Annotated in this window: 54 protein-coding genes, 1 tRNA gene, 1 other RNA gene, 5 pseudogenes and 2 riboswitches (1 of these 63 running past the window's edge); of the genes and pseudogenes, 51 read left to right on the forward strand and 10 right to left on the reverse strand. The window is 42.2% G+C overall.

Features of this window, described 5'->3' with window-relative positions:
* Positions 1–476: 476 nt before the first annotated feature.
* The 16 genes and pseudogenes from GFC28_RS02270 to GFC28_RS02350 all read left to right on the forward strand — a co-directional run bounded on the left by GFC28_RS02270 (position 477) and on the right by GFC28_RS02350 (position 11,917).
* Entirely contained in the window at positions 477–1,415 is a 939-nt protein-coding gene (locus GFC28_RS02270) for an alpha/beta hydrolase (protein ID WP_156487557.1), read from the forward strand.
* 200 nt (positions 1,416–1,615) lie between these two features.
* Positions 1,616–2,011 carry a hypothetical protein gene (locus GFC28_RS02275; protein ID WP_052661042.1) on the forward strand — a complete coding sequence of 132 codons (396 nt, stop codon included), beginning with the start codon at positions 1,616–1,618 and terminating at the stop codon, positions 2,009–2,011.
* 20 nt (positions 2,012–2,031) lie between these two features.
* Positions 2,032–2,277, forward strand: a complete 246-nt coding sequence (locus GFC28_RS02280) for a GrpB family protein (protein ID WP_052661043.1) — start codon at positions 2,032–2,034, stop codon at positions 2,275–2,277.
* 52 nt (positions 2,278–2,329) lie between these two features.
* Positions 2,330–3,327: pseudogene (locus GFC28_RS02285) on the forward strand (IS1595 family transposase).
* Between the two features lie 13 nt (positions 3,328–3,340).
* Entirely contained in the window at positions 3,341–3,817 is a 477-nt protein-coding gene (locus tag GFC28_RS02290) for a DUF5680 domain-containing protein (protein WP_044746447.1), read from the forward strand.
* Between the two features lie 36 nt (positions 3,818–3,853).
* A pseudogene (locus GFC28_RS02295) lies at positions 3,854–4,201 on the forward strand (GrpB family protein); the annotation flags it as partial.
* Positions 4,182–4,709, forward strand: a complete 528-nt coding sequence (locus GFC28_RS02300; RefSeq protein WP_052661045.1) for a YdbC family protein — start codon at positions 4,182–4,184, stop codon at positions 4,707–4,709. The pseudogene GFC28_RS02295 and the gene GFC28_RS02300, both read left to right, overlap by 20 nt.
* A 17-nt stretch (positions 4,710–4,726) precedes the next feature.
* Positions 4,727–5,305, forward strand: coding sequence for a hypothetical protein (locus GFC28_RS02305; RefSeq protein ID WP_044746448.1), 579 nt, complete (start codon positions 4,727–4,729; stop codon positions 5,303–5,305).
* A 60-nt stretch (positions 5,306–5,365) separates the two neighbouring features.
* Positions 5,366–5,755, forward strand: a complete 390-nt coding sequence (locus GFC28_RS02310; protein WP_044746449.1) for a thiol-disulfide oxidoreductase DCC family protein — start codon at positions 5,366–5,368, stop codon at positions 5,753–5,755.
* Positions 5,756–5,780: 25 nt separating this feature from the next.
* Entirely contained in the window at positions 5,781–6,191 is a 411-nt protein-coding gene (locus tag GFC28_RS02315) for a nucleoside 2-deoxyribosyltransferase (RefSeq protein ID WP_044746450.1), read from the forward strand.
* 13 nt (positions 6,192–6,204) lie between these two features.
* Positions 6,205–6,426 (forward strand): hypothetical protein, encoded by a 222-nt coding sequence (locus GFC28_RS02320; RefSeq protein ID WP_044746451.1) that lies wholly within the window; start codon positions 6,205–6,207, stop codon positions 6,424–6,426.
* 158 nt (positions 6,427–6,584) lie between these two features.
* Positions 6,585–7,646 carry a C40 family peptidase gene (locus tag GFC28_RS02325; RefSeq protein ID WP_044746452.1) on the forward strand — a complete coding sequence of 354 codons (1,062 nt, stop codon included), beginning with the start codon at positions 6,585–6,587 and terminating at the stop codon, positions 7,644–7,646.
* Positions 7,647–7,980: 334 nt separating this feature from the next.
* Positions 7,981–9,513 (forward strand): bifunctional ADP-dependent NAD(P)H-hydrate dehydratase/NAD(P)H-hydrate epimerase, encoded by a 1,533-nt coding sequence (locus GFC28_RS02335; protein WP_044746454.1) that lies wholly within the window; start codon positions 7,981–7,983, stop codon positions 9,511–9,513.
* Positions 9,513–10,214, forward strand: coding sequence for a 5-oxoprolinase subunit PxpB (pxpB, locus tag GFC28_RS02340; protein WP_044746455.1), 702 nt, complete (start codon positions 9,513–9,515; stop codon positions 10,212–10,214). Before GFC28_RS02335 ends, pxpB begins: the two co-directional genes overlap by 1 nt.
* Positions 10,195–11,187 carry a 5-oxoprolinase subunit C family protein gene (locus GFC28_RS02345; protein ID WP_044746456.1) on the forward strand — a complete coding sequence of 331 codons (993 nt, stop codon included), beginning with the start codon at positions 10,195–10,197 and terminating at the stop codon, positions 11,185–11,187. The genes pxpB and GFC28_RS02345 overlap by 20 nt, the downstream gene beginning before the upstream one ends.
* Entirely contained in the window at positions 11,162–11,917 is a 756-nt protein-coding gene (locus GFC28_RS02350) for a LamB/YcsF family protein (protein WP_044746457.1), read from the forward strand. Before GFC28_RS02345 ends, GFC28_RS02350 begins: the two co-directional genes overlap by 26 nt.
* A 414-nt stretch (positions 11,918–12,331) precedes the next feature.
* Here the strand turns inward: GFC28_RS02350 and fdhD are convergent, their stop codons facing one another.
* The gene (gene fdhD / locus GFC28_RS02355) at positions 12,332–13,117 is read right to left on the reverse strand and encodes a formate dehydrogenase accessory sulfurtransferase FdhD (RefSeq protein WP_082063854.1); all 786 of its coding nucleotides are present in this window, start codon (positions 13,115–13,117) and stop codon (positions 12,332–12,334) included.
* 426 nt (positions 13,118–13,543) lie between these two features.
* Between fdhD and GFC28_RS02360 the strand changes: the two genes are divergently transcribed.
* The 7 genes from GFC28_RS02360 (at position 13,544) to GFC28_RS02390 (ending at position 22,075) form a co-directional block, all read left to right on the forward strand.
* Positions 13,544–15,877 carry an FdhF/YdeP family oxidoreductase gene (locus GFC28_RS02360; RefSeq protein ID WP_044746458.1) on the forward strand — a complete coding sequence of 778 codons (2,334 nt, stop codon included), beginning with the start codon at positions 13,544–13,546 and terminating at the stop codon, positions 15,875–15,877.
* 308 nt (positions 15,878–16,185) lie between these two features.
* Positions 16,186–17,853, forward strand: a complete 1,668-nt coding sequence (locus GFC28_RS02365) for a DUF6044 family protein (RefSeq protein ID WP_044746459.1) — start codon at positions 16,186–16,188, stop codon at positions 17,851–17,853.
* 13 nt (positions 17,854–17,866) lie between these two features.
* Positions 17,867–18,889: a glycosyltransferase family 2 protein gene (locus GFC28_RS02370; RefSeq protein ID WP_044746460.1), complete on the forward strand. Its 1,023-nt coding sequence runs from the start codon at positions 17,867–17,869 to the stop codon at positions 18,887–18,889.
* A 51-nt stretch (positions 18,890–18,940) separates the two neighbouring features.
* Positions 18,941–19,052, forward strand: a riboswitch (TPP riboswitch).
* Positions 19,053–19,134: 82 nt separating this feature from the next.
* Entirely contained in the window at positions 19,135–19,944 is an 810-nt protein-coding gene (gene thiM / locus GFC28_RS02375; protein ID WP_044746461.1) for a hydroxyethylthiazole kinase, read from the forward strand.
* Between the two features lie 11 nt (positions 19,945–19,955).
* Positions 19,956–20,768, forward strand: a complete 813-nt coding sequence (gene thiD / locus GFC28_RS02380; protein WP_044746462.1) for a bifunctional hydroxymethylpyrimidine kinase/phosphomethylpyrimidine kinase — start codon at positions 19,956–19,958, stop codon at positions 20,766–20,768.
* A gap of 9 nt (positions 20,769–20,777) precedes the next feature.
* Positions 20,778–21,443, forward strand: a complete 666-nt coding sequence (gene thiE, locus GFC28_RS02385; RefSeq protein WP_044746463.1) for a thiamine phosphate synthase — start codon at positions 20,778–20,780, stop codon at positions 21,441–21,443.
* A gap of 458 nt (positions 21,444–21,901) precedes the next feature.
* A complete protein-coding gene (locus GFC28_RS02390) occupies positions 21,902–22,075 on the forward strand; it encodes a twin-arginine translocase TatA/TatE family subunit (RefSeq protein WP_044746464.1) in 174 nt (57 codons plus the stop codon).
* A gap of 30 nt (positions 22,076–22,105) precedes the next feature.
* On the opposite strand, the gene GFC28_RS02395 is transcribed toward GFC28_RS02390, so the two are convergent.
* Positions 22,106–23,566, reverse strand: coding sequence for an amino acid permease (locus tag GFC28_RS02395; RefSeq protein ID WP_044746465.1), 1,461 nt, complete (start codon positions 23,564–23,566; stop codon positions 22,106–22,108).
* 110 nt (positions 23,567–23,676) lie between these two features.
* Positions 23,677–23,864, reverse strand: a riboswitch (Lysine riboswitch).
* Between the two features lie 592 nt (positions 23,865–24,456).
* Complete coding sequence (locus GFC28_RS02400; protein ID WP_044742545.1) at positions 24,457–25,836, reverse strand: peptide MFS transporter; 1,380 nt, start codon at positions 25,834–25,836, stop codon at positions 24,457–24,459.
* Between the two features lie 493 nt (positions 25,837–26,329).
* Here GFC28_RS02400 and GFC28_RS02405 point away from each other — a divergent pair, with 493 nt between their 5' ends.
* Entirely contained in the window at positions 26,330–27,013 is a 684-nt protein-coding gene (locus tag GFC28_RS02405) for a thermonuclease family protein (protein ID WP_044742546.1), read from the forward strand.
* A 32-nt stretch (positions 27,014–27,045) separates the two neighbouring features.
* Here GFC28_RS02405 and GFC28_RS02410 read toward each other — a convergent pair whose 3' ends face one another.
* Positions 27,046–28,155, reverse strand: a complete 1,110-nt coding sequence (locus GFC28_RS02410; protein WP_044742547.1) for a histidine kinase N-terminal domain-containing protein — start codon at positions 28,153–28,155, stop codon at positions 27,046–27,048.
* 213 nt (positions 28,156–28,368) lie between these two features.
* Here GFC28_RS02410 and GFC28_RS02415 point away from each other — a divergent pair, with 213 nt between their 5' ends.
* The 17 genes and pseudogenes from GFC28_RS02415 (at position 28,369) to GFC28_RS19150 (ending at position 46,438) form a co-directional block, all read left to right on the forward strand.
* The gene (locus tag GFC28_RS02415; RefSeq protein WP_044742548.1) at positions 28,369–29,343 is read left to right on the forward strand and encodes a YncE family protein; all 975 of its coding nucleotides are present in this window, start codon (positions 28,369–28,371) and stop codon (positions 29,341–29,343) included.
* A gap of 2 nt (positions 29,344–29,345) precedes the next feature.
* Positions 29,346–30,020 (forward strand): response regulator transcription factor, encoded by a 675-nt coding sequence (locus GFC28_RS02420; protein WP_044742549.1) that lies wholly within the window; start codon positions 29,346–29,348, stop codon positions 30,018–30,020.
* A gap of 3 nt (positions 30,021–30,023) precedes the next feature.
* Positions 30,024–31,448: a sensor histidine kinase gene (locus GFC28_RS02425; protein ID WP_044742550.1), complete on the forward strand. Its 1,425-nt coding sequence runs from the start codon at positions 30,024–30,026 to the stop codon at positions 31,446–31,448.
* 252 nt (positions 31,449–31,700) lie between these two features.
* On the forward strand, positions 31,701–32,624 hold the full coding sequence (gene cysK, locus GFC28_RS02430) for a cysteine synthase A (RefSeq protein WP_044742551.1): 924 nt from the start codon (positions 31,701–31,703) through the stop codon (positions 32,622–32,624).
* 376 nt (positions 32,625–33,000) lie between these two features.
* Positions 33,001–35,283, forward strand: a complete 2,283-nt coding sequence (locus GFC28_RS02440) for a DEAD/DEAH box helicase (protein ID WP_156487558.1) — start codon at positions 33,001–33,003, stop codon at positions 35,281–35,283.
* Positions 35,273–36,514, forward strand: a complete 1,242-nt coding sequence (locus tag GFC28_RS02445) for a ribonuclease H-like domain-containing protein (protein WP_044742554.1) — start codon at positions 35,273–35,275, stop codon at positions 36,512–36,514. Before GFC28_RS02440 ends, GFC28_RS02445 begins: the two co-directional genes overlap by 11 nt.
* A gap of 331 nt (positions 36,515–36,845) precedes the next feature.
* Positions 36,846–37,127, forward strand: a complete 282-nt coding sequence (locus tag GFC28_RS02455) for a spore coat protein (protein WP_066148704.1) — start codon at positions 36,846–36,848, stop codon at positions 37,125–37,127.
* 68 nt (positions 37,128–37,195) lie between these two features.
* Positions 37,196–37,591 (forward strand): annotated as a pseudogene (locus GFC28_RS02460) (SLOG family protein); the annotation flags it as partial.
* Between the two features lie 133 nt (positions 37,592–37,724).
* Positions 37,725–39,011, forward strand: coding sequence for an IS110 family RNA-guided transposase (locus GFC28_RS02465; RefSeq protein ID WP_066329493.1), 1,287 nt, complete (start codon positions 37,725–37,727; stop codon positions 39,009–39,011).
* Between the two features lie 474 nt (positions 39,012–39,485).
* A complete protein-coding gene (locus GFC28_RS02470) occupies positions 39,486–40,760 on the forward strand; it encodes an IS110 family RNA-guided transposase (protein WP_066329411.1) in 1,275 nt (424 codons plus the stop codon).
* A gap of 407 nt (positions 40,761–41,167) precedes the next feature.
* A complete protein-coding gene (locus tag GFC28_RS19145) occupies positions 41,168–41,311 on the forward strand; it encodes an LOG family protein (RefSeq protein WP_156487502.1) in 144 nt (47 codons plus the stop codon).
* A 74-nt stretch (positions 41,312–41,385) separates the two neighbouring features.
* Positions 41,386–41,682, forward strand: a complete 297-nt coding sequence (gene gpsB / locus GFC28_RS02475) for a cell division regulator GpsB (protein ID WP_044742380.1) — start codon at positions 41,386–41,388, stop codon at positions 41,680–41,682.
* Between the two features lie 81 nt (positions 41,683–41,763).
* An RNA gene (gene rnpB / locus GFC28_RS02480) (RNase P RNA component class B) lies at positions 41,764–42,158 on the forward strand.
* A gap of 654 nt (positions 42,159–42,812) precedes the next feature.
* Complete coding sequence (locus GFC28_RS02485) at positions 42,813–44,519, forward strand: putative bifunctional diguanylate cyclase/phosphodiesterase (protein WP_044742381.1); 1,707 nt, start codon at positions 42,813–42,815, stop codon at positions 44,517–44,519.
* Entirely contained in the window at positions 44,512–45,648 is a 1,137-nt protein-coding gene (locus GFC28_RS02490) for a THUMP domain-containing class I SAM-dependent RNA methyltransferase (protein WP_044742382.1), read from the forward strand. The genes GFC28_RS02485 and GFC28_RS02490 overlap by 8 nt, the downstream gene beginning before the upstream one ends.
* A 273-nt stretch (positions 45,649–45,921) precedes the next feature.
* A complete protein-coding gene (locus GFC28_RS18645) occupies positions 45,922–46,014 on the forward strand; it encodes a YvrJ family protein (RefSeq protein WP_082063558.1) in 93 nt (30 codons plus the stop codon).
* Between the two features lie 256 nt (positions 46,015–46,270).
* A complete protein-coding gene (locus tag GFC28_RS19150) occupies positions 46,271–46,438 on the forward strand; it encodes a hypothetical protein (protein WP_156487503.1) in 168 nt (55 codons plus the stop codon).
* 525 nt (positions 46,439–46,963) lie between these two features.
* On the opposite strand, the gene GFC28_RS02495 is transcribed toward GFC28_RS19150, so the two are convergent.
* The 4 genes from GFC28_RS02495 to GFC28_RS02510 all read right to left on the reverse strand — a co-directional run bounded on the left by GFC28_RS02495 (position 46,964) and on the right by GFC28_RS02510 (position 49,269).
* On the reverse strand, positions 46,964–47,281 hold the full coding sequence (locus GFC28_RS02495; protein ID WP_044742344.1) for a hypothetical protein: 318 nt from the start codon (positions 47,279–47,281) through the stop codon (positions 46,964–46,966).
* A 43-nt stretch (positions 47,282–47,324) separates the two neighbouring features.
* Positions 47,325–47,801 (reverse strand): anti-sigma factor, encoded by a 477-nt coding sequence (locus tag GFC28_RS02500; RefSeq protein ID WP_044742345.1) that lies wholly within the window; start codon positions 47,799–47,801, stop codon positions 47,325–47,327.
* Between the two features lies 1 nt (position 47,802).
* A complete protein-coding gene (locus GFC28_RS02505; RefSeq protein ID WP_044742346.1) occupies positions 47,803–48,312 on the reverse strand; it encodes an RNA polymerase sigma factor in 510 nt (169 codons plus the stop codon).
* 186 nt (positions 48,313–48,498) lie between these two features.
* Entirely contained in the window at positions 48,499–49,269 is a 771-nt protein-coding gene (locus GFC28_RS02510; RefSeq protein ID WP_052660929.1) for a phospholipase A2 family protein, read from the reverse strand.
* 472 nt (positions 49,270–49,741) lie between these two features.
* On the opposite strand from GFC28_RS02510, the gene GFC28_RS02515 reads away from it, so the two are divergent.
* Positions 49,742–50,092, forward strand: a complete 351-nt coding sequence (locus tag GFC28_RS02515) for a transposase (RefSeq protein WP_231883443.1) — start codon at positions 49,742–49,744, stop codon at positions 50,090–50,092.
* A gap of 330 nt (positions 50,093–50,422) precedes the next feature.
* Here the strand turns inward: GFC28_RS02515 and GFC28_RS02520 are convergent, their stop codons facing one another.
* Positions 50,423–51,709 carry an IS110 family RNA-guided transposase gene (locus tag GFC28_RS02520; RefSeq protein WP_066329481.1) on the reverse strand — a complete coding sequence of 429 codons (1,287 nt, stop codon included), beginning with the start codon at positions 51,707–51,709 and terminating at the stop codon, positions 50,423–50,425.
* A gap of 39 nt (positions 51,710–51,748) precedes the next feature.
* Between GFC28_RS02520 and GFC28_RS18650 the strand changes: the two genes are divergently transcribed.
* The 3 genes from GFC28_RS18650 to GFC28_RS18655 all read left to right on the forward strand — a co-directional run bounded on the left by GFC28_RS18650 (position 51,749) and on the right by GFC28_RS18655 (position 52,736).
* Positions 51,749–52,150: a hypothetical protein gene (locus tag GFC28_RS18650; RefSeq protein ID WP_082828125.1), complete on the forward strand. Its 402-nt coding sequence runs from the start codon at positions 51,749–51,751 to the stop codon at positions 52,148–52,150.
* 106 nt (positions 52,151–52,256) lie between these two features.
* Positions 52,257–52,400 (forward strand): hypothetical protein, encoded by a 144-nt coding sequence (locus tag GFC28_RS19155; RefSeq protein WP_156487504.1) that lies wholly within the window; start codon positions 52,257–52,259, stop codon positions 52,398–52,400.
* Between the two features lie 105 nt (positions 52,401–52,505).
* Complete coding sequence (locus tag GFC28_RS18655; RefSeq protein WP_257722839.1) at positions 52,506–52,736, forward strand: integrase core domain-containing protein; 231 nt, start codon at positions 52,506–52,508, stop codon at positions 52,734–52,736.
* Between the two features lie 696 nt (positions 52,737–53,432).
* Here GFC28_RS18655 and GFC28_RS20175 read toward each other — a convergent pair.
* A pseudogene (locus tag GFC28_RS20175) lies at positions 53,433–53,507 on the reverse strand (hypothetical protein); the annotation flags it as partial.
* A gap of 334 nt (positions 53,508–53,841) precedes the next feature.
* On the opposite strand from GFC28_RS20175, the pseudogene GFC28_RS02535 reads away from it, so the two are divergent.
* The 6 genes and pseudogenes from GFC28_RS02535 to GFC28_RS19435 form a co-directional block, all read left to right on the forward strand.
* A pseudogene (locus tag GFC28_RS02535) lies at positions 53,842–54,988 on the forward strand (IS3 family transposase).
* A gap of 114 nt (positions 54,989–55,102) precedes the next feature.
* Entirely contained in the window at positions 55,103–55,693 is a 591-nt protein-coding gene (locus tag GFC28_RS02540; RefSeq protein WP_044744788.1) for a sigma-70 family RNA polymerase sigma factor, read from the forward strand.
* 12 nt (positions 55,694–55,705) lie between these two features.
* On the forward strand, positions 55,706–55,924 hold the full coding sequence (locus GFC28_RS02545; protein ID WP_044744787.1) for a helix-turn-helix domain-containing protein: 219 nt from the start codon (positions 55,706–55,708) through the stop codon (positions 55,922–55,924).
* A gap of 262 nt (positions 55,925–56,186) precedes the next feature.
* Positions 56,187–56,257 (forward strand) — tRNA-Cys (locus GFC28_RS02550).
* A gap of 45 nt (positions 56,258–56,302) precedes the next feature.
* On the forward strand, positions 56,303–56,530 hold the full coding sequence (locus GFC28_RS02555) for a hypothetical protein (protein ID WP_044744786.1): 228 nt from the start codon (positions 56,303–56,305) through the stop codon (positions 56,528–56,530).
* Between the two features lie 1,036 nt (positions 56,531–57,566).
* Positions 57,567–57,671, forward strand: partial view of a hypothetical protein gene (locus GFC28_RS19435; protein ID WP_172798631.1) — the 5' portion only. The gene runs 66 nt beyond the window's last position; the window shows 105 of its 171 coding nt (coding positions 1–105); it begins with the start codon at positions 57,567–57,569; its stop codon lies beyond the right edge, outside the window.

Raw genomic sequence — 57,671 nt, forward strand, 5'->3', positions numbered from 1 at the left:
GTTATGAACGTCTTTTCATGTGTATAAGCTTATATTTGTCCATAGCATTCATTGCTTTTTAGTAAAATAATGGACAACCAACACTGGTCACCAGACATTCTTTTGGAATATTGGCTGAATGGAGGCAACGGTTGTGTTTTTATAAAAAAAGAGCGGCTTGAAAATTTTCTTTATGGCAACAGGAGATTTCAATATAATGGGAAAAAGAGGATAAGGCAAGAAGAGCGGGTCATGACGATGCGGGCCGCTTGCATTAAGCAGCCAAGTGTTCTTGACTGCGAATATGGACAATTCATAGTGCAGCGCACGTTTCTTATTGTCTGTCAATAAGTCTGAATATTCAGTTTATTATTGAACGAATAGGAGCTTCCGTGCAAAGATCAAAGGTTTCATCAACCGGTTTCGCGATAAAAGAGACAGATGCTGCTTTGCTTCCCTCTCTTTCGTTTCAAAATATAGATAAAGAGGTGACAACGATGAATTTGCCAATGCAGCTTGAGAGAAAGGCAAGGACAAAAAAGAGAATTGCGATCTCGCTCGCTAGTGTATTGCTTGTTGCGATCGTCGCATGTGTGGCGATTTCCGTCTATGTTGGATGGAATTTAACGCATAAAGAACGAAAACCGATTTTAGAAACACCAAAAGATTATGGACTTGCCTATCAAGATGCCACCTTTATCAGCAAAGACGACGGGCTTAAGTTGAAAGGATGGATTATAGAACCGACCAAACAGGCTCGGATGACGATTATTTTTTCGCATGGCTACGGCGGCAACCGCTACGAGCCCAATGTTCCTTTTTTGCCGTTGGCTCAATCGCTAGCGTCGGAAGGATACCGCGTTATGATGTTTGATTTTCGAGCAAGCGGTGAATCAGAAGGCGATATGACTACGATTGGCGCAAAGGAAAAATACGACTTGCTTGGTGTGATTGATTATGCAAAACATCATTATTCTGAGCCGGTCGCGCTTTATGGTGTGTCGATGGGAGCTGCCACCTCCATTTTAGCTGCGGGAATGGATAAAGATGTAAAAGCGGTGATTGCTGACAGTCCATTTAGTGATTTAGAAAGCTATTTGCGCACCTATATGCCTGTATGGACCCATTTGCCCAACGTCCCATTTACTTACTTAATTATAACGCTTATTCCTATGTTGACAGATTTAAATCCGGCGGAATCAATCCCTATAAAAGCAGTGGATCAGATAGCACCGCGTCCCGTCTTATTTATCCACAGTAAAGATGATCCGTCGATTCCATACAAGGAAAGTGTAAGCATGTATAATAAACATCGCGATGTTTTTGAAATTTGGCTCACTGAAAAGGCCAAGCATGTGAAAAGCTTTGCGATGTACAAAGACGAGTATATTCAAAAGGTGCTTCAGTTTTTAGAAAAAGTACAAAAGGCAGAATGATGACGTTGAACGAAGGATTTATGGAGCGGGATCCTAGTTGCAAAGCGATCTCAAGCATTTTTCGATAACCTGGCATGTCGACAGTCCCCCCCATTGTAAATATTGGAAAAATTTTTGGATCAGTATCTTTTTTTAAAGGAATAATTTACCTTTATGTAGTATTAACATCTACGTACCATTTGTATGAGGAGGGGATGTTTGTGAGCAATCGAAGAAAATGGTTTACTAGTCAGGATGTTGAAGGAATGATCGAGGAATTGGAAGAGTTTGCGACAGAGATAGGAAATCAGGCCGGCAACAGTAAAGATATAGAGAATCGAAGGTTTTATGAAGGAATGGCTGTTGCTTGCAAGCTGATGGCAATGAAGCTAAAGAGGGGATTGGAGTATATTGATGGAACACTTTTAAACTGCGTGTATGAAAATATAAAAGCTTTAAGCGAAGAAAAAAGCCAGCATGTATTTGCGCGAGAAATAAAACAACGATGCTCCTTCTGCCTTCAGCACAAAGAGCCGCTCGTACAGGGACCCTTTACGTTGATTTGTCGGGATTGTCTGCGATTTGGCATAAAGGTCATGAGGAGCCGAAATGTTTAAAAGAAAAAAGGTGATGATGGATGGCGCGAAAAGTCGAAGTCGTTCCATTTTCTGAACAGTGGGCGGAGCAGTTTCGTTGTGAAGCAGACAAAATGAAAGACGTCTTTCAAAACGGGTGCGTTGAAATCTACCATATCGGAAGCACCTCGGTCCCTGGAATGCGCGCCAAGCCCATCATTGATATCATGGTCGAGGTCCACAATCTTGACGAAGTCGATCGTTTTAATAAGCAAAGGCTCTTTTCTAAAAGATTGTTGCTAATGTAGGTCATCTGTTATAATAAAAACAGAACATTTGTTTGTAATGAGTGCCCAGGCAATGGATTGGAAGGCTGTTTATGGAATTTTCAATGATTTGCCGAAATCTGAACAACTTCAATTGTTTCAAGCTATCAAAGATACGCTGTTTCCTGAACTTAAGGAAGATATTTCCGAAATGGTAGGTGATATTCGGGAAGTACGCTTCAATGGCGGTTTGGCGCGTGTTCATTGTGGTAGCATCAGTATTAAACGTAACGGAAAGTACCGTTCTCGTCAGCGGTATTTGTGTAAAGATTGCTGCAAGTCGTTTAACGACATGACCGCAAGCCCGATTTCAGGTACTTACTATCCGCACAAGTGGCTGAAATACTTTCAAATGATGATTGATGGCATGACTTTGCCCAAAATTGCAGAGGAACTGGTGATTCACATCTCCACCGCTTTCTATTGGCGACACAAGATTCTAAATGCATTACGTTCGCTTGGTTTCTCGACGCTGAAAGGTATCATTGAAAGCGATGAAACTTCTTAGAAAGCGAAAAGGGCAAGAAACAAATTACTCATCGTAAGCCTCGTAAGCGTGGCGGTAAAGCCAAGAAACGGGGCATCAGCAAAGAGCAAATCAGTGTCGTGGTCGCACAAGACCGTAACGGAAATATTCTGTCCAAGATGGCAGGACGGGGACGCATTACGGCTGATGAAATCGACCAAGTATTAGGTAAGTGTCTTGATGAAGAGATTATTCTTTGCACCGATTCTGCTACTAACTACAAGGCGTTTGCCAAACAGAAGGGTATTCCTCACGAAATTATCAATGCTAATAAAGGCAAATACGTCAAAAAAGGCGTTTATCATATCCAACACGTCAATGCTTTTCATCAACGCTTAAAGAAGTGGATTGAGCGGTTTAATGGTGTTGCAACAAACTTGATATGGTTCCGCTTTTTGGAGTTGCATAAGCACCTCGACAAGCAATTGAGAAAGCGAGCAATAGTGCTGGACGCTTGTAAGAAAGCCAATTTTACGCCTGTTCGCTTATTCAAAACAGCATCTTAACGGAGGTATCACTATGTCATTACATTTAGAGTCATTTACTGATTTTCTCGTAGAAGCCAAGAAAAGAACTTACGCCTCACAAGGAGATGATGCATCCGTTCAACCATTATTGAGCGGTTCAAAACAACTCGAATACCGTAGTGGCAATTACTTCTATCGAGATATTTATTTTGGTTCCTCATTCTTTATTGGTCAAGAGACAGTTGAATATGAAAATCGCCCGATATGGTCAATGGTTTATTCAGGCGGTGTCCTTGTTCCAAATGCCTCTTGGGAGCAAATTGCTCCTATATATGAGTTTCTGCGTCAAGCACTAAGATTGGTCGATCATAAATCACTATATCGTGGTCCAAACCGCTACGAACAAAATAACTGCATCTACGAAAACGAGTATTACGGCACTCTGGACGATTTTTATGGCAATGAAACCATTCTCGTTGATGGTCAAAAGGTATATGAGTTACGGTATAACGGCGGGTTTATTCGATAATCTCGCTTAAAAAAGCAACAATATTTACGAAAAGAGCCTAAGCAAATGGCTGAGCTTGGTTATGAAGCATTGGAGGAACACGGGATTGCGAAGCGGAGATTTTTTCGCAAAGGAGGAGAAGAGCGGACGCATCACGTTCATGTGTTTCAAAAGGGGAGCGAACATATCGAGCGGCATTTGGCGTTTAAAGAATATATGGTCGCTCACTCCGATCAAGCTAAGGAATATAGTAAGCTGAAACAAATGCTAGCGCAACAATTCCCTTTGGATATTGGATCGTACACAGAAGGAAAGGATCCATTTATCAAAAAAGCGGAACAAGAAGCGCTGGCATGGTATCGCAAGCGGAGAAAGGGGGAATCGAGTGCTGCTGAAACGGATTAAATGCGGTGTCTTTCCGGAGCAAAAGCGGAGGTTTTCGTTCGCACAAGAGCAATGGCAGGAATTAAAGGCGATTTCCGGCTTTCTCCAGCAAATAGGTGGCTGGAATGTAAACGATGCGAACGAGGCCTATATTTTTTCGTTCTGGGAAAATCAATCTGCCTACGAGGCATTTATGAAGCGGGATCACGATGGAATCATGGCGAAAAACAACCAGCGTGGCACCTATCATCGCCTTGCGGTTGACTTGTATATGAAAGCATCCCCCAATGACGATACTTTTTCTATCATGGAAATGCTGGGTAAAAGCAATGCGCTGCATGTATGGGAGCGCTGCGAACCATTGTCCGGTTCGTGGAGTGCAAAAGAATTTATTTCGTTTCAGCATTTGCATGATCATCGTCGCTTGCTTATCGTCCCTGCTATGCCGCTGACGGATAGTGATGGGACGACCGTGGCAATTGAAGAGTCATGGACTACGTTTCGTTTTATGGAGGGGGAAGAAACATGAAGTGAAGAAGAGGGCTTTTGATTTTTGGGTTGTGCCTGCTGCTTTTTCCGGCGCGCATTTGTGCTTCTCCTGCACCTAGTGAAATAACGAAAGCGAAGGAAAAAGCTCCGGTACACCTGATCGGCGTCGTCATCTCGGATCGGTTATACCAAGATCAAACAAAAGAGACCGATCATCCGTCACAAATTCGTCGCATGGCACTGTCAGTCAAGCAGCTGATCAAAGCTCCCCAAGAGCAATCCTTTTCCGAAGTGATCGTATATTATGTCTATAGGCCCTCGTGGATACAGGATGAACTGGGGAGCGTTCCATTAAGTGTCGCGGTTGGTGATGTGGTTGAAGTATGGCTGAAGCAAGGGAAAAGAGGGTGGGAGCCTGCTTTAGGAAGATGGACGGTTCGGCATTTATCATATGCGGAAAAGCGCAGCGAACCGATTCCTGAACCGTTCTTGCATATGGCGGAACGCTATATAAAAACCTCTTGGCGTTACCATTCCGGTGGGATGGTATGGGGCGGAGTCATTTTTTTTCTTTTTGTCTTTGTTTTGTTTGTTAAATTGTTTAATCTGGATCGTGCCTCAACAGAAGATCGATGAAAATGCTGCCTTTTAGGGGAATCTATATGCTGGTGCATCAAGCATTGGAGAGGGGATGAAATGAAAATCATTCTGTTTGATGGCGCTTGCAGCTTTTGCCATGCAAGCGTTCGATTGATTATTGAAAGAGACCCGCACGCTTATTTTCGGTTTGCCTCATTGCAGAGCGAAGTGGGACAAGCGCTATTGGAAGACGATCGAGTGCCTAGCCAGATTGATAGCTTGATATTGATTGACGGAAACACTTATTATACGAAGTCAAGCGCGGCGTTAAAGATATGCAAGCATTTGCGCGGATGGTGGAAGTGTCTATATGTATTCGTTCTTATTCCACGTCCGCTTCGCGATCTTCTCTACGATTGGATCGCCAAAAACCGTTATCAATGGTTTGGGACGACCGATCAGTGTTTGATTCCAACAGAGGACGTGCGAAGGCGATTTTTGCCATAAGGATACATGGATAAGGGAGGAATCAATGAAATTTTATATTGCCTCAAGCTTCGCTAATAAAGAAGTGGTTCGCCTCTGCGCCCGGAGATTGATCGTAAACGGTTTTACACAGACATATGATTGGACAAAAAACGAGCGTCCGACAGCCATTGAACAGCTTTCACAAATAGGGCAAAAAGAGGTGCGAGAGGTGATGGCGGCCGATTTTTTTATTATGTCGCTTCCGGCCAGGAAGGGGAGCCATGTTGAATTAGGCATTGCGCTTGCATCAGGCAAGCGCGTTTATATGTATTCAGCTGATGAAGACATCTATCATTCGGAAACAACAGCAACATTTTATCATCTTCCTGAAGTCCAAAAATTGGTTGGTGCATTTGATTGTTTTTTGGAGCGGCTCATTTTTCATGAAGAAACGAATGAAGGGGGAGCATTCTGACGGCTAGCATTTCATGAAAAATTGGAGCGTGATTCACGAGCGAATGACGGCCGGCGCTTCCCGAAGTTTCGTTTTATTTATAGAAACGATCACGATCGAAATCGCCAGTCCATCCATTACTTTTCTCGAACGGAGGGTCGACATTTTTCTGTTTGTTTTGCATCAAGTGTTCCAGCGATCGCCGTATGAAAATAGAGTTTTCGGCGATATTCCGGCAAAGGAGATAGGCGATTGATAGAATTAGGGAGAATCAAAGACAAAAGGCTTGTAATGGAATCGTAATAGATTTGTAACTGCTTTTTATTCTTTTTGTCATTGATTCGCCATTTTCTTTTAATATAATGATCCATGTTCGTAGAAAACGGAGACTATCAATACATCGGGAGGAGCAACATGAAAAAAACGGCGATTTTTACAGGGACACTGATCACGTCTTTATTAGCAGGACAAACAGCTTTTGCTAGCAGTTACACAGTTCAAAAAGGCGATACGCTTTGGAACATATCGAACCAGTATCATACGACGGTTGAAACATTAATGCAAATGAACGGTTTAACTTCTGATCTTATTTTTCCTGGCCAAACATTAAAAGTGAGTGAGAAAGAAGATACATATGTAGTGAAAAAAGGCGATACATTGAGCGAGATTGCTAATCAATTTCATATAACGGTAGATTCATTATTGCAAATGAATCCAGGAATTTCTGATCCGAATTTTATTAGAGAGGGTCAAATTGTTTATTTAGCAAAACAGGTATCATCATCTGCCCAATCTACTGCGCCGTCCTCTGCGAATGGCTACTATATCGTAAAGGAAGGAGACACCCTTTCTGGCATTGCGGCAAAGTTTCAAACCACCATTCGCTCGTTGCTTGCGTTAAATCCGCAGATTGCTAATCCTAATCTGATTCGAGCTGGCCAGTCCATTAAGGTGGCAGGACAGCCAGTCAGTGTTGCCGAACAAAACCAAGCAGTGTCTTCCAGCACAGCGAAAAATGAACAGCCGCAAAAGGTCTCTTATTCAAACGAAAAAGTTTCTGCTGATCCGGTGCAAAACAACACAAAACCAACGACTCTCTCTTTAGCTGATAAAATTATTCAAATCGGCGAAAAGTATTTAGGAGCCAAATATTTATATGGTGCTAGTCCATCCCGCACCGATGCGTTTGATTGCTCTTCTTTTACCATGAGAGTATTTAGTGAAGCAGGAATTGCTCTGCCACGCAGTTCATCGGCGCAGGCGCAAGTAGGGACTCCGATCTCGATCAGCCAGCTTCAAAAAGGAGATCTGTTGTTCTTTGATACAGACTTCAATGGCACGATCAACCATGTCGGCATTTATGCAGGCGGCGGGCAAATGCTCAATGCCACCACTTCAAAAGGTGTCACGTATGTATCAATCAATATGGCCTATTGGCAAGAGCGTTTTGTAAAGGCTGTACGCGTTCTCAACTAATCTATTTAAACATTTATTAGTTGAAACGGCTTTGTTTTATCTTCAAGTTTCCTCCTAATTAATGAATGGAAAAGTGATAAAAGAGAAAAGTCAAACGCTTTGAAATGCATTTACTAGTATCAGAATCTCAGCTCAGAACCTCATATAAAAAGAAGAAGCTTCAAGGGTTGGCCCTTGAAGCTTTTTTAATTTCAAACCGAAAAACCCGTCTGCTTTACAAAAGGGTTTTTCGGTTAAACGGAGAATCATTTAACATGTTTATTGAGGAGATTTTCACAACGTATGGGGAAGAGGAATTTCATAGTGAATCGTTGGAGAAGGAGGGTGAACGATCATGCGTGTGGTAACAGCAGCTGAAATGCATGCCATTGACCGCTATACGATCGAGCATATAGGAATCAGTGAAGAAGCATTGATGGAAAATGCCGGACAAGCCGCTGCTAGAGTACTGCTTGAGCGCATTTCTCCGTTTCAGCGTATTGCTGTGTTAGCAGGTGCGGGCAATAACGGAGGGGATGGCTTTATTATGGCAAGAGTGTTGAAAAGCTGGGGCTATACCGTTGATTTATGGCTTATTCCCCCAAAAGAAAGAATAAAAGGAGCAGCCAAAAAAGCGCTTGAAATCTATGAAAATTGCGGTTATGAGGTGAAAAGCTTTATCGGAAATGAGCCGTTATTTTTTCAGCAAATGCTGAGCTATCACGTTTTGATTGATGCGCTGCTCGGAATCGGTGTGAAAGGGCCGGTCCAATCGCCTTATAAAGAAATCATCGATGCGATGAACCATCATCATGACGCAGTTGTATATGCTATTGATGTTCCAAGCGGTGTTCCGGCTGACGGTGGAGAGATAGGAGCGGCTGTTTATGCAGATATGACGATTACGATACAATATCCAAAACTGAGCGCTTATACATTTCCAAGCGCTGATTATTACGGTGAATTAGTAGTGGTTGATATCGGGATCCCTCCGCGTTCATCGGAGCACCATGCGGCTTTCCGTAAAGTATGGATGAAAGAGGACGTCATCCGCACGCTCCCAGAAAGAAAGCGCGCCTCACATAAAGGAGTGCATGGTAAGGGATTGATTATTGGGGGCTCTCAAAGGATGACCGGCGCCGTTATGATGGCAGCAAAGGCGGCTTTACGGAGCGGGTCGGGACTTTTAACGCTGGCCATTCCTGAAACGATTTATCCTGTGGTGGCTAGCGGCGTGCTTGAAGCGATGTATCATCCTTGTTCAGCAAAAAATGGCGGCTTTGCTGGAGAGATCGATTTGATCCATTTGGATATGGATGCCATCGCTATAGGGCCGGGGATGGGAAGGCTGGAAGGAACGAAACCGATCGTTCAAGCGGCTCTTGCCCAAGAAGTGCCGGTTGTTCTTGATGCCGATGCCTTATTTTTTTGGAACGACTACGCTCGTTTTTTGAAAAAACGAACAAGCCCCACGATCGTGACCCCACATCCAGGAGAAATGGCGCGCATGCTTGGCCTATCGATTCGCGAGGTGGAAAATGACCGATTTCAAGTAAGCAGACAAATGGCCATCGACTATGGGATCTACGTCGTCTTAAAAGGGCCCTATACGATTGTCGCTACCCCTGATGGAAAGCAGTATATCAATACGACGGGGAATCCGGCTCTGGCCAAAGGGGGAAGCGGCGATGTGCTTACAGGAATGCTTCTTGCGTTTTTGATGCAGCATCGTTCGCTTGAAGCGGCGATCAGCAATGCGGTTTGGGTGCATGGAAAAGCAGCTGATTTTTTAGTGAAAACGAAGCATTCGCCATTCGATGTGCTGGCGACCGATGTAATCAGCGCCATTCCAAACGTCCTATCTTCGTTATGTAAAGGGAAAAAATGATGAGATATACGATGTTTCCATTAAGCGAGAATGCATTGACGATTCGCTTTTCGAATGAGATCAGCGACGAAGCACATGAGCGCGTTCAAAAACTAACTCGTTTGCTCCGTTGTGAAGCGATGGAAGGGATCATAGATATCGTCCCTGCCTTTTCATCGGTTACGGTCTATTACAATCCGCTTGTGCTTGGGACATATGAACAAGCAAGCCGAGACATCAGCGAGAAAGTGGAAGGAATGGAGAGAGCGGCTTCAGCTGTAGCAGGACGCACGGTGGTAATCCCGGTTTGTTATGGGGGAGAGTTCGGACCTGATTTGCCAGAAGTAGCGCAGTATCATGGCATAACGGAGGAAGAGGTGATTCGTCTTCATTCGGCAGGAACATATAAAGTATATATGATTGGGTTTGCTCCAGGATTTGCGTATTTGGGAGGGCTGCCATCGCAGCTTGCCACCCCGCGCCGCGCTGTTCCACGCTTGCTTGTCCCAGAGGGATCTGTCGGTATTGCCGACCGCCAGACGGGAGTATATCCGCTTGCTACACCGGGGGGATGGCAAATTATCGGGAAAACTCCACTGTCTTTATTCTGTGCAGAGCGGCAGCCTCCTAGCTTGTTGCAAGCTGGAGATGTTGTGCAGTTTCATCCGATGACGGAGAAAGAATATAGGATGTGGAAAAATAATGGGGATTTTTGTTCTTGATGGAGGCTTTTTCACAACTGTACAAGATTTGGGGAGATGGGGGGTTCAAAAAGACGGTGTGCCGGTCAGCGGCGTTATGGATGATTTTGCGAGCCGCCTTGCTAATTTTTTAGTCGGAAACGAAGCAAATGAAGCCGTGTTAGAAATAACCATGCTGGGTCCGACCCTGCGTTTTGAAATAGGAACGGTTGTCGCTATTTGCGGCGGCGAATTTTCTGGCAAACTGAACGATCAGTCCGTACCGCTGTGGCAGCCGTTTATGGTACAGCCGGGCGATATACTTGCCATTGGCGCCTGTCGGATAGGCTATCGGGGATATGTCGCTGTTTCTGGAGGATTGCATGTTCCGCCGCTGATGAATAGCCGTTCAACCTACACGAAAGCCGCTATCGGCGGCTTTTATGGCCGCCCTTTGCAAAAAGATGATGAGCTTTCGCTGCGGCCAGCTCCTTGTTTGCCAGAATGGCCGCCTTCATGGGGAATCGCTTTTTCTATACGTCAATATATCAACAGTCAAGAAAAAGTGATTCGTGCCGTAGAAGGACCAGACTTCCACACGTTTACAAAAGAAAGCATTGAACATTTTTTTACCGAAGTATATGAAGTCACGACACAGTCTGATCGGATGGGCTACCGGCTGCGAGGTCAAAAGTTGCAGAGAAGTGTGGACCAAGAGATCGTTTCAGAAGCGGTGACGTTTGGAACCGTACAAGTGCCCGCGTCCGGCGATCCAATTGTGTTAATGGCGGATCGGCAAACAACCGGCGGCTACCCGCGTATCGCTCAAGTATTAGCTGTCGATTTGCCAATTTTAGCACAAGCGCGCCCCGGCGATCGCATTCGCTTTCAACCATCATCTTGGCAGGAAGCGCAGCGATTATACATCCAGCGCGAGCGTGAGATGATGTACTCAAGAGCGATCATCCGCCAAAAATGGAGGGAGATAAATGGCGCAAATCGATTTAAATTGTGATTTTGGTGAAGGCTTTGGTATATATGAGCTTGGCGAAAACGAAATATTGCACTATGTCACATCCGTTAATATAGCATGCGGATTTCATGCCGGCGATCCGGTTGTCATGAGGAAAACTGTGCAGATGGCGCTTGAAAAGGGAGTGGCGATCGGTGCACATCCTGGTTTTCCTGATTTGCTTGGCTTTGGACGCCGCCATATGCATGTCACTTTTGAGGAGGCGTATGCCTACGTTGTTTATCAAATTGGAGCGCTGTCGGCATTTGTCAAGGCGGAAGGAGGCCGGCTTTCTCATGTCAAGCCGCACGGCGCCTTGTATAATATGGCGGCGAAAGATGCAGAATTGGCGGAAGCGATCGCTCAAGCGGTGCGGGATGTGGATTCGTCGCTCGTTTTATATGGGCTTAGCGGAAGCGAACTGATTCGTGCCGGCAAACGGTTTGGTTTGAGAACGGCAAATGAAGTGTTTGCCGACCGGACCTATCAAGAAGATGGCTCACTCACTCCAAGAAGTCATCCACGGGCCTTGATTACGAACGAAGAGGATGCGGTGCGTCAAGTGGTGAAAATGGTGCGCGAACGCTGTGTTCGTTCGCTTGCAGGTACTGATGTGGAGATTGTGGCAGAAACGGTGTGTGTTCACGGTGACGGGAGTCAAGCCGTTTCGTTTGCGAAGCGGTTAGTTCAAGCGTTGCATGGTGCAATGATTGAAATCCAAGCGATTGGATAACGAAAACGTGATATATTCCGGCGTCATTCACGGTAAATGTATTTTTCTGTCTGTCCGTTCGTCCGGATTCTCGCGGCAAAGGAAGCGCAAAAGCGATGTGGCAAGGCCGCTAGCGAATGGCGGAGGATATAGAAACCATTCCTTTACTTATAAGATTTGAGCAACGTTTGGATTCAGAAAGAGGTGGGACAATGCATCATCGAGCATGATGGAAGTCACCTTTCATCAATCGTCGTTTCATCACTTTTTATAAATTGATGGAATGGGGAATTGTTGATATCGTTACACCATTTTTTCACACCGTTCTTATGGCTGCTAGTATTTGGCTTTCATTCATTTGTTACAAAGAAAAAGCTCGGCCGTAACAGCCGAACTTTTTCTTTAGATTCATTTCAAACGAACAGAAGCCGGTTGTTATACAATAATCCGCTCCGGATGGGTGTATATATTGAGGGTTGTTCCGCGAATAAAGCCGACAACGGTCATGTGCAAGTCATCGGCAAGCTGTAGCGCTAAATCGGTCGGGGCCGATTTTGAAAGTACGATTCCTGCCCCCATTTTCGATACCTTCAGCAATACTTCTGAAGATACGCGGCCACTGAAAGCGACGAGCTTGTCACGCATCGGAATCGCATGGCGCAAACAATAGCCATAAATTTTATCAAGAGCATTGTGGCGGCCGATATCAGAGCGGGCGATGATCATCCCTTCTTCATTGCATAAGGCCGCGTTATGCACTCCTCCTGTATGGCGAAAAACCGTGCTTTCATTTTGCAATGTATTCATAAGAGCGAAGCATTGCTCAACACGGATGCGTGTGGAGGTTGTAATTGTTTTTGCTGTTTTTACATCATTTAATAAATAAAACTGTCGGCTTTTTCCACAGCATGAGCCGATGAACCGTTTGGAAAAAGAAGAAGCTGGGGCTAGAGGTACGGACAGATCAACATAGGCAAACCCTCGCTCTTCGTCAATGGATAATTGGTGAATATCATCGTGGAAACGAATCACTCCTTCAGAAGCAAGGAAGCCGAGAACAAGCTCATCAAGGTGCTCTGGCGAACAAACGAGCGTGGCAAACTCCTCTCCATTCACGATAATGGTCAATGGCTGTTCAAGAACAATGGCGTCCTCTTGCTCGTGAAGTTCTCCCTCCATATATTTATAGATTTGCTTGGCAGTCGTTATATTCGATTTCACCCTTTTCACCTTCTTTTCATATATAACCCCGAAGCTATTAGGCGTATATAAAGCCGGGTGAATCTTTCACCCTTTTCCTTTTAGAGATGTCCTCTTGTGTGGTGATAGAACTCCAATGGAATGTGCCCATCTTTCTTCCTTCCGTGGGCAGGCATGAGAAACAAGTCAAGAACTTGCCTGCGACTGTCGAAACCATCGAACTCTCCTTTGATTTACTCTATTCAATGAAGTGATGTTTTTCTTGCTTGACTAGTCGGATCAGGATCGCTGATTTATACCATTCATCCTCTCCTTTTTATCGATCATGCTCAAAGGCTCAGCTGCATATTGATTGAGGAAATAAGAAGGGATGATATAATATAATAATACCATAAAAATGTAGGAATGTTTCGAAAATAGGATGACCAGTAAAAAGGAGGAGCGAAGATGGGCGAAACGAAACACACCGGCCCAATCAAACTGAATCAGCGTCCCCAACCCTCGCTTTGGGCGAGCCTTTTGCCGATGGGAGTTGGAAAGGTAAAGCCGCATCATCTCCGTGATACTTTAAAAGTGATGCTGGAAAACAAAGACCAGCTTGCTTATGCCTACCGCATTTTAACGCAGGGAGTATGCGATGGCTGTGCGCTCGGTGTATCCGGACTTCATGATCAAACATTGACAGGTCCGCATCTTTGTACGACTCGTTTAAACGTACTTCGTCTAAATACGATGCCAGCAATGGACCCAAAATGGCTGGAAGATGTGGAGGAGCTGCGCAAAATGGACAGTACAGAGCTGCGCAAGCTTGGCCGCATTCCCTATCCGCTGTCACGAAAACCAGGAGAAAAAAAGTTTACAAGAATTAGTTGGAATGAAGCGCTTGAACGGATTGCCCGAAAAATCCGCTCACTTGATCCGAAACAGATCGCTTTTTATTTGACAGCGCGCGGTATTACGAATGAAGTGTATTACACTGCCGCTAAGGTAGCGCGCTTTTTAGGAACAAACAACATCGATAATGCTTCACGCATTTGTCATTCACCAAGCAAAACAGCGTTAAAGCGTTCACTTGGAATCGGTGCATCAAGCTGCAGCTATAAAGATTGGATCGGCACAGATGTTCTTGTCTTTTGGGGATCTGTGGCCGCCAACAACCAGCCGGTATCGACGAAATATATGTATGCTGCAAAAAAAGCAGGTACGAAAATCATTGTTGTGAATCCGTACCGTGAGCCGGCTATGGAAAACTACTGGATTCCGTCCATTTGGGAAAGCGCTTTATTCGGAACAAAAATCGCAGATGATTTTTATCAAGTCCATATTGGCGGAGATATCGCCTTTATAAATGGAGTTATCAAGCATTGGTTTGAGATGGAGGATGCAATTAATTGGGAGTTTGTCTCCAAACACACGAACGGTGTTGACGAGCTGCGTGCGCATGTCGCGAAATATGATTGGCAGACGCTTGAGCAGTCATCGGGGCTTTCAAAGGAACGAATGTATGAGTTTGCTAGATTACTAGCTAATGCCAAGTCAGCTGTATTTGTTTGGAGCATGGGATTGACTCAGCACCGGTTCGGTACGGATAATGTGTCACAAGTCGTTAACCTTGCCTTGCTTCGCGGGTTTATCGGACGTGAGCATTGCGGCGTCATGCCGATTCGCGGCCATAGCGGCGTGCAAGGTTCGGGGGAAATGGGGGCTGACCCATTTGTTCTTCCGGGCGGCGAATTTGATGAGGAAAATATTACCCGTCTTGAACAAATATGGGGCTTTCCGATTCCTCGCTGGCAAGGGGACACAATCGGACAAACGATTGAAAACATCTTGCTTCCAGATGGTCATGAACGAAAAGTGAAGCTGCTGTATACGAGCGGCGGCAATTTTCTTGAGACGATGCCGAATCCTGATTTCGTTCGCCAGGCGCTTGAACAGTTGGAGTTGCGCGTGCATCAAGATATTATTTTCAATACTTCAACGCTCTTAAATGCGAAGGAAGAGGTGATTATTTTACCGGCGATGACGCGATACGAACAGCCGGGTGGCGGTACCTCGACAAGCACAGAGCGGATGGTCTATTTCAGTCCGGAAATTGACGGCCCGCGCATTGAGGAAGCGCGCGCCGAATGGGAAATTTATGTTGATCTCGCCTCTAGAGTCAAGCCGGAACAAAAGCATCTCATCAAGTTTCAAAACGCCCAGCAAATCCGCGACGAAATCGCGGTGGCCAACCGAAATTACGATGGCATTCAACATTTGCGGAAAAAAGGCGATGTGTTTCAATGGGGCGGCGCGTGGCTTTGTGAGGGCGGCATATGCCCGACCCCAGACGGCCGCGGAAACCTTATTCCGATCGAATTGCCAGAGCTGCGCAAGACAGAAGGCAGCTTTTTTGTCACAACAAGGCGGGGCAAGCAGTTCAATTCGATGGTCTATAGCGAGAAAGACCCGTTTAATAACGCCGACCGTTATGATATTTTGCTGAACGAAGAAGACGCCAAATCGCTCCATATTCGCGACGGTGAACCGATCGTTGTGTACAACCGGCATGGCATGATGCAGGGGAGCGCCAAATACGCGGACATCAAACGCGGCAACATCGCCGTTTATTGGCCGGAGGGAAATGTGCTCATTCCACAAGGAGTGTATGAAACATACGCGCACATTCCGGAATACAATACGGTGGCCATCGTTGAAAAAGCGGAGCATTATCATGCGCAAAAGGATCAAAACTATGCAGAAAAACGGATGGAAGAGCTCGAATTAAATGTAGAATAACGTTTGCGAAAGCGCCATTCCAAATAAGAGGGAATGGCGCCGTTTTTTTATGGGGGCATCAAGCGCCGAAATGTTAGGGGTTCAGCAAAAGAGAGGCAGGACGCAACGATGAAAGGGGTTGTATCGACTTAGACCACACTTGATATGCATGGTGCTTCTTGAGAACAAAGGCGGCTCATAGAGTTGTGTCCATAGTATAGAGACGATCGAGCCGCACGTTTTTGCTATACATGCAATTTTTTTCTGTATAATTTCCTCTTTTTGTTAAAAGATAAAAATAACATGATCAGACAAGAGGAGGAGAAGAAATGACGATAACAGAAAAGCGACTTTTGCTCTTCTCATTCCTTGTGATCGCTTTGTTTGTATCGCCTTATTTTATTTTAGGCGAGAATGCGCATATGCGAGTACATGATAATTTAGATTCCAACATCGCTTGGTACAAGGTGCTCGCCAACAGCGGTCAGCTGTTTGGGCCGGTGGGGGCGGTCATTCCGCAAATCATTAACGGTCTGCCGCGAAATGCCTTTGGAACAGAATTTAGCGGAATCGTATGGCTCCATGCGTTATTTCCATCGATTTATGCTTATGGACTCAGCCAGCTGATTACAAGGGTATTTGCTTTTATCGGAATGTACTTATTGCTGAAAACGCATGTTATGAGGGAGAAAGAATGGGCATGGATTCGCATTGGTGTAGCACTTGCTTTTGCATTAACACCATTTTGGCCGTCCGGAATGTTAAGCACGCTTGGTATGCCGCTGGCACTTTGGGCGTTTTTAAATATTCGCGCTGGCAGGCGGTCGTGGGTGGATTATCTCGTGCTTACACTATTGCCGCTATACTCTGGTCTTGTACTTGGTTTCTTCTTTTTCCTCAGTGCTCTGGGCATTTGGTGGCTTGTGGATGCATCGAGGTATAAAAGATGGAATCTGCGCTTTTTGGCCGCCATCATCTATATGACGGTGTTATATTTAGCCGTTGATTATCGGCTTGTTCATTCACTTCTATTTTCCGAAGAGCCAACAAGCCGCGATGAATATTTTCATGCTGATCTTTCTTTTTGGCGTGCGGTTCGTTTGACATTTAAAAATTATATTCTTGGTCATACGCATGTCATGACCGTGCACGGACTCGTGATTTTACCAATCACGCTTTTCGCCTTGTATTTTGTGGGAAAAAAGAAGCAATGGCGGCAAGAAAAGCTGTTTTTATTTCTCCATGTGCTTAACTTTGCCCTTTCAATGTGGTATGCGTTTTGGTTTTATCGAGGGTGGCTGCCACTTACAGAACGGTTTGATCTTCTTAATAAGTTTAATTTTGCCCGCTATCACTTCTTGCGACCTATGGTGATTTACGTATTGTTTGCTCTTTCATTGCGAATCATATGGCAGCATGCTAAAGCATGGAAAAATGTTGTGTGGCTGGCGCTTGCGCTGCAGCTTTTTATTTTAGCTATATTTAACGAAGAAATTATGTATCAAAATAAGCCGTCGTTTCGTCAGTTCTACGCTGAAAAACAATTCGCGGAAATTAAACGTTATATCGCGCGGCCTGTTGATACATATCGCGTTGCCAGTATCGGCATTCATCCGGCCATTGCTCAATATAACGGCTTTTATACGCTGGATACGTACAACAATTTTTATCCGCTCGAATATAAACATCAATTTCGGCAAATCATTGCTCCTGAGCTAGCAAAAAACCAGACGCTGCGCAAGTATTTCGATAAGTGGGGCGGCCGTTGCTATTTATTTGTCGATGAGCTTGGCAAGCACTATATGTTTAAAAAGAATTCAAAGAAGAAAATTCAACATTTAGAGCTGAATACCGATGTATTCCGCGAGATGGGCGGCCGTTATATTTTTTCGGCGCTGCCGATCGAAAACGCAGCCCAAAATCAGCTACGGCTTGAAAAAGTGTTTCATTCCAAGGAATCCGCATGGACGATTTATTTATACAAACTAGCATCATAGGGAGGAGAGCATCATGAGCGAACCTGTATTAACGATTGTTGTACCTTGCTATAACGAAGAAGAAGTGCTTCCGGAAACGATTCGTCAGCTGCGCGAACTGCGCGAACAGCTTGTCAGGGAGCGGCTTATTTCCGAATATAGTGCTTTACTATTTGTCGATGATGGAAGCCAAGATGCAACATGGACGATCATTTACAAAGCGAGTTTGCATTATCCGGAGGTCAAAGGGGTCAAGCTTGCCCATAATGCCGGCCATCAAAATGCATTATTAGCTGGTTTGTTTTCCGCAAAAACTCGCTCAGATTGTATCATTTCCATTGACGCCGATCTACAGGATGATGTGTCGATCATCCGCCAGTTTGTACAAAAATTTCATGAAGGGTATGAGATTGTATACGGAGTTCGCAATCGCCGCGATACAGATACGTTTTTCAAGCGTCATACAGCACAGGGATTTTATAGGATGATGAAGGCGATGGGCGTTCACCTTATATATAATCATGCCGATTACCGCTTGATGAGCAGGCGTGCGGTTGAAGAGCTGGAACGATTTGAAGAAGCCAATTTATTTTTGCGAGGAATTGTTCCATTGCTTGGATTTCGTTCAACTGTTGTTTATTATGATCGAAAGGAACGACTTGCCGGTGAAACAAAATATCCGCTAAAAAAAATGATTTCCTTTGCTCTTGACGGTATTACGTCATTTAGTGTGACACCTATTCGCTTTATTTCCATGATCGGGTTTGTTTCTTTTTTTGTCAGCCTATTATTTGGTGCTTACTTCCTGTTTTTAAAATGGACCGGTCACACACAAACGGGATGGACATCGTTGATTACATCGATTTGGCTGCTTGGAGGACTGCAGCTGATTGCTTTTGGGCTAATCGGTGAATACATCGGAAAGATTTATAAAGAAACGAAACGGCGCCCTCGTTATATTGTGGATTTAGATTTATTTAATTTGCCATTGCCGCGATCTTCCTCGTTTCATGAAGAGCCAAGAAGAACGGAATCATTGCCGGGAGGGAGCACATAATTTTTTGCTTGCATTCTCGGGCGAGAAGGGGTAGACTGTGCTTGTAAACAGTGAAAAGGATACGGGAGTCTGTGGAATCAGGCTGAGAGTACGGCTATCATCCGCCGTTGACCGTTTGAACCTGTTGGGTAATGCCAGCGTAGGGAAAGTGATAGAGGCGATATAGATGCACTTTGCTTACGCGCAAAGTGCATTTTTATTTGCCAATCCAGCTGGACAAACGAATAAGGGAGAGGATGGAAAAGATGAATTTGCAACATGTGGCAGAAGTGTTGGATCAAGTGCGCAAGGCTAATCCGCTTGTGCATAACATCACAAATGTAGTTGTAACCAATTTTACAGCAAATGGTCTGCTTGCGCTTGGCGCTTCACCAGTGATGGCCTATGCCAAGCAAGAAGTAGCGGATATGGCGCGAATTGCCGGAGCGCTTGTTTTAAATATCGGCACGCTAAATGAACAGGAAATTGAAGCGATGCTGATTGCCGGCAAGGCGGCAAATGAACAGGGAGTTCCTGTGATTTTCGATCCGGTTGGAGCGGGAGCGACGCCATATCGCACGGAAACCGCCCGAAAAATAGTCCGTCAATTAAATATTGCCGTCATCCGCGGCAATGCAGCAGAAATCGCGAATGTTATCGGCGAGCGGTGGGAGATTAAAGGAGTCGATGCCGCCGAAGGAAGCGGCGATGTGGTGGCGTTAGCGAAAAAAGCAGCACAGCAGTTAAAAACGACAGTCGCTATTACCGGAAAGGACGATGTTGTCACAGACGGAGCGACGGTTTATGTGGTTCATAACGGTCATTCGCTGTTAACAAAAGTCACTGGGACAGGCTGCCTTGTCACGTCTGTAATCGGAGCGTTTGCGGCTGTTGAAAAGGACTATGCAGCAGCGGCCACAGCGGCGCTTGTCAGCTATGGCGTGGCGGCGCAACTAGCTGCTGATGAAGCGGCAGAGCATGGGCCTGGAAGCTTTCAAATCGCCTTTTTAAATCAGTTGGCCAAAGTTGGCGCGGAGGCCATTAGTCAATATGGCTCCTTTACCAAAGTTGAATGAAGGGGAGAGACATGGTGAATCAAGTCTATAAAGCATTAACGATTGCTGGGTCAGACAGTGGAGGTGGAGCCGGCATTCAGGCGGATTTAAAAACATTTCAAGAGTTACGCGTCTTTGGAATGTCTGCATTAACGGCGGTAACGGCGCAAAATACGCTTGGCGTGCAGGGAGTGTATCCGCTTTCTGTAGAAGCCGTTGAGCAGCAGATTGAATCCATTGGTACGGACTTAGGAGCAGATGCCGTCAAAACGGGCATGTTGTTTAATGCAGATATCATCCAAGCCGTAGCGAAAAAGGTGAAGCAATTTGGCTGGCGTCGGCTTGTCGTTGACCCGGTTATGATCGCTAAAGGCGGGGCACCACTTTTACAGGAAGCAGCGGTGTCAGCGTTAAAAACACATTTGTTGCCGCTGGCGATGGTAGCCACTCCTAACATTCCAGAGGCAGAAGTATTGACGGGGATGAAGATCCGCACATTAGAGGATCGTCAAGAAGCGGCAAAACAGCTTCACAAAATCGGAGTCACGTACGTGGTCATTAAAGGAGGCCACGATGATGATGAAAATGAGGCGGTTGATTTGCTATATGATGGCCGTGAATTTTCCTATTTCAAGAGTGCCCGAATTGAAACGAGACATACGCATGGAACAGGCTGCACGTTTGCCGCGGCAGTAACAGCGGAGCTTGCTAAAGGGCGCAGCGTCCATGAAGCGATCGAAACAGCGAAAGCATTTATTCAAGCCGCGATTGAAAACGAACTGGGGATCGGAAATGGACATGGCCCAACCAACCATTGGGCGTATCGGCAAAAATGGATGTCGTAGGTGATGAAAATGGCGCAAACTTCAATGAATAGTCTGAAAGAGCAATTACGTGTTTATTTTATTATGGGAAGCAACAATTGTGAACGAAGTCCGTTAGAGGTGCTGACAGAAGCGATTGAAGGCGGAATTACGATGTTTCAATTTCGCGAAAAGGGCAAAGGGGCTCTTTCGAAAAAGGAGCAGTATGCATTAGCCAAAGAGTTGCAAGCGCTTTGCCGGAAGCACCATATTCCGTTTATTGTGAATGATGATGTGGAGCTAGCATTAGAGCTTGATGCTGATGGGGTCCATATTGGACAAGACGATGAACGGGCAGATGTCGTACGAAAAAAAATAGGAAATAAAATTCTCGGCGTTTCAGCTCATAATTTGGCAGAAGCGAAACGCGCCATTGAGCAAGGCGCTGACTATCTTGGAGTCGGTCCTATTTTTCCAACCAGCACAAAAGAAGATGCAAAAGAGGCACAAGGAACGGCCGTTCTTCGTCTTATGCGTGAGCATGGTCTGTCGATACCGATCGTGGGCATTGGCGGAATTACCGCGAACAACGCAAAGAAGGTTATTGCCGCTGGAGCAGACGGGGTGTCTGTCATTAGCGCGATCAGTTTAGCTCCTTCCCCTAAAAAAAGTGCGGAATGGCTGGCAAGAGCGGTTTCTGAGGCACTGAACGAATAAGGATGCCGATCATTGGGCTACCCCATATCCCGACAGAAGACTATCGCCTCAAGGAACATGACGGGCATCGTCTCATGAGTAAGGGGGAGAGGAATGTCGGTTGGCATTAGCCAAAGTAGTGGACAAGAATCTATATGCTATTCTATACTTATAAGTGGTTCTAGAGGATTGTGACAAGGAACACCGTCCGTTACGTAAAAGCTTCAACGTTCCCTTGTCTGTGCACGGTTCGAAGCAACGAAAACCGAGCCCAGTCGAACGTGTGAAGCGGACGAATGTACAAGCTTTCTTGTCGTTTCCCGTTGGAACAACGGGGAAGGTCTGCTAGCTGAAAAATCGAAGGATGTTTCCATGTTCGCAGGAATCTCCCACTTCGAAGCGAAAGTGGTAGTAATTCAAAGATGATATGATATAATGGAAAAGGAAAAGACGAAAATGAAGCGCATGGAGTGAATGATATGAACATAGGATTTGGCGAGATTGCCTTGATCGTATTTTTTGCCCTGTTACTTTTCGGCCCGAAAAAGCTGCCAGAGCTTGGACAAGCAGCTGGAAAAACGCTCCGCGAATTTAAAAATGCTACAAAAGGCATCATGGATGACGAAGAACAGAAAACGAAAAAGCACGACTGAAAAAACCGCTTGGCATAGCCGAGCGGTTTTTTAGTCTAATTCACATTCTTTGAGGGGAACGACCTTTGTCTTTTTCACGATTTTATAGCCAAGCCAAACCGCTAAAAACAATGGCAGTCCAATGTAGGAAACGAGAATGCCGTACCAATCGATTGACTTCCCCATAAAGGCTCCATAGTTCTGTCCCAAAATGACAATCGTGCAAAGCACTAGAGCGAACAATGGTCCAAATGGAAACCATTTGGCTTTATAAGGAAGATCATTGAGATCGCGCCCTTGCGCGGCATATGCTTTGCGGAAACGGTAGTGACTGACCGCGATGCCTAGCCACGCAATGAATCCCGACATACCAGAGGCATTTAATAACCATACATAAACGGTGCCATCGCCAAAGAACGAAGCCAAAAAAGCAAGCGTTCCTAGTGAAGCTGTGACTAGTAATGCATGAACAGGAACACCGCGGTGATTTAGCTTGGCCAGAAATTTTGGCGCTTTTCCTTCTTTTGCTAGATCCCAAAGCATTCGAGTAGACGCGTACATACCGGAATTTCCGGCTGATAAAACCGCTGTTAAAATGACGGCGTTCATAACGGATGCAGCCAACGCAATGCCAGCTTTATCAAAGACGAGAGTAAATGGGCTGACTGTAACGTCGCTATTCGCTAGATTTTCATTTGTATACGGAATAAGCAGTCCGATTGCTAAAATAGCCAGTATATAAAATAGCAAAATACGCCAAAATACTTGACGAATGGCGCGAGGAATGTTTCGTTTCGGATCCTCGCTTTCGCCGGCTGCAACCCCAAGCAGCTCTGTTCCTTGGAAAGAAAATCCCGCGGCCATAAAAATGCCGAGAGTCGCCATGAACCCACCATGGAACGGAGCGTCGCCGATGGTGAAGTTTCTAAATCCAACCGCTTCACCACCCATAATGCCTACAATCATGAAAAAGCTGACAATAAGAAAAATAATAACCGTTACTACTTTAATAAGGGAAAACCAATATTCGGCTTCACCAAATCCTTTTACAGATAAATAGTTAAGTAAAAACATAATCACTAAGCATAATGCGCTCCATAAAAGTGAAGGGCTATTCGGAAACCAAAATTTCATGATCATGGTCACAGCCGAGAGTTCTGCGGCAATTGTAATGGCCCAGTTATACCAGTAGTTCCATCCTAAAGCAAATCCGAGCGCAGGATCGACAAATTTCGTTGCATACGTACTAAACGTTCCGGTAACGGGCATATAAGCGGCCATTTCCGCAAGGCTGGTCATCAAAAAATATACCATCACTCCAATCGCGATATACGCTATGAGCGCTCCACCCGGTCCAGCGGTATGAATCGCTCCGCCGCTTGCTAAAAACAACCCAGTACCAATCGTTCCCCCAAGAGAAATCATTGTTAGATGTCTTGTTTTTAGTTTTCGTTGCAGCTGGTTAGGCGAAGCCGGTGTGGCGGCTTCCTGTTTTTGCATGACGCTTTCCATGTTTTCATCGCTCCTTTTTTTTCATGTTGTCATGGAAAGGAGCCGGGCAATAAAAAAAGCCGCCGAAGGAGATTCGGCGGCAATGCAATCATTACCCGTATCAACCCTTCCGTGAAGATAGCGCCCCACGGTTGCTTTACGCAAACCGTGACAGTGCTGCCCCTATTCGGTGACAGCCCCAGTTCGCACATCCAGAGAAATGTGCCAACTTCGGCGGCTTTTCCTTTCGAGCGAAGTCTTCAATGTTCTCTGCATCTCGTTCGCTGTACTCATAAAAGCCGCAACCTCTACCTCATCGGGTGAATGAGGATGCTATTCATTTTGTTCCATGATGATTATAAAACAATTTTTGTACAAAAACAATATTTATTTATGCTTCAATCGCAAAAAAGCCAAACCCTTCTATGTTTACTATATACGTGGAATAGAGCGAGAGGCATGGAACGATAGAAATCCTGTTTCGTGAACTACTCACCACTTAGCTAAAGCTTGAAGTGGGAGCTTCTCAGTTCCACGACGAAAGCCGCCTTTCGTCTCCCTGAGCGTGACTTCGGGTCGTTCCAACCCTAGATGTCCGACAATTCGGAGTTCTTTTGTACCTTGGATATTTTACGCATGGAAGGATCCGCTTGGTTTTCGCATTTTATTTTCTCCATGCAACCTCCTATATCCAGTTATGAAAGAACGACATAGGTTTATTTTACCACAGGGTCAGACAATTGAACAGGCAAAAGCCTGTCCTTGTCCGAAGTCGATTCATCTCCCACTTTCATCAAGCTTCGCAAGATTTAGAAATGGGAGACTTCTCGACTGAAGAATGTTAAAACGACCATATGGTGAACAAGCAAAGAAAAAAGGATTCACGATATAAGTGAATCCTTTTTTCTTTATTATTCTGACATTTCTACAAGTTTTTTCGATAATAATAACAGAACAAAGCCAAGAACAATGGTAATGCCGCCAATTAAGCTGAAAATTTCTAGATAGCCTAATGACTCCGTAAAAGCTGCTAATTGACCTGCTAAAATATTCGCGATACCAGTTGCTGATAACCAAACTCCCATTAGCAGGGAAGCGAGACGAATCGGTGCGATGCGGCTTGTAAGTGATAGCCCAACCGGTGATAGGCAAAGCTCACCAAGCGTATGCAAAAAGTATGTTAAAACAATAAATAATGCATTTGCTTTTACCGTAATGTGTTGCTCGTCGCTTCCGGTTTGCAGCAGAGCAGGAACCAAAACAGCAAATCCGAGACCAAGCAAAATCATACCTAATCCCATCTTTGTCGGAGCTGATAAATCACCGCGTTTAGAGTTAGCCAATTTTACCCATAATGCAGATAAAACGGGTGTTAATAGAACGATAAATAATGGATTTAATGATTGAAACCAAGAGGTTGGCATGGTCCAGCTGCCGATGGATTTATCGACGAACTTATCGGTATACAATGTAAGCGAGCTTCCTGCTTGTTCGAAGCCAGCCCAGAAAAAGACAACAAAGCACATTAAAATTAAGATCACACGAATGCGCTGTTTTTCTTTTTTTGTTAACGGCTCTTTTGGCGCAGTTGAAGCTGTTTTCTGTTTGCCAATCGGCTTTTTGCCGATTTCTCCTAGATAACGATTTCCTAATAGATTAAAAAATACTTGACCAATTATCATACCGATGGATGCGGCAAGGAAACCATATTTAAATCCATACTGCACGACGCCATTGACAGTCGTTTTAAAATAATCTTCAGCTAAAAATCCACAGATCAGCGGAGCAAAAAAGGCGCCGATGTTAATTCCCATATAGAAAATGGTAAAGGCTGCATCGCGGCGCTTGTCATTTGGTCCGTACAATTCACCGACAAGCGTCGAAATATTAGGTTTAAAGAAACCGTTTCCGATAATTAATAGTAAAAGCCCCGTATATAACCCTATTTTTGTATTGACCGCAAACAGTATAAGATTGCCGACGGCCATAATAATTCCGCCGATGGTAATAGCTAAGCGACGACCTAAAAAGCGGTCAGAAAGGTATCCACCGATAATAGGGGTAAAATAAACAATCCCTGTAAAGACCCCATAAATACTTACGGCGATTCTTTGATCAAATCCTAAACCGCCACTAATGGTTGCTGTCGTTAAATAAAGAACTAGGATCGCCCGCATTCCATAGTAGCTAAAACGCTCCCAAATCTCGGTGAAGAATAAAAGATAAAGCCCGGGAGGATGTTTTTTGCTTTGTTCCTGTTGCATCGGTTGAACCTCAGGTAATGCTCCCATTTTTCTTCCTCCTAAATTGATGATCGTGCAAAGAACATTTTATTTTATAAAATATCTATAAGTCAATAAAATTATATAGAAATAGAAAAATATAAACTTTTAAACTTATCTTTATCGATTTAATAGTGTTATTAATCTAAATATTATATTATTTGTATAATGAATCTTTCCATCATACTCTATATACTAGCTATTTCGTTCAATGGAAACAGGGCATTCATGGTGCTTGTTCAATTCATACTCGTTTGAGGAAGAAATGTTGACCCATTCCATTGGATGACATCGCTTAAATGAAAAGATCGAAAGGTTCGTTCCATTTTCTCTATAGTTTCTCCATATAAACGGAATAATAGTTCTATTTTTAGGCGATCCATGCGCCTTGGAAAATGTTTTGTATGGTCTTGAAAGCTTAGGATTATGGATAAAAAAGTGAACAAATAGTGGTCAAGTTTTCTGAGATGCGCTACGATAAGATACGGAAGGAGGAGAAAGATTGAAGAAATACCTCATCGCGCTTTTGACTGCTTTTGCGGTTCTCGTGTTAACGGGATGCCAATCATCTTCAGAAAAAATTCCAGCTATTGTTCAACGGGTCATTGATGGGGATACGTTAAAAGTTGCAGTCGGCAGCAAAGAAGAAACCGTCCGTTTGTTGTTGGTTGACACACCTGAATCTGTACATCCAACCAAGCCCGTGCAGCCGTTTGGCGTGGAGTCAAGTCAATATGTGAAGCAATTACTGCCATCAGGGACAAAGGTGGAGCTGGAATTGGATGTGAGAGAACGAGACAAATACGGCCGGCTGCTAGCTTATGTATGGATCGGAAACAAAATGCTTAATGAGCTGCTGCTGGAGCAGGGCTATGCTCGGGTGGCTTACGTATTTGAGCCTAATACGAAATATGTCGATGAATTCCGGCAAATTCAGGAGAAAGCCAGGGAGAAGCAACTGGGGATTTGGTCAATAGAAAATTATGCAACAGATCAAGGATTTAACGATCAAGCTTCTTCTTCATCATCGTGCTCCAAGCCAATGATTAAAGGCAATATTTCAAAAAGCGGAGAAAAAATTTATCATGTTCCTGGAAGTCCGCAATATAAGGTAACAAAGGCAGAAAGAATGTTTTGTACTGAGAAAGAGGCACAAGATGCAGGGTTTCGCAAACCGCTACGCTAAATCCCTCTCTCCATATTTAAGGGGAGAGGGATTTAGTTTGAACTGGGAAGGGAAATCATAAAGGAAGTAACATGCTGATTGGAAGAGCAGGTGATTTGGCCGCCATGATCTTCAATAATTTTTTTACATACATACAGGCCAATTCCTGTGCCAAGCTTTTTCGTTGTGAAAAATGGCTCAAAGATGGCGTGAATGGCTTCCGAAGGAATCATTGGACCGTTATTAGAAATCATGATGGCAATCTTTCCGTCCATCAATGACACATCAATATTGATCCGCCGCGGCTTTTCCTTTTCTTTGACCGCCTCGATGGAATTGAGAAGAATATTCATGATGACCTGTTTGAGCTGATTCCTATAGACAAATACAGTCAATGTTGAATCGATATTGGTAGACACATCAACATCTTCATCCACAAAGCTTGGGTACAGAAAGGATAGGATCTCTTCGAAAAACTCGGAAAGAGATATAGTCTCCTTTTTCTCTTCAACCGCTTCTTTTCTTGAAGCATGAAGAAATTGAGAAATGCGAAATTTCAATTGTTGGAGCTCATGTTCAATAATATCCAAATATTTTAAGGTTGGATGTTCAAATTTTAGCAGCTGAATAAACCCGATAATAGCCGTCAATGGATTGCGAAATTCATGAACGAAACTCGAAGACATTTGGCCAAGCAATGTGAGCCGATCTTTATGAGACTGAGAAATAAACAAGTTTCTTTTTTGAATTTCCGCATCTTTTAGTTCGGTGTATTTTGTAACCGCATAAAACGAAAAACGATCAAATAAAGCGTTAATATCGTCAATTAATGGTTGAAGCTCGTCAATTGGAAGACCAGACTGCAACGCATACCGGATTAATAGACTTCGACCGAGGTTTGTATTATAGACAAATTCACCGATATTCACATTTGCTTCTGCTCTTTCTTTTGCGATTTTTTCCGCCAGTGCTTGAATGTGTTCTGACGGAAGGGGATGGCTGAGCATTTCTTTCACAACTTGAAAGAAAGATAGCCCGTTATGCTCTACTTGATCAATATATTTATCATTATCGGCGATACGCACATGGTTTCGCCAATGCGTTAGAAAATCAGATACATGCTCTTCTAGAAACGCAATTAGTTTTTCTTTTGAAGACTCCAAATCCACTCACCTCATTTATCCGCTCGCCATCGCATGTTATTATTATAAAAGGAAATAGCCAAAATGATAAAGAGAAATATTGCTAAATTTGCAGTTTTTACAATGCCCTATTGCTGAATGATATCATACAAAATTTTTTCGTCATTTTTCACAAGTTTCTCACAATATTTGTTTATAATATGTCAAGTGTTTCGCCTAAAAAGGAGGAGAACAATGAGACTTGCCCTTGTGCTTGCCTTTATGTTTGCCAGCTTGTTAATGGGGTGCGAACGCCAGGAAGAGTTTACGCCGATTCCGAAACGGATGAAAGTGTTGATTAGTATAAATATTAAGGATGGAAGTGTGACATTTTTCGATTTAAAACGTGAAAAAAAATATGCCCAATGGGAGCTTGGTCAGCCTATTCAAGGAGGAGTGCTGCTGAATAACGGGAGCACGCTGCTGTTATACGGACAGGAGCTGGACCGGGCATATGAGTATAATTTGGCAACTGGGAAAATGGAGAAGGAATGGAAAACAGGCAAGGGGATTATTAGTGCACTTGTTTCCAATGATCAACAGCATCTATTATTAGCTGACCAAAATCAAAAGGCGATCCGCATTTTTCACATGAACGGCAAAGAAAATGGATCCATCAAAATAGGAAGACAGCCCCTTACTCTGCTGCAAAACAGCACAGGGACACGTGTGTATGCGATTGATTTCCAAGATGAAAAAGCCGCTGTGATCGATATGGAGAAACATCAGGTGACCCATACGTTTTCGGTTCCAAAATTTGCGCTCGGCGGTTTGCTTCGCGAGCGAGAGCAAGAGCTTTGGGTTGGCGGCCATGGAAGCGGAAGTTCGGTAGAAACGGTGATTCATATCTATTCATTACCTAGTGGAACACTTATGAAGACGATTCCTGCCCCAGAGATGCCTGTTAGTTTTGCCGAGACAAATGAAGGAATTTTTGCATTAAGTCACGGCTCAAATACTGTGCGCAAATGGGATCGTACCGGAAAGGAAGAAGCATCGATTACAGTAGGGGCGAATCCGTTTGTGATGATTGGCGAAAACCAATATTTATATGTTGCAAGCTATGATAGCAATGAAGTGACGGTCATTGATGGCCGTACACTCCAAGTAGTGCAACGGTTGACAACTGGAAAAGGTCCGTTTCAATTAATGATAAGAGAGGAAGGGTGAGAATGGAAACGAAGCAAACGATTCTGGTTGTTGATGATGAGGAGGATATGCGTTTTTTAGTATGTATGTATCTTGAAAACTCCGGATTTACCTGTTTGCAAGCACAAGATGGACGAGAGGCGCTGGCGCTTATCCAGAAACAAACCATCGACTTGATTTTGCTTGATATCATGATGCCGAATATGGACGGGTTTTCATTATGTGAGCATATTCGCGGCTATTCGAATGTGCCGATTATCTTTTTGACAGCAAAAGGAGATGAATGGGATAAAGTTCGTGGATTTAAGCTTGGCGGTGACGATTACATCGTAAAGCCATTTAGCCCCGGAGAGTTAATTGCGCGCATTGAGGCGATCATGAGACGCACATATCAAGCCAAAAAGCAAGATGACCTTTCTTTTGGCGGGCTTTTGATTGATGAAAAAGGACGGAAAGTGACGGTAAAAGGAGAAAATGTTATTTTAACATTAAAAGAATTTGACTTGCTTCTTTTTCTTGCTAAGCATCACGGACAAGTATTTAGCAGGGAAGATTTGCTTATTCGGATATGGGGATATGATTATGCAGGAAACGCTCGAACGGTGGATACACACATTAAAACATTAAGGTTAAAGCTAAAGGAAAGTGGAGCATTCATTAAAACGGTGTGGGGGATTGGCTATAAATTTGAGGTGTGACAGATGCGGCGAAAATCCATGACTTTAGTACAAAAGATTTGGCTGGCTATGAGCCTTGTTGTGATTATTACTGTACTTTTTTCTTATTTTCTTTTAAATTATTTTTACCAAAATTTATATGTAAATAAAGTAGAACAAACATTGATTGAAGAAGGCAGAAGTTTAGCAAGCGATTATCAAGGAGGACCAATAACTGAAGAATATCGGAAGCGGGTAGAATGGTATAACGAAAAGACGACATCGGAAGTGCTGCTCGTCAGCAACCCACGGGAATTAAGCGCTTGTTTGCCGTTTCAAATCGATTACGATTCGTTGATTAGCGAAGCAGATCGGCAAAAGCTGCTTGAAGGAAAAGTAGTGACGAAAACAGGCTATGAAAAGCGATTTGGGCGCAAAATCATGGGCGTAATCGTGCCGCTATTGGACGAGCATCGCTTACAAGGAGTGTTTTATCTTTATATTCCGCTTGCGACCATTCAGGAAATGACCAAGGAGGCTGCGTCCATTTGGATTCCGCTTGCTATTTTATTTGTGGCGGCTTTGCTGCTGTTCGGAAAAAAAATGGCGGACCGCTTGGCTGGACCGCTCAAGGAGATGGAAAGAGTTGCTTACAGCATGTCGCAGGGGGATTATGAAGCAAGGATTCCGACTCAAGCGAATGACGAAATAGGAAGGCTCGCTCGGGCGTTTAATGTAATGGCAAAAGCCATTCACGAGGAGGATATGCGCAAGAGGGAATTCCTCGCCAATGTGTCGCACGAATTGCGAACGCCGCTCAGTTATGTCAAAGGATATAGTGAAGCCATTTTAGCAGGAATGGTGAAAACAAAAGAAGAAGAAACAAAATACATGAAGCTCATTCATCGAGAAGCAGGAAGAATGGAACGGCTTGTCCGCGACTTACTTGATTTAGCGCAATTGGAAGGAAAAAGCGTCCCACTGCAAAAGGTGCCGCTCGTATTTTCACAAGTTATTGAAGATACGTTAGCCAAATATGAGCCATTTTTGCATGAAAAGGAAATACAAGTTGTCGCGGATTTAAGTCCAGAAGTGATTGTTGAAGGGGATGGCGATCGCATGGAGCAAGTCATCCATAATTTGCTCGACAATGCGATCCGCTATACGCCAAAAGGAGGCACGATCACACTGCAGCTTTTTGAAGCGGAGGCTCATTCTTGCTGCTTTGTCATCCGAGATTCCGGAAAAGGCATTCCAAAGGAGAAGCTCCCGCTGTTGGGACAGCGTTTTTTCCGTGTCGATCAAGCGCGCACAAGAGCAGAAGGTGGCACGGGGCTTGGGCTAGCGATTGTCAAACAGATCGTCCATCTTCATGGTGGCACGATAGCATTTGCCAGCGAAGAGGGAAAAGGAACAGAGGTGTCCATTTATTTGCCAATGTGGGATGACCAGCAACATGAGGTCGAGTGAACGGAATACAGAATCATGAAAAACTCCAGCTGCTCTCGATGCGACAGATCCAATCGATTCACTCGGTTCTTGCGCTCTGTGATCTTATGAATGAGCAGTATCAGTAAAACTTACAAACCGGGATTCTAGAATAAAAGCTTGTTTGATCTTTCAGCTTCCCTCTTCCTCACATAAATGGCCAAGCGTTGAAAGAGGAAAGGTGAAGCAATATAATCGTTAAAGAAAAATGATAAACAAAGGTTGGCGATATTGATGAAGCGGTATCAGTCTATTTTAGATGTGATCGGCAATACACCAGTAGTCAAACTAAACCGAATTCCCGATCCGAAGGGAGCAGAGGTATATATCAAGCTTGAATCATTTAATCCGGGTGGAAGCGTGAAAGATCGGGCGGCATTTCAAATGATTCAGCGCGCGGAGGAAGAAGGGAAAATCGTGCCAGGAAAAAGTACGATTATTGAGCCGACCTCTGGAAATACAGGGATCGGACTAGCCATGGTATGCGCTGCGAAAGGTTATCGCTGCATGATTACCATGCCGGATAATGCCACAATGGAGCGTGTCAAGCTTTTAAAGGCGTACGGCGCTGAGGTGCATCTAACTCCTTCTTCGCTTCGCATGCAGGGGGCGATTGATGAAGCGCATCGTCTTGCGGCTGTTATTGAAGATAGTTTTATTCCAATGCAATTTGAAAATCCCGCTAATCCAGATGCCCATAGACAGAGCACGGCTTTAGAAATTTTAGCGGCCTTTGAAGGAAGGCTTGATGCTTTTGTGCTAACCGCTGGAACAGGAGGAACCGTGACGGGTACGGGCGAGGAGCTAAAAAAGCATCTTCCTCGTTTGCGGATTTATGTCGTAGAACCGTACGGCTCGCCTGTACTGTCTGGAGGAGAACCGGGGCCGCATAAAATCCCGGGAACTGGGCCTGGATTTGTTCCAAAGATATTAAATCGCGACATTTTTGATGAAATTTTATTAATTAAAGATGAAGATGCCCAAACGATGGCGCGCCGTTTAGCAGCAGAAGAAGGGATTTTGGTGGGGGCTTCAGCTGGCGCGGCTGCACATTATGCGATAGAAATAGCAAAGCGATTGCCGTCTGATGCCCGTGTTCTTTGCATGGCGCCCGATTCTGGAGAACGGTATTTATCATGGGATTTGTTCAATTTTTAGAAAGGCTCGCTGACTGGCGCGCCTTTTATAGCTATTTATTGTGACGTAACTTGGCAGCTCAACATTGGCATTGATATGGAAGCGACGTATCATCAAAATAGATACATTCCATTTTCTAATTTCTATATGGACAACAAACTCTCGTTTGGTTATGGATGAGATCGGTGAATGGCAGGAGAGATAAAGAGGGAGCCGCTCTTCCTTCCTTTGGATTGTTTGGTATTTTGCTCGCTACAAAACTGTTTCAAAGCAAACCGTTTGCATGGATGAAAGTGAATAAAATAGCTGCTCAAATAAACGCACGACATTTTCGGGCTTTTTTTATTGAAAACGAACCTCTATTCTCTAAAATAGAAATAGGTAGGTGAGAAACATGCTGAACCAGCGCAAAACGTTGCAACAAGTCATTGAAGACTGGAAAGAGAATGAATGCGTTGCCTATTGGCATACCATTCCGGAAAAAGAAGCACAAAGCACACCGTTTCCTGAATCGCTTCATCCTGCTTTGCGGCATGCTTTAGAGAAACGAGGCATTTCATCGTTATATATCCATCAAAAAGAAGCATATGAAGCGGTAGAAGCCGGACGAAATATCGTGGCTGTTACACCGACGGCGTCAGGAAAAACATTGTGTTATAACTTGCCTGTGCTGCAGAAGATATTGCAGCAAAAGGAAGCAAGAGCGCTTTATTTATTCCCGACGAAGGCGCTGGCTCAAGATCAAAAAAGCGCCTTAAATGAGCTTATTGGGGAAATGGAAACAACGATTTATTGTGATACGTATGATGGAGATACATCGCCAACCATTCGGCAAAGGGTGAGAAAAGCGGGCCATATTGTCATAACAAATCCCGATATGCTGCATTCAGGAATTTTGCCGCATCATACGAAATGGGTGTCATTGTTTGAGAATTTGCAATTTGTTGTGATTGACGAGCTTCACACATATCGGGGAGTATTTGGCAGCCATGTTGCCAACGTCATCCGTCGTTTAAAACGAATTTGTGAATTTTATGGAAGTCATCCGCGTTTTATTTGCACATCGGCCACGATTGCGAACCCAAAAGAGCATGCAGAAGTGCTAACAGGGGAAGCGATGGAGCTCATTGATCAAAATGGAGCGCCGTCGGGAAGAAAGCATTTTGTCTTTTATAATCCTCCGGTTGTCAACCGAGCATTAAACATTCGCAGAAGTGCTACATTGGAAGCGAAAGCGATCGCGAGCGAACTGTTAAAGCATCGCATTCAAACCATCGTATTTGCAAAAAGTCGTGTTCGTGTCGAAATTTTGCTTACTTATTTGCAACAGCTCATCAAGCACGAATTGGGGAGCAAAGCTATTCGTGCTTATCGGGGAGGCTATTTGCCGAACGAGCGCAGAGAGATTGAACGAGGGTTGCGAAACGGAGAAATTTATGGAGTAGTCAGTACGAATGCGCTTGAGTTAGGAGTGGACATCGGCCAGCTGCAGGCATGTGTGCTAACAGGATATCCTGGTACGATTGCAAGCACTTGGCAGCAGGCGGGGCGGGCTGGTCGACGTCAAGAGGAAGCAATGGTAGTCATGGTGGCCAGCTCCAGCCCGCTCGATCAGTATATTATTCAACATCCTGCATATGTATTGGAGAGGAGTCCGGAAAGCGCACGCTTAAATCCGAACAATCTTGTGATTCTCGTCGATCACGTGAAATGTGCGGCTTTTGAATTGCCTTTTCGCCAAGGGGAAACATTTGCTGGTGTCGAGATCGAGGAAATTCTTGAATATTTGGCAGACGAGCGAGTGCTTTATCAACGAGGAAATAAATGGCATTGGATGAGTGACTCGTTTCCAGCTCATGGCATCAGTTTGCGTTCCGCCTCTCAGGAAAATGTGGTCATTATCGATGTGTCAAATAGAGGAGACCATCGGGTAATCGGAGAAATGGACCGCTTTAGTGCGATGACATTGCTTCATGAGGAAGCGATCTATTTGCATCAAGGGGTTCAGTATCAGGTGGAGAAGCTGGATTGGGAAGAGAAAAAAGCGTATGTTCGCGAAGTGGATGTCGACTATTTTACTGATGCGAATGTAGCAGTCGAATTGAAAGTGCTCGAGGAGGATCGGAAGAGGGAAGCGGACTTATCAATTATCGGATTTGGCGATGTGATGGTGCTCGCGAAAGCGACAATTTTTAAAAAAATCAAACTAGAAACACACGAGAATATCGGCTCAGGACCGATTTATTTGCCGGAGGCGGAGCTGCACACGAACGCCGCATGGATCAGCATCAAACGAGAAGCGTTGCCGCATTGGAACGATGAACGCATGGAGCAAGGGTTGCTTGGAATCACCCATGTCCTCCAGTATGTGGCTTCTTTGTTTTTGATGTGCGACCGCACTGACTTGCATGTCGTACCGCAAGTAAAATCGCTCCATAATGAACAACCGACCATTTTCGTTTATGATCGGTATCCGGGAGGAATTGGACTGAGTGATGCGTTGTATCATGAGATGGAGCAGGTGCTTAGGGAAGCCAAACAAATGATTGAGCGCTGTCCATGTGAATCTGGTTGCCCGTCCTGCATTGGGACTCATATATCATCCGAACGAGCGAAACGCGATGCGCTTAAGCTTTTGGCCATCCTTAACGAAGAAAAGGAGGAGGAGCATGTCGATTAAAGAAAAGCTGGCAAAATTAAAAGGAACGAGTATCGCCGCGGCTTCGCCAGCTTGCAGAGATGATGAAACAGAGACGGACGTGCCTTATTTGGCACAATGGCGTACCATGAATGCTGAGCCGTTTTTTTTCGATGGAGAGTATTGCTTGATTCGCGAAGTCACTTATTCACTCGATCAACCGCATGGAATCTATCGGCTTGGCGAATTGCATGAGATCCATGAAAAATGGCAGCAGGCTTTATTCTCTCATCCGCTTTCTAGCAAAGGCCATGATATAAGCGATTTATTTTTTTTTGATACGGAAACGACAGGACTTGGAAGCGGAACAGGAAATACAATTTTTTTGCTTGGACATGCACGTGTATATGCTGATCGCATTGTGGTGCGTCAGCATTTTTTGCCGCATCCGGGGGCGGAAGTAGCCCTTTATCAAAGCTTTTTATCAGAGGTAGACTATACAACGCTTGTGACCTATAACGGAAAAGCCTTTGATTGGCCGGTGTTAAAGACGCGTCATACCCTCCTCCGTGACACCGTACCGAAATTGCCGGCATTTGGGCATTTCGATTTATACCATGCTTCACGAAGAATATGGAAGCATCGGTTGGAATCTGTCAAGCTAGCCCATGTAGAGAAAGAAATTCTTGGGGTGGAGCGAACAGAGGATATTCCCGGGTTTTTAGCACCTATGATGTATTTTGAATTTCTCTCATCAAAGCAACCAGACGGAATGATCGGGGTGCTGAAGCATAATGAAATGGATGTGCTGTCTCTTATTGTTCTATACATCCATTTATCGAAGCAAATTTTGCAAGCGTACGATATCGAACATGTGACAGAAAAGTTAGAGATGGGCCGATGGTTTGATTCTGTTGGCGAAGCTGGGGAAGCGAGAAAAATATATGAGCAAGTAGCCGAAAAGGAAGGGAAGGAATCCGCAAGAGCGAAATGGCAGCTTTCGCTTATTTATAAAAAAGAAAAGCAGTATGAAAAGGCCGTCAAACTTTGGAGAGAGCTGTTGCAGGCTGATTTTGATCCGCGGAGCATCAAAGCTGCAGTGGAGCTGGCCAAACTATATGAACATGTTTATAAAAAGCCAGAAGAGGCTTATGAATATGCGCAAACAGCTTATCACATGTGGAAAAAGATCGCTCGTACCCATCGCTTCAGCGAGCCCTCCGACGAGTTGCTCAAGCGATTGAAGAGGCTTGAACGGAAAATCAGGAAATGATGATTTCCCCGGAAAGCGCAAAAAACGACAGAACATACAGAAAATTTATTTTTTATTGCGAATATTGTAGAAAAATCGCAAAAGGTGTACAATTATGTGTTGTGAATAGTGCGAAAAAACAAGTAGTAATGGGGAGACGAGCCTTGAAAAGGATGTATAAAAAAATTTTGTATTTATTTTTTGTCGTGGTTGGCTTAACGGTCGTTGTATTTACCAATTTAACATGATATAACGGAGAAAATGGGTATCTATACTAGTACGTGTCCGCTCCTTTCATCATAGGCTAGTATTGTAAAACAGCTTATGATAAATCAAAAGGAGAGATGTATTTATGCATTGCAGACCAAATGTAACGGCGCCAATTGTTCATCCGACAAAATGTTGTGTACAGCATCACTTCCAAGCAACCATTGTACCACATATTCACCCGTCTCATACGACGCATGTCAATCATCATCTTTACCAGCATCAACACTATTTCCCGCACACGGAGTCGGCGGTAAATGAGACGGCAAATCAACAATTCTTTTGCGGTGGAGGCCCTGCGCCAATGCCACTTGGACCAGGACCAGTAGGACCAGGCCCAGCAGGACCGATGCCTTGGGGCTTCTAAACCGTAAAGAAACAGGAACTGAAAAATTCAGTTCCTGTTTTATTTCTCCGAAAAGGAGGGAGAAAAAAGTGCTCAAGGTCCTTGCATTAAGCGGATACAAGCCGCATGAGCTTCATATTTTTTCCCATCATCACCCGGCTGTTGCTTATATCAAAAAAGCGATTAAAAAGCGTCTAACGGAGCTGGCGGATGAAGGGCTGGAATGGGTCATGATTAGCGGACAGCTTGGCGTCGAATTATGGGCAGCAGAAGCGGTATATGAATTGCAGGAATCCTATCCGCATCTACGTTTAGCCGTCATTGCTCCATTTTTAAATCAAGAAGAACGATGGAAGGAAGAAAACCGCGAGTATTACGAATTGATTGTTTCACAAGCGGACTTTTTTGACTGTGTAACTAAACGCCCTTACGAAAGTCCTATGCAATTTCGCTTAAAAAACGAATTTATTGTTGCTAAAAGTGAGCATTCCTGTAATGAGGAAAAATGAGCATTCCTGTAATGAGGAAAAATGAGATTTGAAACAAAAAAAGTCCCCTTGGTATGATACAGGGTGTCAAGGCCTTGACCCCTAACTAATAAACCAAGGAGGACCTAATATGAATTATAACCGAAATTCGAAAATTAGACAAATCACTGAACAAACATTAATCATTGGCGTTGATATCGCAAAACACAAACACGTGGCAAGAGCTCAAGATCACCGGGGATTCGATCTATCGAAGGCCGTTGTATTTGAAAACTCAAGAACAGGGTTTCAAACGTTTTTAAATTGGGTACACACCTTGATGAATCAACATGAAAAAAGAGATGTCATCGTAGGAATGGAGCCAACGGGACACTATTGGCTAAATCTTGCTTACTTCTTACAAGCTTATGACATCCGATGTGTTACCGTGAATCCGATGCATGTGAAACGAAGTAAAGAGCTGGATGACAACTCTCCTACGAAAAATGACGTGAAAGACGCAAAAGTCATAGCCCAACTCGTCAAGGATGGACGATATTCCATCCCGATTCTTCCAAAGGGAATCTACGCAGAATTACGTGAAGGCATGAAACTTCATGATATGATGACACAGGATCTATATGCGGTTCAAGCCCAAGTACACAATTGGCTGGATCGCTATTTTCCGGAGTTTCTTACGGTGTTTAAAGATTGGACCGGAAAAGCAGCGCTGCAACTTTTAAAATTGGGATATCTTCCAAAAGAAATCGCAAAGATTCCATGCGAACAGCTTCTTTTGGAAGTCAAGAAAGTCGTCAAACGAGCCGTTGGAAGGAAGCGAATCGAACAATTGAAAGAGGCAGCCCAATCCTCTATCGGGCTTCAAACGGGCACTCAAATGGCCAAGGAAGAATTACGTTATTTACTCGAGAAATACGAGTATTTAACCCATCGTCTAGACGAACTGGAAAAGCAATTAAGTGAAATGGTTCAAACGATTCCGGGCGCCAAAGAGATGAGCGAGATCAAAGGCATCGGAGAAATGACGGTTGTGGGCTTTTTCGCGGAAGTGGGTAGCCTCCACCAGTATCAGCATCCACGCCAAATCATCAAACTGGCGGGGCTGAACTTAAAAAAGAATGAATCAGGGAAACATCGAGGAAAAACGACGATTAGTAAACGAGGCCGAAAACGACTGCGCGCCCTCTTATTCCGGGTGGTGATGCCCCTATCAGCGAAAAACAGAGCCTTTAAAGCCTTACATGAATACTATCGCACACGGCCGGATAACCCATTAACCGGTAAGCAGTCTCTTGTGGCATTATGCAGTAAACTTATTCGAATCTTGTTCACGATTGGTCGACGTCAAATTCCGTTCAGTGAAGAGAAAATGATGCAAGATATTCCACACTTAAAGACATTACAGGAAGTCGCTTAACCTGAAAACACGTATTGAAGGTAGACATCAGAAGCACGGAGAAGTCGGTCGTTATCACACCATACGGGCATAGACCCAGCAAGTGAGCATAAACCGACCTCCACCTCATGGATAGGTTGAACGAAGGAATGTAGGAGCGAAAGGACTCCGTGAGACATGGGAGGGTACACCGCCATGAGACGAGTGGAGATCCATTGGTGCGATCATAGGGAAAAGTCCTCCATTTTCAAAAAAATAGGATGATGGAGTTTGTTCCCCTACACCCTACCTATCCAAAAATTTATAAATATTGAATTTATATCCTTATTCCTGATGTCTACGAAACGTCGATGCTTATAAAAATCAAAGAAATTTAAAGAAAAAACGAGTAAATCAATATTTTATAGAGGGAGGTTTGAAACAAAAAAGTCCCCTTGGTATGATACAGGGTGTCATGGCCATGACCCCTAACTAATAAACCAAGGAGGACTCGATATGAATTATAACCGAAATTCGAAAATTAGACAAATCACTGAACAAACGTTAATCATTGGCGTTGATATCGCAAAACACAAACATGTGGCAAGAGCTCAAGATTATCGGGGAATGGACTTATCAAAGGCCGTTGTATTTGAAAACTCAAGAATAGGGTTTCAAACGTTTTTAAATTGGGTACACACCTTGATGAACCAACATGAAAAAAGAGATGTCATCGTAGGAATGGAGCCAACCGGACACTACTGGTTGAATCTCGCTTATTTTTTAACTTCACATGACATCCTATGTGTGACAGTCAATCCGATGCATGTGAAACGAAGTAAAGAGCTGGATGACAACTCTCCTACGAAAAACGACGTGAAAGATGCGAAGGTCATTGCCCAACTCGTCAAGGATGGCCGATATTCCATCCCGATTCTTCCAGAGGGAATCTACGCAGAATTACGTGAAGGCGTGAAACTTCACGATATGATGACACAGGATCTATATGCGGTTCAAGCTCAAGTACACAATTGGCTGGATCGATATTTTCCTGAGTTTCTTACGGTGTTTAAAGATTGGACAGGAAAAGCAGCGCTACAGCTTTTGAAATTGGGATATCTGCCAAACGAAATCGCAAAGATTCCATCCGAACGGCTTCTTGTAGAAGTCAAGAAAGTGGCGAAACGAGCTGTTGGAATGAAGCGAATGGAACAGTTCAAAGAGGCTGCCAAAGTCTCCATTGGACTTCAACCGGGCACTCAAATGGCCAAAGAAGAGTTACGTTATTTACTCGAGAAATACGAGTATTTAACCCATCGTCTAGACGAATTGGAAAAGCAGTTAAGTGAAATGGTTCAAACGATTCCGGGGGCCAAAGAGATGTGTGAGATCAAAGGCATCGGAGAAATGACCGTGGTTGGTTTTTTCGCTGAAGTGGGCAACCTCCACCAATATCAGCATCCACGCCAAATCATTAAATTGGCGGGGCTGAACTTAAAAAAGAATGAATCAGGGAAACATCGAGGAAAAACAACGATTAGTAAGCGAGGACGAAAACGACTGCGCGCCCTCTTATTCCGAGTGGTGATGCCTTTATCAACGAAAAACAAAGGGTTTAAAGCCTTACATGAATACTATCGCACACGGACTCATAATCCATTAACCGGTAAGCAGTCTCTTGTCGCTTTATGTAGTAAACTCATTCGAATCTTATTCGTCATTGGTCGACGTCAAATTTCGTTCAGTGAAGAGAAAATGATACAAGATATTCCACACTTAAAGACATTATAGGAAATCGCCTAATCTCAAACAATGTATCGAAGATAGACATTAGAAGCACGGAGAAGTCGGTCGTAAATCCCCATTCGGGCATAGACCCAGCAAGTGAGCATATTCCGACCTCCACCTCATGGATAGGTTGAACGAAGGAATGTAGGAGCGAAGGACTCCGTGAGACATGGGAGGGTACACCGCCATGAGACAAGTGGAGATCCATTGGTGCGATCATAAGGAAATGACCTCCATTTTTAAAAAATTGGATGATGGAGCTTGTCCCCCTACATTCTATCTATCCAAAAATTTATAGATATTCAATATCTATCCTTATTTCTGATGTCTACGAAACGTCTATGTTCATGAAAATCGAAGAAATTCAAAGAAAAAACGAGAAAATTGATATTTTATAGAGGGAGGGGCTGTTGCTTGTTTATGACGAAGAGCAAGAAGGAACACCAAAGTTTTTACTAAACGTCGCCAAAAGAAGAAAAAACTATCCTGTTTTTTTTATTTCATTTTCTGATTTACAGGCTATCATAGAAGAAGAACAAATGAATCAATGGTAAATTGACAATCGATCGACTTTCTGAAAAAATAAAGAAAAGAAAAGCGGAATGTGGAATTAAGGGGGCGAATTTTTATGTTAGCAGGTCGCGTGAAACTGACAGCGAAGGATATTCTAGAAAAAGAATTTAAAGTAAGCATGCGGGGCTATAATCAAGATGAGGTAGATCAGTTTTTAGATGCGATTATTAAGGATTATGAAGCGTTTCATCAAGAAATTGAGGAGCTTCAGCAAGAAAACCTACGTTTAAAGCATCAAATAGAGCAGCTGCAAAAACGGCCAGCTACTCCGGTTGGCACGACCAATTTTGATATTTTACAGCGGTTGTCAAATTTAGAAAAGCACGTATTTGGCAACAAATTATATGAGTAGGCTACATAAAACACAAAATTTCCATTGAAGTGAAGGAAAAAATGGACTATACTACATTATGCAGATATTGCGCCATTGATAATGTTCGGGTAATCGCTGCGGCAGTTTTGCCGTAGAGGAAAGTCCATGCTCGCACGGTGCTGAGATGCCCGTAGTGTTCGTGCCTAGCGAATCCATAAGCTAGGGCAGTCTGGCTTCGGCTGGGCTGACGGCGGGGAAAGAGCCTAAGTCAAGTTCTGATATGGCTCGATTACCCTGAAAGTGCCACAGTGACGTAGCTCTAAGGGAAACCTTAGAGGTGGAACGCGGTAAACCCCTCGAGCGAGAAACCCAAATGATGGTAGGGGCACCTTCCCGAAGGAAATGAACGGAGGGAAGGACAGATGGCATGTTCCATCTGTAGATAGATGATTACCGCCGGAGTACGAGGCGAAAAGCCGCTTGCAGTACGAAGGAACAAAACATGGCTTACAGAGCATTATTAATGGCTAAACATGGTGGCAAAAGCTCTCCTGCATATAGGAGGGCTTTTCTTGCTTCTGTCGAACCATACTGTGTATCGTTAAAGATCCTTTTTTCTCTTGAATGCTTTTGATGCTCTTAGGTAGGAAGGCTGCCAAAAAGCTTTGGGATTTTAGGCCCAATCATTGCTTTGTTTTTTGTATTTTACGGTGCATATATAAAACATCTCTTCGGCTAAATCGAGCCATCTTTTCCATAATGAAGGACAACAAGTGAATCATCTTTATCTAATGACACAAGTACATAAAATATTTAGCGTTTTTGAACGTTCAAACACATATTCCATCATTCTAAAATGATACAATGAAATTAAAGCGGTGGAAGCTAGAGAAAACCATATGCGATCAGCCTTTTTCTTTTGTTTCGTTCACGCATATGAGAGCACAGAGAGATCACCCTTTTCTACCATTGTAATCATCCATATCGTGGCGATGTATGATTTTTTCATGCCAATCTGCACATAAGTCAAAGGCAAGTCATCGACTTGCCTTTGTTACGCACCCGTTCTTCTAGAAGCGCTCCTGAGCTTATGTGGTAAGGGGAGCGAAGAGTGTTGTGAATGACCAGACAAGACGTTCTTTTACTGATTATAAAGGGGGCTGTTGGTCATGCTGAAACAAAATATACTCTCTAAAATTGCTAAAAACGTCATTAACCATATTCATGAGGGGCTTATTATCACTGATGAAAAAGGAAAGATTGTATTTGTCAATCCGGCTTTTGAAATGGTGACAGGATACGTCGCAGAAGAAGTGATTGGAGAAAACCCAAACATTTTGCAATCAGGGGTACACAACAAAGAATTTTATGAAAGCATGTGGAATGAGATTATTCATCGCGGTTTTTGGGAAGGGGAAATTTGGAATAAACGAAAGAACGGAGAGCTATTTGTTGAGTGGCTGAAAATCCATTCCATTAAAGACAGCGAAGGAGCGATTACAAATTATGTTGCGATTTTCTCCGATATTACGGAGCGGAAAAAAAATATTGAGCAGCTAAAAAAGATGGCACATTATGATATTTTGACAGGTGTGCCCAATCGTTATTTATTAACGAAACGGATCGAAAGCTTAATTCAAACGTCTAGGAAATATAATCAGCAATTTGCTGTTTTGTTTTTAGACTTGGACCGATTTAAGTACGTCAATGATACGCTGGGCCATCTGGCGGGAGATTTGCTGCTGAAAAAGGTGGCTCAGAGATTGAAAGGGATTTTGCAAAGAAAGGATACGATCGCCAGAATCGGCGGAGACGAGTTTATTATAGTTCTCCCTAACTTGAGGCATATTAGAGAAGCGATTCAAATAGCAGAAGCCATCCATGAAGCCTTGAAGGCTGCTTTTCGCTTAAATGGCCATGAAGCTTATATTTCAGTGAGCATCGGAATCAGCTTTTACCCGCACGACGGGGAGGACATCGAAACATTGATTCGCAATGCAGACCGGGCGATGTATCAGGCAAAAGTAAGCGGCCGAAATCATTTTGAAGTGTATCATAGTGAATCACATGATCAGGACCAGCAAGGCTTTTTTCTTGAAAATCTGCTCCGAAAAGCAGTCATACACAAAGAATTTGAATTGCATTATCAGCCGCAAATTCACATTGAAACAAAACAAATTTATGGTGTGGAGGCCTTGCTCAGATGGAAGCGTCCGGATATCGGCTTTGTATCTCCAGGCCAGTTTATTCCGATTGCCGAAGAATCGGGGATGATCATCCCCATTAGCGAGTGGGTGCTTTTGCAAGCCTGTGAAGATTTAAAAAGGCTGAGTTTAACCTATCCGCATTTAAAAATGTCCGTTAATATTTCAGCTATTCATTTTCAGCAAGCCGATTTTGTGAAAAAGCTTGAACAAATGATCGAACAGTCGAACGTAAATCCAAGGTTTTTAGAATTAGAGCTGACAGAAAGTACGATTATGCCTCGTGCGGAAAAATCCATTGAACAGCTAGTGAAGCTGAAGCAGCTCGGTCTGAAAATTGCGGTCGATGATTTTGGCACCGGTTTTTCTTCTCTAAGCTATTTGCGCCGTTTTCCTATCGATATTTTAAAAATTGATCAAAGCTTTATTAAAAGCTTGTCGTCTTCCTATGATGACGCATCCATTGTTACAGCGATTATTAAAATGGGGCAAAATTTACGGCTTTCGATTATTGCTGAGGGAGTAGAAACGGAAAAGCAGTTTAAGTTTTTGCGGCAGCAAGGATGTGATTACGCACAAGGGTATTATATATCGAAGCCTCTGCCGTTCGCGGAACTGCAAGAATTTTTAAAGGAATGGACAGCGATTATAGGAGGGAATACAGATGGGTAAACTGACGATTATGGCGACTGCAGCCATGGGACTTGAATCAATTGTAGCAGAAGAAGTGCGGCGCCTTGGCTATGAATGCACGGTAGAGAACGGCAAAATTACATTTGCTGCCGATGAATTGGCTATTTGCCGCTCCAATTTATGGCTGCGAACAGCGGATCGAATCAAATTAAAAATGGGTGAATTTCGAGCAACAACCTTTGAAGAATTGTTTGAGCAAACGAAAGCGCTCCCGTGGGCAGATTATATCCCTGTTCATGCGGAGTTCCCGGTCATCGGAAAATCAGTGAAGTCCAAATTGTTCAGCGTTTCTGATTGTCAAGCTATTGTAAAAAAAGCCGTTGTTGAAAGTTTAAAGCAGCATTATCGGGTATCGTGGTTTGAAGAGACGGGACCGCTCTATCGCATTGAAGTGGCGCTGCATAAAGATATCGCTACCTTAACGATTGATACAAGCGGAGCCGGTCTTCACAAACGCGGCTATCGCGTTGCTCAAGGGGAAGCGCCATTAAAGGAAACATTGGCGGCCGCGCTCATTCAATTAACAAATTGGACACCAGATCGTCCATTCGTCGATCCTTTTTGCGGATCGGGAACCATTCCCATTGAAGCGGCACTGATCGGGCAAAACATTGCTCCTGGGTTTAATCGCGACTTTGTGTCGGAACAATGGGACTGGATTGGCGAGCGCCATTGGGAGCGGGCGCGTGAAGAGGCAGAGGATTTGGCGAAATATGATCAGCCGCTTGATATTTCCGGATTCGATATTGATCACCGCATGGTTCAAGTAGCCAAAGATAACGCGCTAGAAGCGGGATTAGGCGATATCATTGCATTTAAGCAGATGCAAGTAAAGGATTTTACAACTAACAAACTATACGGAGTGATCCTCGGCAATCCGCCATACGGCGAGCGGCTTGGCGAGCGGAAGCAGGTAGAGGAAATGTATAAAGAAATGGGACAAACCTTCGCTAAGCTTGATACATGGTCCATCTATATGTTAACTGCGCACAAACAATTTGAAACATATTATGGGAAAACGGCGACCAAGCGCCGCAAGCTTTTCAACGGCTTTATTGAAACACAATATTATCAATATTGGGGGCCACGTCCTCCAAAAGAGCGATGAGTGAGGAGTTTTTACCTCGCAGACGAACACCAATATTCCATTTTTATTGTTGCACCGCATCTCTTTTATTTTAAACGAGGTGCGGTTGTTTTTTGTCGATTATTGATGTTTTATGTGATGAAGGGTTTTTCGAGAAATCAGATATTTACTGAATCGATTCGCTGCAAAGTAAAAATTTATATATAAGATTAGGCGTATGGACGATCCAATGAGCAGCCCTGAATCCCTCGCATTATTTATAAAGGAGGTGGGGGAATGGATCATATTTAAATCTTGACTAATTTAGTAGGTAACTTTAGTTTCCCGATTGTAATGACAAGCTATCTATTACTACGATTTGAAAAAAGAATTGAAATGTTAACATAGGTAATTTCAGAACTAAAAAATACATGTAGTTGTATAGTTTCCGAAAATCAAAGCGATCTTACTTAATGGAAAATAAAAAATATTCGTACTAAGATTAAAGACTACAGAAGTTTTTTCACTTTATTAATTAAAAGGGAACATGGCTAAAACAGAAAAGCAGAGGATGGGTATAGGAAATGATTAGGTTCTTGTTCGAATCTGAGTATTACATCGCAAGATGCGGTTCCATTAAAAAACGGGAAAGGAGGTGAGTATTATGGAAAAAAAATCGATTAATATTCCATCAGAGAAGGAATTAACAATTAAGGCTATTCCAGTTTGTGACAAGCATTGGGATTGTTGCGAACAACAAGGATGCCCAGGTTTATATTATTATATCCCTTCTACGGGAGATCTGGTATTTCAAGGTAGGTGTTGTTATTAAATATAGAACACACACTAGAGCTTATTCTAGTGTGTGTTTTTTTATTTTTTGGTTCTGTTAAAGAATATGGTTGATCCTCTTGTTAATTGCAACTTGATTGGAAAGAAGAGGGGGAGAGCGAAGAGAGAAAAGGCAAATTAGTAGCTACGTTAGGCTGTTCCCAGATGAAATACCGCTATTTACGGCTAGTCAAGACCAAGAGCACCTAATGGGATGCTTTATTTTGAGTCCTATCAGATTAGGTATAAAAAGGTTATTTAGTTAAATATAGGAAAATCGTTATGACAGCCGAACCTGAACAGAAAACAATGGCAGAGAGGTTGGTGAAAAGTGAAATTTTATTTAAAATCCCTTTTTCTCCAAAAAATGAAATGATAAATCCGATCAATGGCAACAAAAATAAGCTCCAAATTGCTATTGGCCCATAGGGACCAAAGGAGAATCTAATTATAAGCAGTAAAAATAGTATGAGGTAGGCAATAATACAGCAAGATATTGAAAATACATTGATAAACATTCTTTTATTCATTTATGGTTATCTCCCTTCGCATGAAAGTGTTTATATGCAAGATAAATCAAAGTGATGAATTGAAGAAAAGCAGAAATAGAATATAAAGAACCTATTCCAGCAAATCCTAATAACAAAGAAATGATAAGCAGTATAGTTGCTTTCTTATTGTTAATGTTTATTAAAAAGGCTGCCCAAGTGCCTATGATTCCACCTAAAACCCCCATGAACCAAATATTCCCAAAGTGATAATCGTCATCATTTATTGTCAAAAGTTGTGCTGCTAATGATACAAATATTCCTAAAAGTCCTGCTATCATCGCAAGATTTTTCATCTGTAAAACCCCTCTCCTCTTTTACAAATTGTATTGAGCATGCCTAAAAGAATGTATAGATCAGATCTGCAAAAAACAAAAGTATCAAAATATCAACCAAAAGCATAATCCAAAACCAGGATTTCCGATAAAAAACAAATGCAACAATATTAGAAAGACCTACAAATGGGAAGTAATAAACAATTAAACTCCCTCTTAAAAGAGCAGGACGTGTCGGGTCAAAGCTCTTGTTTAAAATTAAGCTTAACAGAAGAAATCTTATACCAATCAGTAAAACATACATTATGGTCTTAAATTGGATTAATTTTTTAAATGGCTTAATCTCTGTCGATTGTTCAGCGTGTTCCAAACAAAGTCTCTGATTGTTAGAGACAGTGCTATGATATGTCTCAAAAAGCCCTTTACAATCCGGGCAATTTGTGATGTGTTCATCTACAATGCTCTTAGCTTCTTCGTCTAACTCGTTGTATATGACCAATAATTCCTTTGTTAAAACATGGATTTTTTCGAAATCAGTCATGCTAATCACTCCGATGAATTCTTGATATAAGGCGCTTCTTGAGACGAAATATCCTTGATTTTATTGTTGATATGGGTATATTTAGAAGTACAGATATTTCCTCATACGTATATCCGTAGTATTCTTTAGCAAGAAGAAGTGTTTTATCTGCTTTGGATAAATCTTTAAGGATATCGTCAATTGAGCTTTTTAATAGCAAATTTTTCTCTGGACTTAGGTCCGTGATAAGTAAATCTGTAATGACTTCTTCATCGTTCAGTAAGTGCGGCTTTTTTTTTCTAAAATGATCAATGAGTAGATTTCTTGTGCTTACCATTAACCAACTTCTTATATACTTCACCTCCAATATTTTTTCAGGGTTAAGGAGCATTTTTGAAAATACTTCTTGTATAACATCTTCAATGAGCTTTTCATCAGAAGTGATTTTTAATAAAAAGCGTTTTAAATATAAATAATGTTTTTTGTAGACATCTTCAATCAAAGAGAATGCATCCTCATGACTTTTTTTCATTAGTTATCTCCTCATTTCCCTGTTCAAAAGTGAGACGATTAAAATGATGGAATGGTCGCATAAAATTGATTGGTTTATAAAATATTAACATAATTAAGGTGAAAACAGAGTTCTTTGCCAAATATCTATGCGAAAATAGTCAAAAAATCCCCCCTCAAGCCTTTTGAGGGGGGGATTAGGTGTTTATTAGCAACCATGAATTGCCTGCATAAAGATAAATGCTGCAATTACGCGGTCTGTACCTGCTTCATCAGTATTGCTGGCACATGAGACTAAATTAGCGTCACAATTACATCTGTCCGGATAAGATTTGTAAGAACTATAGCAGTAATCATGTGTTCTGCAACATCTATCTAAAGCATTAACTGGCGTTCCACTTCCGCAACCTCTACCACACCAGTTATATTCAACCAATGGATTCCAAGGTAATCCGTTATATCTAAAGGCACAGCAGCCATCATACCAACAATCATCAATTTCCTGTACTGTTACACTTTCAATGATTTCAGTAGTTTCTTCATATACTGGGATTTCTACGACTTGTTCATTGGAAGGAACCTCATTTTCTGAAAGAAGCTCACCGTTTAAGAATGAAACAAGATGTTTAATGACTTTACCTTCCTGTACTTTTAATAAAATAGCTCTAATGAAATACGATTCTTTGCTATCCGCAGCCACTGTTTTAATAATGTTAACAAGAAGTTGATCATTATATTTTAAGAAAAGGCTGTTCTGCATAACCGTTTTAGTGTTTCCGTTATCATCATACGTGTAAATAGTTTGGTAATTTTTTTGCTCTATGGGTTCTTCAATATTAATTGCATTTTGATAATCGATGTTCTCTAAAGCTTCTTGTAACAAGGAACGCTCATTCTGCCCGGCTTCCCGAATATTATAGTCATTAACGACTCTAGTTTCAATATTTAGAATGTCTATAACATTCATTTGTTCACTCATATATTTTCCTCCTTTGGTTTTTATTAAAATACCAAAACGAGATTAATAGCAGCACTGATCAATCCAAGAGAGGAACGATTAGAAAGTAGATTCATATAACCAAGGGCATCTTTTCTAGTATTAACAACGGATGTTTATCACAAATAGGTACGCATTGGGTATTCATATCATCATCACTCATAGATTGAACTATTTTTCGTTTCTTGGTATCATTTTGAGTTATTTTCCAATGTTTTCACCTCCGGCTAAACTTTTAGGTAATCGCGCGATTTCAATTAATAAAGAGAAAGAAGCCTCCAATAAAACAACCTAAACTTAAAAAAATTACATAATTTATTTTCTGTTATTTCCAAAAATAAAAAGTACCTCCATTGAAGAGAATAATGCAGGTATCTCATTAGCCCCCTAATGAATTTGGGCACTCGATAAGGTGTTTTTTATAATCGAAGGGACCAAATGAAGGGGGCTTTTGATGTACATGAAACGAAGAAACCATTCGAAGGAGTGTAAGCTACAAGTAGTGAAAGAAGCATTAGAAGTTGGAAATAAAGCATTAGTAGCTAGAAGATACGAGCTTAGCCCGAATCTCGTGCAAAGATGGGTGAAGGCATACGAAGAAGGGCAACTAGGGCAAGAAATCGTTTCCTCTCCTTCTTCAGCTGAAATCAAAAGGCTGGAGGAAGAAAACGAACAACTCAAGAAGCTATTAGGGGAAAAAGATTTAGAAATCGCGATTTTGCGTGATTGGATAAAAAAGAAGAACCCTCCCTCTATAAAATATCAATTTTCTCGTTTTTTCTTTGAATTTCTTCGATTTTCATGAACATAGACGTTTCGTAGACATCAGAAATAAGGATAGATATTGAATATCTATAAATTTTTGGATAGATAGAATGTAGGAGGACAAGCTCCATCATCCAATTTTTTAAAAATGGAGGACATTTCCTTATGATCGCACCAATGGATCTCCACTTGTCTCATGGCGGTGTACCCTCCCATGTCTCACGGAGTCCTTCGCTCCTACATTCCTTCGTTCAACCTATCCATGAGGTGGAGGTCGGAATATGCTCACTTGCTGGGTCTATGCCCGAATGGGGATTTACGACCGACTTCTCCGTGCTTCTAATGTCTATCTTCGATACATTGTTTGAGATTAGGCGATTTCCTGTAATGTCTTTAAGTGTGGAATATCTTGTATCATTTTCTCTTCACTGAACGAAATTTGACGTCGACCAATGGTAAACAAGATTCGAATGAGTTTACTACATAAAGCGACAAGAGACTGCTTACCGGTTAATGGATTATGAGTCCGTGTGCGATAGTATTCATGTAAGGCTTTAAACCCTTTGTTTTTCGTTGATAAAGGCATCACCACTCGGAATAAGAGGGCGCGCAGTCGTTTTCGGCTTCGTTTACTAATCGTCGTTTTTCCTCGATGTTTCCCTGATTCATTCTTTTTTAAGTTCAGCCCCGCCAATTTAATGATTTGGCGTGGATGCTGATATTGGTGGAGGTTGCCCACTTCAGCGAAAAAACCAACCACGGTCATTTCTCCGATGCCTTTGATCTCACACATCTCTTTGGCCCCCGGAATCGTTTGAACCATTTCACTTAACTGCTTTTCCAATTCGTCTAGACGATGGGTTAAATACTCGTATTTCTCGAGTAAATAACGTAACTCTTCTTTGGCCATTTGAGTGCCCGGTTGAAGTCCAATGGAGACTTTGGCAGCCTCTTTGAACTGTTCCATTCGCTTCATTCCAACAGCTCGTTTCGCCACTTTCTTGACTTCTACAAGAAGCCGTTCGGATGGAATCTTTGCGATTTCGTTTGGCAGATATCCCAATTTCAAAAGCTGTAGCGCTGCTTTTCCTGTCCAATCTTTAAACACCGTAAGAAACTCAGGAAAATATCGATCCAGCCAATTGTGTACTTGAGCTTGAACCGCATATAGATCCTGTGTCATCATATCGTGAAGTTTCACGCCTTCACGTAATTCTGCGTAGATTCCCTCTGGAAGAATCGGGATGGAATATCGGCCATCCTTGACGAGTTGGGCAATGACCTTCGCATCTTTCACGTCGTTTTTCGTAGGAGAGTTGTCATCCAGCTCTTTACTTCGTTTCACATGCATCGGATTGACTGTCACACATAGGATGTCATGTGAAGTTAAAAAATAAGCGAGATTCAACCAGTAGTGTCCGGTTGGCTCCATTCCTACGATGACATCTCTTTTTTCATGTTGGTTCATCAAGGTGTGTACCCAATTTAAAAACGTTTGAAACCCTATTCTTGAGTTTTCAAATACAACGGCCTTTGATAAGTCCATTCCCCGATAATCTTGAGCTCTTGCCACATGTTTGTGTTTTGCGATATCAACGCCAATGATTAACGTTTGTTCAGTGATTTGTCTAATTTTCGAATTTCGGTTATAATTCATATCGAGTCCTCCTTGGTTTATTAGTTAGGGGTCATGGCCATGACACCCTGTATCATACCAAGGGGACTTTTTTGTTTCAAACCTCATTTTTCCTCATTACAGGAATGCTCACTTACTGAAAAATGGGAAGTAGCCGAGTCATGGATCGAGAAAGGATATCCGATTACAAAAGTATTGGAGATTCTAGAAATCCATCGCTCAACCTACTATTATCAGCAGAACGGAAAAGTCGAGAAGAAAACAGTAGGTGGGGGACGTCCAACACCCGGCTACTCTCTAACGGCAACGGGCGAAAAAGTGTCAGACGAACAAATCCAAGAATGGCTCTCTGAGCTTGTGATGGGAGAAGGATTGGCCTACGGATATCGCAAGCTGACCATTCAGTTAAGAAGAGCCCATCAACTTGTCATCAGTAAAAAAAAAAGTGTATCGATGATGTAAAGCGATGGACTTACTATGCCCGTAGCTCAAGAAACGGATTCGATATCCAAAGAAACTCGCTCGAAATCGTATCATTACGGGTTCGAATCAGCGATAGGAAATGGATGTGAAATACGGATATATTGAAGGAGAAGAACGGTTTTGCTTTGTCTTATCGCTCATCGATGGGTATGACCGTTCGATCATTGATGACCATATAGGACTGAACTGTTCAGGAAACGACGCCGTACAGACGCTAAGGCGAGCGTGATTCAAGCGTCAGCCATTTGAACAGACCAATAAGCCTGTCATCCGGACAGGCAACGGTCCACAATTTATTTCCCATGCCTTTGGAGAAGCCTGTGAGAGGTTTCAAATCGAGCATGAACGAATTCCACCGCGAACGCCCAATATGAATGCGCATATTGAAGCGTTTCATCGTTTACTAGAGGAGGAATGTCTAGGGAGAATGGTGTTTGATCGCTATGAAGAGGCTTATCAAGCTGTGGTGGAGTATATGCGATTTTATAACGAACGGAGGATTCATTCAAGCATTCTCGATCTTCCGCCGCATGAATGTTACAAAAAAGCGCAAACGGAAGCGTGAATCATCAAAGAAGTTCGCGTATAAGGCAAGAGGATTTTGTTTTCTTGTCAAGAAAAAACGAGAAATTTTGAGAATAACCTAAAATAAGATAGGATGTGTCCAAATTTAGGGGGACAATCCGAAAATACCGTTATTATCTTGAGGATTTTTGAAACCGATCGCACCAATTAAAGCAAAACTAATATTTAAATAATAAGAAAATCAAACTAAAAATAAGTAGAAGCCCACGTTTTGATAACAGTGCAAAAATTAAACTAATAAAACTATAAAGAATAGGTATGAATAATCCTATAGGTCCTTTCTGCCCAAATGTTGCTAAAGTATAGTATTCATATTTTATGTTTATTAATAGGAAGGGTAAAATACTGAGTACCAGAAAAACAAAAGAAATTATTGAGTAAATATTTTCTATTTAATTCACCTAATTTCTTAAAAGAATTTTGAATGTTATTCCTGATGATAAAAAATATGTAAATTTAATTATAACACGTAAGCTGTGAAAAATAAGCTAAAAAATAATTAATATACGACATCCTTTCCAGTTCCCCTACCAGAAAAACCTATAAGAAACGTTTGGTTTAAAGTGCTTCAGTAAATCTCAAATGACATAACCTGAACAATTTCCATGGTATTTGTTTATTTATTGTCGTCGTACTGCGTTTCAATTTCCGGAATGTAATCAACTGCTTTTTGAGCTTACGTAGCTGCAAGAACGACTAAACGATTGTCATTTTTTAATACTCTTAACCAGGATTGGATGTAGGTGGCGCTGTTTCCTAATGTATTATTTTATTTTCGTCTGGGTGCGAAGCATTGCCGCACCCATTTCGGCAATTAGTTACTTCTTTGAGTAGGGTTTACTTCCAAATACCTCGACATTCTCAATTTTCGGCCACTTTGTCAACGTTTCCTTAGATTAACAAAATAAAATAAGAGTAAAACATAGGTTGAAATTAATAAAAAGCATAGAGGAAGAGGAAATAGCTACGACACGGAAGGGGAAATTAAGAAGGCATAGAATAATAAATGGTTGGAGCCTAATATAGTTTTATGGACACATCTTATTTACGTTTTTACAATGTAGTTCAAGGAAAGATGTGTCCGTATGGAACATAAAAACACAGGGAAAAAATACAATAAAGATTTTAAGAAAACAGTGGTAGACTTATCTTATTCCGGTACCTCTGTGAAAGAATGAAGTAACGAATATGGCGTTTCTGGGGTGACAATCTATAAATGGATCAAGAAATTTACTCCTATTGGAACTGGAGAAGAATTCCTCACTTCCAAAGAGCTGGTAGCTATTCAAAAGGAAAACCTTCGGTTAAAACAGGAGATTGAAATCCTAAAAAAGGCTATGGCCATATTCGCGAAAAAGTATAACGATACAGAGCTGATCGATTTTATGGATGAATACAAGAAACAGTACCTGGTTCAGATGATGTGTGACGTGCTGTCTGTTCCTAGAAGTACGTCCTATCACTCATTATACAAAACAGAGTCAAACTGTGAGCGTGAAAACCGAGAGTGAACCAAGAAAATTATTCAGATCCATCAAGAGAGTAAAGGACGATATGGAGCTCTGAAAATTCATCAAACGCTGCTTAAAGACGTATGTTCAGTGAGTTTGAAGCATGTGTAGTGTCTAATGGTAAAAGCAGAGATTCGCTTGATTACCAGAAAAAATACCGGACACACTCCAGTCGGGAAAAAGTACTTGAACGTAAAAACCTGTTGGAAAGAGACTTCTCTACCGCAACCATCAATGAGAGTGGATAGCCGATATCCCCTACATCTATACGCTGAAAGATGGATGGTGTTATTTAGCTTCCGTCATGGATTTACACTCTAAAAAAGTGGTGGGCTATTCATTTTCGCGTTCGATGACAACAGACTTGGTAATAAGAGATTTAGAAAACGCTTACTCAGTCCAGAAACCAACCAAAGGTTTACTCCTGCACACGGATTTAGGTTCAAAATATACAAGCTTTAAGTTTACACGATATGTTCAATCTCACAGCATTATGCAATTGTTTAGCCAAAAAGGCGGCCCTTATGATAGTGTCTGTATTGAGTCATTTCACGCCATTTTAAAGAAAGAAGAAGTAAACCATGCATATCTAGACTACCACTCTGTCAAACTAGCGATGTTTCAGTTTATTGAAGGTTGGTACAACAGAAAAAGAATACATAGCAGTTTGGGGTACAAAACTCCCCAATCTGTAGAAGATCAAATCAAACAATCAGCGTAGAACTTAACTTTTTTGTGTCTGAAATATTGGCTCAAATTCAGTTCTAAAAAGTTTATAATTATTCTATACTTTTCACTTTAATTATTAAAAAAGGAAAAAAAGGGGGATTCGATAATGGATAAAAATAAGCAGGATTATATCGATGACAAGATCACTCAGTTTTTCGTCGATAATCAAAAAGCGTTAGAGAATCCTATTATTAAAGGTTTTCTTGCTAATAAAAACAACTATAAACTAGTTGTAAAAGCTATAATAGAACCAACAAAAGCAAATAGAGAAAAAGTAGATGAAGCTTTCACAAAACACTATAACCAAGTAAAAAAAATTAAATATATTAATAATCTGATTCGTTTCGTCAGTATTGATTACGATAAAAAGATTCGTAAGTTAAATCAGCGTTTCTTATTGACTCTAGATCAACCTCTTTCAGATAACAATCACTCGACCATGAAGGATTTAATTATAGATGATAACAATATAGATTTAGACGATATTGTAAAACTGTCATTAAAAAATCAAATTCAAAATGAAAAGCTATATAAATCCTTAGATGTTTTAACTCAAAAACAGGCTTTAATTCTTGAAATGATTTATGTAAATAATTTATCTTTACGTGAAATTGCTAAGATATTAGATTCCACTCCTCAGAATGTCTCGAACATCCATAAAAAAGCATTAAAAAAATTACAAAAAGAAATTAGTTAAAGAGGGAGAGATATGGATAAAAACCAATGTAGTCCTGAGGAAATTGTTCAAATATTAGAACAGTTTGAGGGGAAGATTCAAAAAAATCTTAAACAAACTGCATATCAAGAGAGAGAGGATTTAGCCCAAGAAATTCGTTTGAAAATAATTGAAAAACTTATCAATCTAGAATTTAGTGAAACTCTAAGCTTTTGGAGCTTTATTGAAAATAACGGAAGATACCAACCTTAAAAAAATATGAGCAAACTAAAAACCATCGATTGATAGCTTCAGAATAAAATAGGTTTCAGACATTAGTCTGAAACCTATTTTATTCCGCGGTTGCTTTGACACAAAATATTTGTCACACAAAAAATAAGATTTTCGAAAAATACTCATCTTGGTTAGACAAACGTACGGCAAAATTACCATTTTCCTTGCTTGATTAATTAAATAACTTTTTATTTTTGGGTTTATAAATATTGCATAATTTCACTTTATAAATTGAAGACGTGGTGACATAGCCAAGTGGTAAGGCAAAGGTCTGCAAAACCTTGATCGTCGGTTCGAATCCGACTGTCACCTGTTATATTTTAATACTCACTATTTCTAAAAATGGAGGAAAGATACATGAAGTCAAAGGAAGTTGACGAGATTTTAAAAGCATACATGCAATTAAAAATAAATCTTCTTAAGGTTGCTAAATGTATTGACTATTGCACCGAAGAAAAAGATAAAGAACACTACCGCACGGAAGTACTTCATTATTCAAAAAAACTTAAGAAACTAAAAGAGTCTATCGAAGAGACATATGGATTAAAAATTTGTCAATGTTGTTGTATCTCTGACGATGAATAAGAGGATGACGAGTTTAAAATTTAAGCTTACTTCCCCGTTGTGAAGGAGAGTAAAAAAATTAGATGCTGATTTTTCTTGTAATGTAGAACAAGAAAAAATTGTAATTACAGATGTTCAAATTAGAACATCTGATAGCGGAATTTTAATTATGCTTCAAAACAACGAATATACAAGAAAAGTCAAATCGAATGATGTTTACGATATTGCTGGATATCGTTACAAAGTTATCAATATAAACTACACGAAAAAAGGATTGCTGGTTTTAAAGTGTAAAAGAAAATGTGACTCTATTTTGCAAAAATTTCATAAAACCTTCTTATTTAAGATATTTCTCATATATCTCCAATAAAAGTTCCAAAAGTATTATATTATCAATATTGGGGGCCACGTCCTCCAAAAGAGCGATGAGTGAGGAGTTTTTACCTCGCAGACGAACACCAATATTCCATTTTTATTGTTGCACCGCATTTCTTTTATTTTAAACGAGGTGCGGTTGTTTTTTGTCGATTATTGATGTTTTATGTGATGAAGGGTTTTTCGAGAAATCAGATATTTACTGAATCGATTCGCTGCAAAGTAAAAATTTATATATAAGATTAGGCGTATGGACGATCCAATGAGCAGCCCTGAATCCCTCATTTTTTTGCTGAAGTCAGCAAACAGAAAAGCGGACGTTAAGCCATATTACTCTGTTTTTATTATATTAATGAATCATCAACACTAGTGATATAACGATAAAAATAAATACTTCCTTTCTCCTTTCTGTTGAAACATCATGACGAATAGGTAAAGAAATATAGCATGATTTGTTTCTTTTGGGCATATAAATAATATCGGCACCTATTGTGCACAAAAATGCATCATTCTTCCATTCACAAGGAAATGGCTGGTTCAACGGCTTGAATATTTCTGGATATTTTGGAGATAAAGGAAGACAAGACTCTTGATTGCGCGTTTATTCGCTTGAAATAAACGTTTATATCTGCTTTGATGCGAGTCTTGCAGAAATAACAAAATGGATGAAGGAGAGAATGAAATGGCTTTATTATGTAAGGATTTGTTAAAAATTTCTCAAGCGCTCGACAAAACCTATGCTCTGTTAGAGAAGCATCAGGAGGAAACAACAGGGCTTGAAAGCATT

The organism is Anoxybacillus sp. B2M1, assembly GCF_001634265.1.
GTDB classification, from domain to species: domain Bacteria; phylum Bacillota; class Bacilli; order Bacillales; family Anoxybacillaceae; genus Anoxybacteroides; species Anoxybacteroides rupiense.

What these genes read in the sequence shown, in the direction of transcription:
- GFC28_RS02455 (WP_066148704.1), top strand. Translation starts at nt 36,846, where the DNA reads ATGCATTGCAGACCAAATGTAACGGCGCCAATTGTTCATCCGACAAAA.
- GFC28_RS02370 (WP_044746460.1), top strand. Translation starts at nt 17,867, where the DNA reads ATGAGCGAACCTGTATTAACGATTGTTGTACCTTGCTATAACGAAGAA.
- thiE (WP_044746463.1), top strand. Translation starts at nt 20,778, where the DNA reads ATGGCGCAAACTTCAATGAATAGTCTGAAAGAGCAATTACGTGTTTAT.
- GFC28_RS02505 (WP_044742346.1), bottom strand. Translation starts at nt 48,312, where the DNA reads ATGAAAAAAAGTCATGAGGATGCATTCTCTTTGATTGAAGATGTCTAC.
- GFC28_RS02400 (WP_044742545.1), bottom strand. Translation starts at nt 25,836, where the DNA reads ATGGGAGCATTACCTGAGGTTCAACCGATGCAACAGGAACAAAGCAAA.
- GFC28_RS18650 (WP_082828125.1), top strand. Translation starts at nt 51,749, where the DNA reads ATGACACCCTGTATCATACCAAGGGGACTTTTTTGTTTCAAACCTCAT.
- GFC28_RS02555 (WP_044744786.1), top strand. Translation starts at nt 56,303, where the DNA reads ATGAAGTCAAAGGAAGTTGACGAGATTTTAAAAGCATACATGCAATTA.
- GFC28_RS02350 (WP_044746457.1), top strand. Translation starts at nt 11,162, where the DNA reads ATGGCGCAAATCGATTTAAATTGTGATTTTGGTGAAGGCTTTGGTATA.
- GFC28_RS02320 (WP_044746451.1), top strand. Translation starts at nt 6,205, where the DNA reads ATGAAAAATTGGAGCGTGATTCACGAGCGAATGACGGCCGGCGCTTCC.
- GFC28_RS19150 (WP_156487503.1), top strand. Translation starts at nt 46,271, where the DNA reads ATGGAAAAAAAATCGATTAATATTCCATCAGAGAAGGAATTAACAATT.
- cysK (WP_044742551.1), top strand. Translation starts at nt 31,701, where the DNA reads ATGAAGCGGTATCAGTCTATTTTAGATGTGATCGGCAATACACCAGTA.
- GFC28_RS02290 (WP_044746447.1), top strand. Translation starts at nt 3,341, where the DNA reads ATGTCATTACATTTAGAGTCATTTACTGATTTTCTCGTAGAAGCCAAG.
- GFC28_RS02470 (WP_066329411.1), top strand. Translation starts at nt 39,486, where the DNA reads ATGAATTATAACCGAAATTCGAAAATTAGACAAATCACTGAACAAACG.
- GFC28_RS02495 (WP_044742344.1), bottom strand. Translation starts at nt 47,281, where the DNA reads ATGAAAAATCTTGCGATGATAGCAGGACTTTTAGGAATATTTGTATCA.
- GFC28_RS02540 (WP_044744788.1), top strand. Translation starts at nt 55,103, where the DNA reads ATGGATAAAAATAAGCAGGATTATATCGATGACAAGATCACTCAGTTT.
- GFC28_RS02520 (WP_066329481.1), bottom strand. Translation starts at nt 51,709, where the DNA reads ATGAATTATAACCGAAATTCGAAAATTAGACAAATCACTGAACAAACG.
- GFC28_RS02310 (WP_044746449.1), top strand. Translation starts at nt 5,366, where the DNA reads ATGAAAATCATTCTGTTTGATGGCGCTTGCAGCTTTTGCCATGCAAGC.
- GFC28_RS02315 (WP_044746450.1), top strand. Translation starts at nt 5,781, where the DNA reads ATGAAATTTTATATTGCCTCAAGCTTCGCTAATAAAGAAGTGGTTCGC.
- GFC28_RS02510 (WP_052660929.1), bottom strand. Translation starts at nt 49,269, where the DNA reads ATGAGTGAACAAATGAATGTTATAGACATTCTAAATATTGAAACTAGA.
- GFC28_RS02395 (WP_044746465.1), bottom strand. Translation starts at nt 23,566, where the DNA reads ATGGAAAGCGTCATGCAAAAACAGGAAGCCGCCACACCGGCTTCGCCT.
- GFC28_RS02485 (WP_044742381.1), top strand. Translation starts at nt 42,813, where the DNA reads ATGCTGAAACAAAATATACTCTCTAAAATTGCTAAAAACGTCATTAAC.
- GFC28_RS02345 (WP_044746456.1), top strand. Translation starts at nt 10,195, where the DNA reads ATGGGGATTTTTGTTCTTGATGGAGGCTTTTTCACAACTGTACAAGAT.
- GFC28_RS02390 (WP_044746464.1), top strand. Translation starts at nt 21,902, where the DNA reads ATGAACATAGGATTTGGCGAGATTGCCTTGATCGTATTTTTTGCCCTG.
- pxpB (WP_044746455.1), top strand. Translation starts at nt 9,513, where the DNA reads ATGAGATATACGATGTTTCCATTAAGCGAGAATGCATTGACGATTCGC.
- GFC28_RS02425 (WP_044742550.1), top strand. Translation starts at nt 30,024, where the DNA reads ATGCGGCGAAAATCCATGACTTTAGTACAAAAGATTTGGCTGGCTATG.
- GFC28_RS02365 (WP_044746459.1), top strand. Translation starts at nt 16,186, where the DNA reads ATGACGATAACAGAAAAGCGACTTTTGCTCTTCTCATTCCTTGTGATC.
- GFC28_RS02500 (WP_044742345.1), bottom strand. Translation starts at nt 47,801, where the DNA reads ATGACTGATTTCGAAAAAATCCATGTTTTAACAAAGGAATTATTGGTC.
- GFC28_RS02325 (WP_044746452.1), top strand. Translation starts at nt 6,585, where the DNA reads ATGAAAAAAACGGCGATTTTTACAGGGACACTGATCACGTCTTTATTA.
- GFC28_RS02415 (WP_044742548.1), top strand. Translation starts at nt 28,369, where the DNA reads ATGAGACTTGCCCTTGTGCTTGCCTTTATGTTTGCCAGCTTGTTAATG.
- GFC28_RS02280 (WP_052661043.1), top strand. Translation starts at nt 2,032, where the DNA reads ATGGCGCGAAAAGTCGAAGTCGTTCCATTTTCTGAACAGTGGGCGGAG.
- gpsB (WP_044742380.1), top strand. Translation starts at nt 41,386, where the DNA reads ATGTTAGCAGGTCGCGTGAAACTGACAGCGAAGGATATTCTAGAAAAA.
- GFC28_RS02490 (WP_044742382.1), top strand. Translation starts at nt 44,512, where the DNA reads ATGGGTAAACTGACGATTATGGCGACTGCAGCCATGGGACTTGAATCA.
- GFC28_RS02465 (WP_066329493.1), top strand. Translation starts at nt 37,725, where the DNA reads ATGAATTATAACCGAAATTCGAAAATTAGACAAATCACTGAACAAACA.
- GFC28_RS02360 (WP_044746458.1), top strand. Translation starts at nt 13,544, where the DNA reads ATGGGCGAAACGAAACACACCGGCCCAATCAAACTGAATCAGCGTCCC.
- GFC28_RS02335 (WP_044746454.1), top strand. Translation starts at nt 7,981, where the DNA reads ATGCGTGTGGTAACAGCAGCTGAAATGCATGCCATTGACCGCTATACG.
- GFC28_RS02445 (WP_044742554.1), top strand. Translation starts at nt 35,273, where the DNA reads ATGTCGATTAAAGAAAAGCTGGCAAAATTAAAAGGAACGAGTATCGCC.
- GFC28_RS02420 (WP_044742549.1), top strand. Translation starts at nt 29,346, where the DNA reads ATGGAAACGAAGCAAACGATTCTGGTTGTTGATGATGAGGAGGATATG.
- thiM (WP_044746461.1), top strand. Translation starts at nt 19,135, where the DNA reads ATGAATTTGCAACATGTGGCAGAAGTGTTGGATCAAGTGCGCAAGGCT.
- GFC28_RS02545 (WP_044744787.1), top strand. Translation starts at nt 55,706, where the DNA reads ATGGATAAAAACCAATGTAGTCCTGAGGAAATTGTTCAAATATTAGAA.
- GFC28_RS02515 (WP_231883443.1), top strand. Translation starts at nt 49,742, where the DNA reads ATGTACATGAAACGAAGAAACCATTCGAAGGAGTGTAAGCTACAAGTA.
- thiD (WP_044746462.1), top strand. Translation starts at nt 19,956, where the DNA reads ATGGTGAATCAAGTCTATAAAGCATTAACGATTGCTGGGTCAGACAGT.
- GFC28_RS02270 (WP_156487557.1), top strand. Translation starts at nt 477, where the DNA reads ATGAATTTGCCAATGCAGCTTGAGAGAAAGGCAAGGACAAAAAAGAGA.